The 56,537-nt window shown below is 65.4% G+C and carries 54 protein-coding genes (1 of these 54 running past the window's edge); 27 read left to right on the top strand and 27 right to left on the bottom strand.

The features are described 5' to 3' along the window. Window positions 1-197 precede the first annotated feature (197 nt). From QRN34_RS17810 to QRN34_RS17820, 3 genes are all read right to left on the bottom strand, one after another. A complete protein-coding gene (locus QRN34_RS17810) occupies window positions 198-1,541 on the bottom strand; it encodes a DUF3578 domain-containing protein (RefSeq protein WP_285406582.1) in 1,344 nt (447 codons plus the stop codon). 905 nt (window positions 1,542-2,446) lie between these two features. Further along, window positions 2,447-4,228, bottom strand: a complete 1,782-nt coding sequence (locus tag QRN34_RS17815; RefSeq protein ID WP_285406584.1) for an XVIPCD domain-containing protein — start codon at window positions 4,226-4,228, stop codon at window positions 2,447-2,449. A gap of 17 nt (window positions 4,229-4,245) precedes the next feature. Next, window positions 4,246-4,908 carry a hypothetical protein gene (locus QRN34_RS17820; RefSeq protein ID WP_285406585.1) on the bottom strand — a complete coding sequence of 221 codons (663 nt, stop codon included), beginning with the start codon at window positions 4,906-4,908 and terminating at the stop codon, window positions 4,246-4,248. 182 nt (window positions 4,909-5,090) lie between these two features. On the opposite strand from QRN34_RS17820, the gene QRN34_RS17825 reads away from it, so the two are divergent. From QRN34_RS17825 to QRN34_RS17835, 3 genes are all read left to right on the top strand, one after another. Further along, complete coding sequence (locus QRN34_RS17825; protein WP_285406586.1) at window positions 5,091-5,837, top strand: hypothetical protein; 747 nt, start codon at window positions 5,091-5,093, stop codon at window positions 5,835-5,837. Between the two features lie 151 nt (window positions 5,838-5,988). After that, entirely contained in the window at window positions 5,989-6,369 is a 381-nt protein-coding gene (locus tag QRN34_RS17830) for a hypothetical protein (RefSeq protein WP_285406588.1), read from the top strand. After that, window positions 6,369-6,926 carry a hypothetical protein gene (locus QRN34_RS17835; RefSeq protein WP_285406590.1) on the top strand — a complete coding sequence of 186 codons (558 nt, stop codon included), beginning with the start codon at window positions 6,369-6,371 and terminating at the stop codon, window positions 6,924-6,926. The genes QRN34_RS17830 and QRN34_RS17835 overlap by 1 nt, the downstream gene beginning before the upstream one ends. A gap of 38 nt (window positions 6,927-6,964) precedes the next feature. On the opposite strand, the gene QRN34_RS17840 is transcribed toward QRN34_RS17835, so the two are convergent. After that, window positions 6,965-8,041 carry an FAD-dependent monooxygenase gene (locus QRN34_RS17840; RefSeq protein WP_285406591.1) on the bottom strand — a complete coding sequence of 359 codons (1,077 nt, stop codon included), beginning with the start codon at window positions 8,039-8,041 and terminating at the stop codon, window positions 6,965-6,967. Window positions 8,042-8,330: 289 nt separating this feature from the next. On the opposite strand from QRN34_RS17840, the gene QRN34_RS17845 reads away from it, so the two are divergent. From QRN34_RS17845 to QRN34_RS17855, 3 genes are all read left to right on the top strand, one after another. Then, the gene (locus tag QRN34_RS17845) at window positions 8,331-10,223 is read left to right on the top strand and encodes a glycoside hydrolase family 76 protein (protein WP_285406593.1); all 1,893 of its coding nucleotides are present in this window, start codon (window positions 8,331-8,333) and stop codon (window positions 10,221-10,223) included. Window positions 10,224-10,284: 61 nt separating this feature from the next. Then, window positions 10,285-10,998 (top strand): hypothetical protein, encoded by a 714-nt coding sequence (locus QRN34_RS17850; RefSeq protein WP_285406594.1) that lies wholly within the window; start codon window positions 10,285-10,287, stop codon window positions 10,996-10,998. A 542-nt stretch (window positions 10,999-11,540) separates the two neighbouring features. Further along, window positions 11,541-11,846: a hypothetical protein gene (locus tag QRN34_RS17855; RefSeq protein WP_285406596.1), complete on the top strand. Its 306-nt coding sequence runs from the start codon at window positions 11,541-11,543 to the stop codon at window positions 11,844-11,846. Between the two features lies 1 nt (window position 11,847). On the opposite strand, the gene QRN34_RS17860 is transcribed toward QRN34_RS17855, so the two are convergent. Beyond that, complete coding sequence (locus tag QRN34_RS17860) at window positions 11,848-12,744, bottom strand: restriction endonuclease (protein WP_285406602.1); 897 nt, start codon at window positions 12,742-12,744, stop codon at window positions 11,848-11,850. A 227-nt stretch (window positions 12,745-12,971) separates the two neighbouring features. Between QRN34_RS17860 and QRN34_RS17865 the strand changes: the two genes are divergently transcribed. Next, the gene (locus tag QRN34_RS17865) at window positions 12,972-14,174 is read left to right on the top strand and encodes a HipA domain-containing protein (RefSeq protein WP_285406603.1); all 1,203 of its coding nucleotides are present in this window, start codon (window positions 12,972-12,974) and stop codon (window positions 14,172-14,174) included. A 10-nt stretch (window positions 14,175-14,184) separates the two neighbouring features. On the opposite strand, the gene QRN34_RS17870 is transcribed toward QRN34_RS17865, so the two are convergent. Then, complete coding sequence (locus QRN34_RS17870; RefSeq protein ID WP_285406605.1) at window positions 14,185-14,670, bottom strand: VOC family protein; 486 nt, start codon at window positions 14,668-14,670, stop codon at window positions 14,185-14,187. A gap of 98 nt (window positions 14,671-14,768) precedes the next feature. Here QRN34_RS17870 and QRN34_RS17875 point away from each other — a divergent pair, with 98 nt between their 5' ends. Continuing rightward, the gene (locus QRN34_RS17875) at window positions 14,769-15,821 is read left to right on the top strand and encodes an autotransporter domain-containing protein (protein WP_285406607.1); all 1,053 of its coding nucleotides are present in this window, start codon (window positions 14,769-14,771) and stop codon (window positions 15,819-15,821) included. Between the two features lie 4 nt (window positions 15,822-15,825). Here QRN34_RS17875 and QRN34_RS17880 read toward each other — a convergent pair whose 3' ends face one another. Next, a complete protein-coding gene (locus QRN34_RS17880) occupies window positions 15,826-16,455 on the bottom strand; it encodes a restriction endonuclease (RefSeq protein WP_285406608.1) in 630 nt (209 codons plus the stop codon). 257 nt (window positions 16,456-16,712) lie between these two features. Here QRN34_RS17880 and QRN34_RS17885 point away from each other — a divergent pair, with 257 nt between their 5' ends. Beyond that, window positions 16,713-18,044: a lysozyme inhibitor LprI family protein gene (locus QRN34_RS17885; protein ID WP_285406610.1), complete on the top strand. Its 1,332-nt coding sequence runs from the start codon at window positions 16,713-16,715 to the stop codon at window positions 18,042-18,044. A 15-nt stretch (window positions 18,045-18,059) separates the two neighbouring features. On the opposite strand, the gene QRN34_RS17890 is transcribed toward QRN34_RS17885, so the two are convergent. From QRN34_RS17890 to QRN34_RS17900, 3 genes are all read right to left on the bottom strand, one after another. Continuing rightward, on the bottom strand, window positions 18,060-19,094 hold the full coding sequence (locus tag QRN34_RS17890; RefSeq protein ID WP_285406613.1) for an autotransporter outer membrane beta-barrel domain-containing protein: 1,035 nt from the start codon (window positions 19,092-19,094) through the stop codon (window positions 18,060-18,062). Window positions 19,095-19,215: 121 nt separating this feature from the next. Continuing rightward, entirely contained in the window at window positions 19,216-20,589 is a 1,374-nt protein-coding gene (gene cycA / locus QRN34_RS17895) for a D-serine/D-alanine/glycine transporter (RefSeq protein WP_285406614.1), read from the bottom strand. A 79-nt stretch (window positions 20,590-20,668) separates the two neighbouring features. Beyond that, entirely contained in the window at window positions 20,669-21,733 is a 1,065-nt protein-coding gene (locus QRN34_RS17900) for an aldo/keto reductase (protein WP_285406615.1), read from the bottom strand. Window positions 21,734-21,844: 111 nt separating this feature from the next. Here QRN34_RS17900 and QRN34_RS17905 point away from each other — a divergent pair, with 111 nt between their 5' ends. Further along, on the top strand, window positions 21,845-22,768 hold the full coding sequence (locus QRN34_RS17905) for a LysR family transcriptional regulator (RefSeq protein WP_285406617.1): 924 nt from the start codon (window positions 21,845-21,847) through the stop codon (window positions 22,766-22,768). Next, on the top strand, window positions 22,765-23,148 hold the full coding sequence (locus QRN34_RS17910; protein ID WP_036139697.1) for a nuclear transport factor 2 family protein: 384 nt from the start codon (window positions 22,765-22,767) through the stop codon (window positions 23,146-23,148). Before QRN34_RS17905 ends, QRN34_RS17910 begins: the two co-directional genes overlap by 4 nt. A gap of 4 nt (window positions 23,149-23,152) precedes the next feature. Here the strand turns inward: QRN34_RS17910 and QRN34_RS17915 are convergent, their stop codons facing one another. Further along, entirely contained in the window at window positions 23,153-23,503 is a 351-nt protein-coding gene (locus QRN34_RS17915) for a response regulator (protein WP_036139699.1), read from the bottom strand. Window positions 23,504-23,644: 141 nt separating this feature from the next. On the opposite strand from QRN34_RS17915, the gene QRN34_RS17920 reads away from it, so the two are divergent. The 8 genes from QRN34_RS17920 (at window position 23,645) to QRN34_RS17955 (ending at window position 33,165) form a co-directional block, all read left to right on the top strand. Continuing rightward, window positions 23,645-24,499, top strand: coding sequence for an STAS domain-containing protein (locus QRN34_RS17920; RefSeq protein WP_036139701.1), 855 nt, complete (start codon window positions 23,645-23,647; stop codon window positions 24,497-24,499). Window positions 24,500-24,503: 4 nt separating this feature from the next. After that, window positions 24,504-24,866 carry an STAS domain-containing protein gene (locus QRN34_RS17925; RefSeq protein WP_036139705.1) on the top strand — a complete coding sequence of 121 codons (363 nt, stop codon included), beginning with the start codon at window positions 24,504-24,506 and terminating at the stop codon, window positions 24,864-24,866. Continuing rightward, window positions 24,863-25,267 carry an anti-sigma regulatory factor gene (locus QRN34_RS17930; protein ID WP_285406620.1) on the top strand — a complete coding sequence of 135 codons (405 nt, stop codon included), beginning with the start codon at window positions 24,863-24,865 and terminating at the stop codon, window positions 25,265-25,267. Before QRN34_RS17925 ends, QRN34_RS17930 begins: the two co-directional genes overlap by 4 nt. Beyond that, a complete protein-coding gene (locus QRN34_RS17935; protein ID WP_285406621.1) occupies window positions 25,258-26,271 on the top strand; it encodes an ATP-binding protein in 1,014 nt (337 codons plus the stop codon). Before QRN34_RS17930 ends, QRN34_RS17935 begins: the two co-directional genes overlap by 10 nt. Further along, window positions 26,268-27,119, top strand: a complete 852-nt coding sequence (locus QRN34_RS17940; RefSeq protein WP_285406622.1) for an ATP-binding protein — start codon at window positions 26,268-26,270, stop codon at window positions 27,117-27,119. The genes QRN34_RS17935 and QRN34_RS17940 overlap by 4 nt, the downstream gene beginning before the upstream one ends. Then, the gene (locus QRN34_RS17945) at window positions 27,106-29,040 is read left to right on the top strand and encodes a response regulator (RefSeq protein ID WP_285406624.1); all 1,935 of its coding nucleotides are present in this window, start codon (window positions 27,106-27,108) and stop codon (window positions 29,038-29,040) included. Before QRN34_RS17940 ends, QRN34_RS17945 begins: the two co-directional genes overlap by 14 nt. 112 nt (window positions 29,041-29,152) lie before the next feature. After that, window positions 29,153-30,418, top strand: a complete 1,266-nt coding sequence (locus QRN34_RS17950; RefSeq protein ID WP_285406625.1) for an SEL1-like repeat protein — start codon at window positions 29,153-29,155, stop codon at window positions 30,416-30,418. Window positions 30,419-30,531: 113 nt separating this feature from the next. Beyond that, a complete protein-coding gene (locus QRN34_RS17955) occupies window positions 30,532-33,165 on the top strand; it encodes a M1 family metallopeptidase (RefSeq protein ID WP_285406626.1) in 2,634 nt (877 codons plus the stop codon). A gap of 213 nt (window positions 33,166-33,378) precedes the next feature. Here the strand turns inward: QRN34_RS17955 and QRN34_RS17960 are convergent, their stop codons facing one another. Together QRN34_RS17960 and QRN34_RS17965 are read right to left on the bottom strand one after the other, a co-directional pair. Then, on the bottom strand, window positions 33,379-34,227 hold the full coding sequence (locus tag QRN34_RS17960) for a PfkB family carbohydrate kinase (RefSeq protein WP_285406627.1): 849 nt from the start codon (window positions 34,225-34,227) through the stop codon (window positions 33,379-33,381). Window positions 34,228-34,230: 3 nt separating this feature from the next. Continuing rightward, complete coding sequence (locus tag QRN34_RS17965) at window positions 34,231-35,535, bottom strand: nucleoside transporter C-terminal domain-containing protein (protein WP_285406629.1); 1,305 nt, start codon at window positions 35,533-35,535, stop codon at window positions 34,231-34,233. Window positions 35,536-35,663: 128 nt separating this feature from the next. Here QRN34_RS17965 and QRN34_RS17970 point away from each other — a divergent pair, with 128 nt between their 5' ends. Beyond that, window positions 35,664-36,299: a LysE family transporter gene (locus QRN34_RS17970; RefSeq protein ID WP_285406631.1), complete on the top strand. Its 636-nt coding sequence runs from the start codon at window positions 35,664-35,666 to the stop codon at window positions 36,297-36,299. A gap of 7 nt (window positions 36,300-36,306) precedes the next feature. On the opposite strand, the gene QRN34_RS17975 is transcribed toward QRN34_RS17970, so the two are convergent. Further along, on the bottom strand, window positions 36,307-37,962 hold the full coding sequence (locus QRN34_RS17975; protein WP_036139734.1) for an alpha-amylase family protein: 1,656 nt from the start codon (window positions 37,960-37,962) through the stop codon (window positions 36,307-36,309). Window positions 37,963-38,053: 91 nt separating this feature from the next. Between QRN34_RS17975 and QRN34_RS17980 the strand changes: the two genes are divergently transcribed. Then, window positions 38,054-39,628 carry an alpha-amylase family glycosyl hydrolase gene (locus QRN34_RS17980; RefSeq protein ID WP_285406633.1) on the top strand — a complete coding sequence of 525 codons (1,575 nt, stop codon included), beginning with the start codon at window positions 38,054-38,056 and terminating at the stop codon, window positions 39,626-39,628. On the opposite strand, the gene QRN34_RS17985 is transcribed toward QRN34_RS17980, so the two are convergent. From QRN34_RS17985 to QRN34_RS17995, 3 genes are read right to left on the bottom strand one after another with little or no spacing between them, the layout of a single operon-like run. Then, on the bottom strand, window positions 39,616-40,176 hold the full coding sequence (locus QRN34_RS17985; protein ID WP_285406635.1) for a hypothetical protein: 561 nt from the start codon (window positions 40,174-40,176) through the stop codon (window positions 39,616-39,618). The genes QRN34_RS17980 and QRN34_RS17985 overlap by 13 nt on opposite strands. 26 nt (window positions 40,177-40,202) lie before the next feature. Next, the gene (locus QRN34_RS17990; protein WP_285406637.1) at window positions 40,203-40,379 is read right to left on the bottom strand and encodes a hypothetical protein; all 177 of its coding nucleotides are present in this window, start codon (window positions 40,377-40,379) and stop codon (window positions 40,203-40,205) included. Between the two features lie 58 nt (window positions 40,380-40,437). Further along, entirely contained in the window at window positions 40,438-41,406 is a 969-nt protein-coding gene (locus QRN34_RS17995) for a hypothetical protein (RefSeq protein ID WP_285406638.1), read from the bottom strand. A gap of 115 nt (window positions 41,407-41,521) precedes the next feature. On the opposite strand from QRN34_RS17995, the gene wrbA reads away from it, so the two are divergent. From wrbA to QRN34_RS18010, 3 genes are read left to right on the top strand one after another with little or no spacing between them, the layout of a single operon-like run. Further along, entirely contained in the window at window positions 41,522-42,121 is a 600-nt protein-coding gene (wrbA, locus tag QRN34_RS18000) for an NAD(P)H:quinone oxidoreductase (protein WP_285406639.1), read from the top strand. Window positions 42,122-42,161: 40 nt separating this feature from the next. Then, the gene (locus QRN34_RS18005; RefSeq protein WP_285406641.1) at window positions 42,162-42,935 is read left to right on the top strand and encodes a YdcF family protein; all 774 of its coding nucleotides are present in this window, start codon (window positions 42,162-42,164) and stop codon (window positions 42,933-42,935) included. A gap of 60 nt (window positions 42,936-42,995) precedes the next feature. Continuing rightward, on the top strand, window positions 42,996-43,520 hold the full coding sequence (locus QRN34_RS18010) for a hypothetical protein (protein ID WP_285406643.1): 525 nt from the start codon (window positions 42,996-42,998) through the stop codon (window positions 43,518-43,520). A gap of 206 nt (window positions 43,521-43,726) precedes the next feature. Here QRN34_RS18010 and QRN34_RS18015 read toward each other — a convergent pair whose 3' ends face one another. Continuing rightward, on the bottom strand, window positions 43,727-44,185 hold the full coding sequence (locus QRN34_RS18015; RefSeq protein ID WP_285406645.1) for a PA2169 family four-helix-bundle protein: 459 nt from the start codon (window positions 44,183-44,185) through the stop codon (window positions 43,727-43,729). Between the two features lie 170 nt (window positions 44,186-44,355). Between QRN34_RS18015 and QRN34_RS18020 the strand changes: the two genes are divergently transcribed. Together QRN34_RS18020 and QRN34_RS18025 are read left to right on the top strand one after the other, a co-directional pair. After that, window positions 44,356-45,171 carry an SDR family oxidoreductase gene (locus QRN34_RS18020; protein ID WP_285406647.1) on the top strand — a complete coding sequence of 272 codons (816 nt, stop codon included), beginning with the start codon at window positions 44,356-44,358 and terminating at the stop codon, window positions 45,169-45,171. An 88-nt stretch (window positions 45,172-45,259) separates the two neighbouring features. Beyond that, window positions 45,260-47,596, top strand: a complete 2,337-nt coding sequence (locus QRN34_RS18025; RefSeq protein ID WP_285406648.1) for a S9 family peptidase — start codon at window positions 45,260-45,262, stop codon at window positions 47,594-47,596. Between the two features lie 164 nt (window positions 47,597-47,760). On the opposite strand, the gene msrB is transcribed toward QRN34_RS18025, so the two are convergent. The 4 genes from msrB to QRN34_RS18045 all read right to left on the bottom strand — a co-directional run bounded on the left by msrB (window position 47,761) and on the right by QRN34_RS18045 (window position 50,504). Then, window positions 47,761-48,363, bottom strand: a complete 603-nt coding sequence (gene msrB / locus QRN34_RS18030) for a peptide-methionine (R)-S-oxide reductase MsrB (RefSeq protein ID WP_285406651.1) — start codon at window positions 48,361-48,363, stop codon at window positions 47,761-47,763. 78 nt (window positions 48,364-48,441) lie between these two features. Further along, complete coding sequence (locus tag QRN34_RS18035) at window positions 48,442-48,789, bottom strand: glycine zipper 2TM domain-containing protein (RefSeq protein WP_285406654.1); 348 nt, start codon at window positions 48,787-48,789, stop codon at window positions 48,442-48,444. Further along, the gene (locus tag QRN34_RS18040) at window positions 48,786-49,733 is read right to left on the bottom strand and encodes a YihY/virulence factor BrkB family protein (protein WP_285406656.1); all 948 of its coding nucleotides are present in this window, start codon (window positions 49,731-49,733) and stop codon (window positions 48,786-48,788) included. The genes QRN34_RS18035 and QRN34_RS18040 overlap by 4 nt, the downstream gene beginning before the upstream one ends. Before the next feature lie 66 nt (window positions 49,734-49,799). After that, window positions 49,800-50,504, bottom strand: a complete 705-nt coding sequence (locus tag QRN34_RS18045; protein WP_285406658.1) for an HAD family hydrolase — start codon at window positions 50,502-50,504, stop codon at window positions 49,800-49,802. 114 nt (window positions 50,505-50,618) lie between these two features. On the opposite strand from QRN34_RS18045, the gene QRN34_RS18050 reads away from it, so the two are divergent. Further along, window positions 50,619-50,810 (top strand): CPXCG motif-containing cysteine-rich protein, encoded by a 192-nt coding sequence (locus QRN34_RS18050; RefSeq protein WP_036139759.1) that lies wholly within the window; start codon window positions 50,619-50,621, stop codon window positions 50,808-50,810. Between the two features lie 295 nt (window positions 50,811-51,105). Here the strand turns inward: QRN34_RS18050 and QRN34_RS18055 are convergent, their stop codons facing one another. The 5 genes from QRN34_RS18055 to iolD form a co-directional block, all read right to left on the bottom strand. Beyond that, window positions 51,106-52,416, bottom strand: coding sequence for a carbohydrate porin (locus QRN34_RS18055; RefSeq protein ID WP_285406661.1), 1,311 nt, complete (start codon window positions 52,414-52,416; stop codon window positions 51,106-51,108). Window positions 52,417-52,532: 116 nt separating this feature from the next. Continuing rightward, on the bottom strand, window positions 52,533-54,056 hold the full coding sequence (locus QRN34_RS18060) for a CoA-acylating methylmalonate-semialdehyde dehydrogenase (protein ID WP_285406662.1): 1,524 nt from the start codon (window positions 54,054-54,056) through the stop codon (window positions 52,533-52,535). Window positions 54,057-54,081: 25 nt separating this feature from the next. Then, window positions 54,082-54,879, bottom strand: a complete 798-nt coding sequence (gene iolB / locus QRN34_RS18065; RefSeq protein WP_285406665.1) for a 5-deoxy-glucuronate isomerase — start codon at window positions 54,877-54,879, stop codon at window positions 54,082-54,084. Further along, window positions 54,876-55,784, bottom strand: coding sequence for a myo-inosose-2 dehydratase (gene iolE, locus QRN34_RS18070; RefSeq protein WP_285406668.1), 909 nt, complete (start codon window positions 55,782-55,784; stop codon window positions 54,876-54,878). The genes iolB and iolE overlap by 4 nt, the downstream gene beginning before the upstream one ends. Then, window positions 55,781-56,537: the end of a 3D-(3,5/4)-trihydroxycyclohexane-1,2-dione acylhydrolase (decyclizing) gene (gene iolD / locus QRN34_RS18075; protein WP_285406670.1), read on the bottom strand. The gene runs 1,145 nt beyond the window's last position; the window shows 757 of its 1,902 coding nt (coding positions 1,146-1,902); its start codon lies off the right edge, out of view — the gene reads right to left on this strand; the stop codon is at window positions 55,781-55,783. The genes iolE and iolD overlap by 4 nt, the downstream gene beginning before the upstream one ends.

Below are 56,537 nucleotides of genomic sequence, written 5' to 3' on the forward strand. Positions count from 1 at the left end.
AGTTACATTAACCCCGGACTCAAATCGGACCGCTACTGAAGGCGGGGGGACGTCGGGGGCAGGCTAATGCATTTGACGCATGATCTTTGAAGGGCTTATGTGAGCTGACCGCGTGTTCAAGGGAAAACGCGATTCGTATTTGACATGTTGAACTGCATGTCGCCACTCTGATGCGCGCTTGATTAGTGCGCGCCGCCCTAGCTTGAATCCCCTTCGCGATTGGGCTGATGCTCGAAATGTTCCGCTTTGAACGCATCGATGTCGCCGACGTGGCGAGATCGATGGATCATCCTGTGGCAATTTGAGCAGAGCACAGCAAAATCTTTCACAGGATCGAGTTCCGTCCGCATCTTCTCTAACGTCGATACCGGTCTTAGATGATGTGCTTCTATGTACCCGTCGCCAATTGACCCATATCTTTGCGTAAAGTTCATCCCGCATACCTCGCAACTTGGTCCTTTGGCCTTCTTCACCTGCTCAACTAATCTTTGATTGCGCTCTACTCGCTTATGTATCCGAAAGCGCGAAGGGTCCTCGTAAAGTGGTATTTTTCTTGCCTTCTCGTCGATTTCGTCATCTCGATCAAGGCTGGTTTCAGCGAAAATAAGCTTGTCGTAGATGCGTAATGCTTCGATTAGATCACTCACGATTTTCGAGTCATCAGGTATTTCGGCAGAGCGGTAGATCTTTGCGCAAATGATTCCCGCCTCGTAGAACGAACTGTCGTTCGCAGGGCTTGATGGAGCGAGATCGATGGAGTCGAGTGGTAGCGCTCCTCGAGTGTTTCCCAGCATCGCTCGGAAGTGCTCTGCGCGCGCTAGCAACGCGGTTTTTGCGTCGGACCTATAGCTTTCTCTTGCCTCCGTCATGGCTTGGCCGACGCAGACGTACACGCCTTCCATATCTTCACGGAAGAGGAGGCAAACGTAATAGCCTGACTGAGCTGAGCGCGTGACGATGGGATTGAACAGAGCGATCCATGGGCCGCGTGCCCAATTCCCCTGGCCAGCACTTCCTTTAACTAGAAGCCCGTTAGACCGTTCGCCAAGTTTTTTCATGATCAGTGCTGGAAGATCGCTGCGAATGTTGCTTGCCAGGGGGTGCCTAGCAAAATCTGATTTCGAAGCCTCGATGTATTCCGCCAATACCCGTGCTATCACTCGCGAAAGAGCGGTGCTGTCTCCGTTGTCAATCGCAATCTCGGATCCGTCATCAATATTCGAATGAGTCCACTCCGTCCAAGCGTAGCCGACATCTTTAAGGCGCTTTCGAGCGCGGCTTATTAGATCGGCGTCGAAATGCTGTAGCCACTCCGATTCGAGGACTAGAGCCTCAACGGTGAGATCCGGCCTGCCGCGTGTAAATAACTCGACGAAGCCCGTTGAAACCGATGCTCGGCCAAGAAGGCGCGATACTGCATCGTATCCGCCACTGCTGTTAAGCATTCGCACCATTTCTGTGGGCGAGTAGCCGATACGTTTTGACGTAGCGGCAGCTTCCAAGAGGAAGCGGGTAAAACGCTCATTCTCTGCTGGATTCATGCGCAGGCTCGCTTGCCGATTGTGAGCGTCTGCTCGAGGTACAGACGTGCGCAAGCTTTCTCGACAATGCGATGGGGAGAACGGCGCTTTCCTCGACCCGCCACTGTCACATCAATTAAAAGCATGGTTCGCCCCCTCCTGATAGTCCGTCCCGAGGCGACGCGAACTTGCGTGGTCGTCGGCCGATACGCGCGATCTTTCGCTGTTTCCCCGCCTGGGATGAGAAGTATCTCAACTATTCACGACTGTGCAACCTAGAAGTTAATAAACCGTCTGTGAATTTTAAATATCTATTAAAATCAGTCGCCTATTGCTTTTCTATCACTCGCTATTTCCCACGCAATGGGCGTCGGTGAGTGCAATAGAAGCCCGGCCGTGTGTCTGATTGACCCCATTGCGCGCCGTGGTTGTCGGCGCGTTGTACCTCTTAGGCATCCTCACCCTCATACTCACGCTTCTAGGCGTTGAAGGTTCCCCTTTCTGGCAACCCGCCTGAGACTACCGACGAGCTCCGGCGTTGCCGCATTCGCTCCACGCGTCTGGAATAGCCAAACTCGTCGCCGGCTCGCTGTCATAGCGCCCACGGCCGCATGGGTCGTAGCACTCCTCCCGCTCCTCCGATATCCCCCCTGATTCGAGCCAACAGCCTTGGTCGCGGTGCGGCCCTAATGCTTCCCTGACGGCTTTTCGTCGATGGATGATCCCGAGGAAGGATACGTCCAGTTTCTATGGTTGGTGCCGCTGCACACGGACGAGGCCACCCCGATTCATTCCCAAGGCTGGGCAGGGTTTAAGCGGTTCTTAGCTCACGAGAACATCTATTACACTGATTGCTGGCGGTCGGTTTAACGGCAATGCCAGGCCGCAAGCATGCTGGCGCTTGCGTTTTGATGCGGCCAGCACAACTACTTTCCAAGACCGCCGTGGCTCATCACCGGGCCTTGCGCCTGCGCTTGGGTCTGACTGACCTGCTGGCTCTGAGTTTGTTGCTGTTGCGCTTGCTCAAACTGCTTCATGGCTTGCGGCCACTGGGCACCGCTCTGCTCCATCGGTGTCATCGCCTCGGCCGTAGGCACACTGGTCCGCAAGTCGAACAGATGGTCCGTTCGCCCCGGTGGGGTTTGCACCGACCACAGCCGCTGGCCGTCAGTGGAGAGTGCGACTTGGTCAATGCGATGAAGCCCATCGGCGCGCGCTTGCACCGCCGCGGCTGAAGCCAACTGGTCGGTGTGCACATCGGGGGTGCGACCGAGGCTTTTATCCAGCGCCACCACATGGCCGCGGGCTTGTTGGTAGAACGCGTGGTCAGGATGGCTGGGGTTGTCCAGTCGGTTGGGCGCCACCGGCACATGCTGGAATTGATTCGGGCCGTCCGCGGTGTGGTCGAAGCGATGGGGTACGGCCGGCTGCGTGCTGCTGTCGAGGTACGGGACCGATTGTTTGGAGGGCGCCAAGTTGAGGCCCGCCTTCTCCATCATGTCTTCGTAAAGTCCCGCGTGCGCCATGTTGATTTGCACCTGGGGAGTGACGCCATGAGGGTGGACGGCGGCGCGCTCTTCCGCGCCGATGACGGCTACGGCCCAACCGGCGTAGTAGTTAGGATAATCCTCGGCACGACCGTGGCCTAAGCCCATGGGATTGCGCGTGTCTCCGGGCTGCAAGTGCGCCGCCGTGGGCCGGTCAAAATAGTTATGCCCCATCCCGGTCACATTCACCGGCGTGTGCGGCATGCTCAAATCGGGATTGAGCTGCACATTGGCATGCGGGATAAATCCGGCTCCGTGCGGCTCTATGAAATCAGCTGTCCGCGCAGGTAAGGCGTTGTAGAGGTCAGTGAGTCTGACGCTGCCTTGGTCGTGTTGCACGCGACTACGCAGCGCGTTCCAACCGGCAATTTGCGCGCCGGCTTCGTCGTCACGCCCGCTCTGAATGTGCTGCTCGACCAACGCGGTGTAATCGTGCACCGGGCCGGGCGTAGCCGCTTTTGCGTGCACCTCGGCCACAAAGGCTCTTCGCGCGTGTTCCGCTGCTTCTGCGTTGAACCCATGCTGGACTTCGTGCCCGATGACAAAGGTCAAATCGTGGGGGTTGTAACTGCCGACGCTGTGAGCGCCGCGGGTGATGAGCGATTCGCTGACCAAATTCATGGCGTGATTGGGCGCGTTGAAGCTACCACCCACCCCATCACCCGGTTTGGTGAAGGCGAACGATTCGAGAATGCGGTGGGACGGTTGGAGCGGGTCGGTGGTCGTGGCAGCGCGCTTGATTTCTTCCGCCAAGGCTGGCGACTTGTTGAGCGTGGCCTGTAAGTTATTGAGCATGTCCGGGGTGACCGGATGGCTCGCACCTGCGTTGTCGGCATAGGTCTTGCCGCCAAACTCCGCGACCATCGCTTGCACGCGGAGCACGGCGCCTACGTCAGGGTGCGGGCCAGAGAACGCGGAGCTGGGCAAGGTCATCGTGCCGGCCGTGCGGTCGTAGTTGCCCACGGGGCGATCGGGTGCGTCGGCCGCCGCGAGTGCAAAGCCGTGCAGCGCCCCGCTCGCCGCTTGCGTATCCAGGCGCTGGCTCACATTGGGGTCGGCGGACAAGGCAGCGCGAAGGGCCGACACGTCTGCCGGGCTGACGCCGGGCTGTTGGGCAAATTGCTGGACGGCCGCATCGAGGGCAGGGTGGGGCGTTGCCATGGGCAATCCTTAGTCGGTCAGTGGCCGTCGGTGGTCTGAATGGCGAGCACGCAGGCGGTGCCATTAATGTCCGTGCCGTCCCGCGGAGTCAGGGTCAACACCACATCGCCCTTGCTGAACTCCACCGCCAGGATGCTGCCGATTTCCGAGGGCACCGGTCGCTCGACCCAGCCGTGCGCGGTCAGTGTGCTGCGCAGCCGGTCCAGAGGTAATGCGCACACCGGAGTGGCATCTGCCTTCCGGTCAGGATGGTCGAACCAGAAGCGGAAACCGTTTTTCATAGAGGGCCGGGCATCGGACTGTTGCACCCAATACGTCCATCCCTGGCCCAGGTCCGGACTGTGATAGACCGTCCAGCCCGCGCCATTTTCGGAGTCGGGGCCGAGCGTCACGCCGAAGGCCTGGCCCAACGGTGCTGGCTTGAGCCTGTCGGTGCTGTCCAGGGTCGTCAGGAAGGCCAGCAGGTGGTCGGCGGCCGCACGCGCCCCGGGCAGTGCGTGGACTTCTAGGGAAGACGGCATGGAATGATCCTGGGCGGTGGAAGGGGGCGCGGCATTGGTCTGCACCGCAGGGCGGGCAGGCGTGGCGCAGGCGACCACTAGGGCGGCGCAAAGGCTGGCCATCGCAGCGGCAGGGCGCATCATCGGGTCGGCATCCGTGACTCCTTGGGATTTGGCCATACCATTTCGGTGGCAGGGCTTATCTTAGCGAAGCAGGAGCGGTCCCGCGCGGGGACTAATGCACGGTTTCGGTGTATGAGTAGCTGCCTTCGGCGGGTCGCTGCCGAGTCACGGAGAAAGCCCCGTGACCCGCCCACGGTCTGCATGGGAACATTCAAGCCGCCGGAGATATCGAGGCTCATATGGATCAGAAAAGTGAATACACGCTATCGCTTCGAATTGAAGGTGAATCGATTGATTTCGGAGAGATAGACGAAGCGTTGGGTATAGTGGGCTCTCGGATACTCGTCGATAGGCCGTCAACGCGTTTCCGGGCTAGGCAGAACTACCGGCGATGGGAGGCAGAGGCTTCCCGCTTGGGTGTCAGGTTTTTCGACAACATCAATGACGCCTTCTCCGCACTGGATTGCGCCCGCCTCGCTTCGGGGGTCGCGGATTTGGCTCTGTATGAGGGCGGTAAGGTTTACTGGTGGTGCGGATGCTTTCATGGCGTCACGCCAGCACATACATTGATGCCAAGAGAACTGTTGGGAATTCTCGGAAGAGCCAGGGCTCCAGTTATTCTGGACACCTATTTTTCCCCGGAATCTACCTGCGTCGCCGCGGTATCAGACGTCGAAGACATCGGCGAGCAATTGATCGATGACTTTGGGCACCGATACCGGTTCACACTGACAGATAGTGAACTACCGCCGCCCATTGGTAGTTGGGGAAGCTATTTCGACGATTTTACTGAAGGACTTGAGTCGGTGCTCGGTGGTCTTGCTGACGTGGAGTGCGACGAGGCGCTTCTGCGCGGCGCGGTCAGGCGAATCGTGTGCGAGCATACGCAACATGCGTTTGATGGCGGACCGCAGCTAAGTGCGGAGCAGTCGCTCGCAATTGCTTCGCGGGGCCTGGATCTTGAGATCGTATGGATAAATGACTGAGATGAACGCCATGGCTTGCCCGGCTCATCCAGGGCAGACGTATTGTTTGGCCGGGAGTAGCAGTCAATCGCAGTATTGATCGCACGGCTTGTGTAGGAGAGCGGCGGTTCAGTAGCCGGCTTGTGCGGCTGATTACGCGGAGGATTGATTAATGCAAAGACGTCTCATGTTCGTGACCAAGGTCTGCTCCGTTCTCGCGGTGGCATGCTTGGTCGCCTGGATATCTTATTGGGCCGGCTTCGCTCAGGCCTTGCAGATAGGCCAGTACAACAATCAAATTCACGACGATGCACAGGCGAACGAATACGACTATCTCGCGAAGAAACTCGCTGCTGGAAAGCTCGACGACGTCGCATCTCACCTGAAAACGGTAAGTGGCATTCTCAAGCAGCAGGTCTCTGTAGAGGGGAGCGAGCGTCTTTCGCTTATGGATCTCCTCGTTCCTGGGTCTGGCATGTCCTTAGTGCGTGATTACAATGAACGTCGGGCCGGTGACGCCTTAGATGCCCAGCGGCATAAGATCGTTCGGTAATGGAGTTTTTCGGAAGCACGCCGCCAAGCAGCATCTCTGAGACAGCAACCTTCAGATACGGAAAACTCTTGTGGCTGGCCTCTGTGCTTTCGGTGGCTCTACTCGCCATGGCTGCCTATGCTTTCTTCAAGGCCGCCATGGTATTCACTTCCGGCGATCTGATCTATTTCTTGGTGGGTATTCCTTTTGTCATTGCATCTGTGACGTTTCCGATGTTTGCTTACCAAGATGTCGTGGTTTCTTCTGAAGGTATTGGTAGGTCGTTCTTCGGCGTCCCAAACGGATTCGTCTCATGGGACCAGATCACAAGCGTGCGCTGCGGGGTCCTCTCCGCAGGTGATCGGTCCGTCAGTAGCTACCATCTCCGTGTGGGTACTCGTGCCCTATTCGGAGGGGTGCGAGTCATGACGATGATCGACGACGTCGATACGTTGGTTGCGAGAATCGGCAGGGAGGTCTTAAAGCGTACGATTCCTGTCACTGCCTGGGACGTTAATACGGTGGTTGTATTGGATCGACTGCCTCCCCCGACGAAGGGAAGGGCAGCCTGGTACTGAGTGGAAGGCGATAGGTTGTCCTTTTTACCGAGTTGCCTTCATCTGGCCGCCCCAAGCACCTGCCGACAGAAACCCACAGCCCCAGCCTGCACGTCCTCAAGATACGGCCGAAACCCCTCGTCGTATGCAGCGAACGCCGCCGCATACTCGCCACCATACTGCTCAAAAGCATCAGCCAAAGCCGCCGCACCGTCCAACGCCAGCGAGCCCCCTTTCCCTGCCGCCGGCGAAGCGCAATACCCCGCATCCCCAACAAGCGCCACCCGTCCTTTCGTCCACGCGGGCATCAAGATCTGCGTAATAGGCCCGAAGTAAAAATTCTCCGCCCGCTCCACTTCCGCGAGCAGCGCAGTGATAGGCCCCTCCATCGTTGCGAATCGATCAAGTACGATGCGCCGCTGCCTATCCTTGTCGCGCCAGTCCACATCCAGCTCGTCTTTCGACGCGAACAGCTGAATGATGTCGGTCTTCCCGTTGTACGTATTCACGGAGACGAACCGACCATCCTCCCCATGCATATTCGATGTGCCTTCCGGCAGCAAAAGTCTGTCGACGATCGTTACCGCCCCATACGCCCCGAGGAAGTGCGCATAGTCTTTCTCCGGTCCGAACCAAAGACTACGCACGTTGGAATGGATGCCATCACATCCAAACACCAGATCGAACCGACGGTCGGACCCCTTCTCGAACGACACCGACATACCCGCGTCGTCCTCCCGCATCGACCGAATACCATCGTTGAACACAAACTCGACGTGACCCTCGACCGTGTCGTACATCAGCCGAAGCAACACATCCCGCTCGATCTCGTAATCGACATCACCCGGCATACCTTCGCCGTCCTTCTCGTCCCGAAACCTCGCTTCGACATGCTCCGGCCCGGAAAACTCCGTCAGCGTCTTAATGATGCGATGCGACTCGATCTGCTCGAATAGCCCCATTCGACGCACGACGTCGACGGTAGCGTCCTTTATATTGACGGGCGTCCCCCCACGCTTGAGAGCCGGTGCCGCCTCTACCACCGTGACCTTATAGCCAAGGCGCCGCATCCAGTAGGCCGTCGCCAACCCAGCGAAGCTCGCCCCCGAGATCAAAACGCTTTTACCCTGTGCCATGTCATCACTCGTGGTCGGCTAGTAGCTGGTATGTGATCCCCTTAGGCAGCCCGGCGCAAGCCCCAGGCGTTATCGCCCCGCTTGACCCAGTTCTCACTCCCCACCACCCCAACCCTGCAACACTCCCCAGACTCGCAACCGCCGTCCACGCGCATCACGCTCCAGACCGAACGGCCCCTTGCGTGCACGTGTCCCGCCGGATCACCGCCCACGGTCCGGCGTTGAGCGGGGTGTGGGGGAGGGGAGCCTCCATGGCCCTTCGTGGGTATCCAGAGGAGCGTTTCCCATCATGCGAGTGCATACCCTGCTGGCAGCCGCCAGCCTGACGGCCTTTGCCGTCGTTTCCCCCGCCTCGGCCACCGATCGTCACCACCTGGCGGGTCCCCAATCGGATGGCCCCACCGCCGTCGCCCGTGCCCGCGTCGCGGCGGACGTACTGATGGCCTCGTACGATCCCGACAAGGCCTGGTTCCCCGCCAGCTGGTGGAACTCCGCCGTCGCCCTGCAGACCATCGGCGACTACATGCAACGCACCGGCGATCGCCGTTACCTCGGCCAGCTGGACAACACCTTCGAGAAGGACAAGGGTGCTTTCCCTGCCGGCGTGCTCTCGGGCGATCCGCTGCTTGGCAACTTCACCAGCCGCGCCATCGATGACTCGGAGTGGTGGGGCCTCACCTGGTTGCAGGCCTACGACCTGACCCGAGATCCCAAATACCTGGACATGGCGGTCACCATTGCCGACTACGTCAACGGCTACTGGGATACGTCCACCTGCGGCGGTGGCGTTTGGTGGGATGGCGAGCGCACTTATAAGAACGCGGTGACCAACGGCCTGTGGATCCGCCTCACCGCCGAGCTGCACAACCGCCTCCCCGGCGACACGCTATGGCTGGGACGCTCGCGCGCCGCGTGGTCATGGTTCCAGAGCAGCGGCATGGTCAACGCCGAAGGTCTGGTCAACGATGGCCTCACCAACGCCTGCACCAACAACGGCCAGACTGTGTGGAGCTACAACCAGGGCATGCTGATCGGTGGCGGCCTGGAACTGTGGCGCGCTACCGGCGATCCCGCCATCCTTGCCAGCGTACGCCGTCTCGCGGACGCCGCCATTGGCCCGAACGCGCTGGTCACCGATGGCATCCTGTCCGAGCGCTGCGACGCGTCCGACCAGACATGCGACGACAACGGCAAGCAGTTCAAGGGCATCTTCACCCGCTATTGGACGGACCTGGTCGACACCACCCACGACCGCCGCTACGCGACCTTTCTCGATCGACAGGCCAACAGCGTCTGGGACAACGATCGCGACGCCGCCGGCCGGCTAGGCACCCGCTGGTCCGGTGCCACCAGCGACAGCCATCCCAACGTGTTCGACTGGCGTACGCAGGCCAGCGCCCTCAGTGCCCTGATCGGCGATATCTCCGCCACGCCCCCGCACGAATCGCTGGCGGCCACGCTGTCGCCGGCCCAGCCGGTCATCATGCCCTCGGCATCGGGCGTCACCTCGGTGGCGCTCGACCTCGGCATCTCCGCCACCGGCGTGCTGCCTGTGCAGGCCTTGACCGTAATCGACACCCCCGCAGGATGGCGCACCACGCCACGCGCCGCCCGTCTCCTCCTGCAACCCCGCGGCAACGCAACACCCGTGTACGGCAACGTTCCCTTGCAGCTCACGGTGCCGGCCATGGCGACCGACGGACACCATGCCGTCACCGCCAACGTCGTGGCCGCCGGCCTGGGCTTCAGCACGCAGGCCGACGTGCTGGTGGCGCACGCGATCGACTTCGACACGGGGACGGTGGACGAGAATCCGTGGCTGGTCGATGCCGGCGGCTCGCAGAGCAACGGCGTGCAGAACCGCTTCGCCGACGGCAATGCGCACTTCACCTATCGGTTCCCGCTTCCGGCCGATACCACGTCCGCCCACGTCACCCTGACCATCGACGCCGAGTACCTGGTGCAGGTCAGCCTCGACAACGCGCACTGGACCACCGTGTTGCAGGAAGAGCGCCCGATCACCGACGGCTCCAACAAGGCCGACCGTAGCATCGACCTGACGCCGTACCTAGGCCAGGCCAGCAACGGCTCGCGGCCGATCTATCTCAAGGTGTCGGATTCCTTCCCCCATGACGGCTGGGGCGGACGCGTGTACCACGTGGCGGCCACGATCGTGCAGTAGCGTTGCGGGCACCTCCGCCCCTGCGTGAGCCGCGGCGGAGGTGCCTTCTTAGGTTGCGGCCATGGGGCAGGGCGCCGGGCAGATAAAGCCGGAGGGATCGGATATCGTTCGCGCTATCACCCCGATCGAGGCCAGGACGATGCGCTTCCCCATTCCGCTCGCGATGCTTGTCGCCTGCCTCATTGCACAGGCCGCCACGGCCAGGGATCTCGGCGTAACACCCCTCACGGGCGAGCAGCGCGACGACATCGCCAGCTACTACGACAACAGCAGCCAGATGCTCAAGGCACTGGCGTACCCCGACGCATACAACAACCTGCGCATGCTGGCTTTCGGCGGCAACCGCAACGGTCCGACGATCGACGGCAAAAGCTACGTCTCGCTGCACGCCTACGGCTTCATCGAAGACCACGGCGGCTATCTCGCCAAGTGGGAAATCAAGGACACCAACGGCAGCCCGCTCTGCGGCATCCAGCCACTGACGTCACTGGTCGATGTGATCGATGCGGGTGACGGCAATGCCTTGGTGATGGTGCCGTACTGGATCGATTGCGACGGCCTCGATCCGGCCACGGTGAAACTGATCACCGTTTACAAGGACACTAAGTACGCGATCCGCGGCAGCCTTCCACGGCAACCGGGTGACGAGATCACGCGCGTGCCGGGCGACAACTTCAAGGCATTGCCGGAGGTAGTGCAGAAAACGGCGATGGCGTATTACGACAAGGTCGAGGCGGCGGTGAAGAAGGCCTCGGGTTGGACGTCTCCGAACTAGAACGGAACGGCATCTCGGTTGAAATGGCCCGCTTTCTCATCCCCGCGACTACAGACAACCGCAAGTTGATTTGTTACGTTCATCACGTCGCCTGCGCCGGGTTTCACACGCACCGCAGGCGACCACCGCATCAAGCGGTGAAGCGCGGCCCAAGGGTGCTACCAACACCCCTGGACCGCTGACCACAACCAACTCTCCAGGAGTCGATCAGTGGCTACCCACGATCATACGGTACTCGCTCGCCCGCCGAATCCCCCCGGCGACACACCCACCGGTTACCGGGCGGTCTGCGTCCCTCGCAGATACGGTTGAAGAACCGCGGCGCCTGCCGTTGGAGTTGAGATTTTTCCCTGCCGAATCACGCGGCGCGCTGTCGCGTGAGCGGCAGAAAGGCGAGCGCCGCTACACACGTCGTCAATCACACCGTCCGGCGCCCGGCCACGGGCAGCCGTGAACCCGCGAATCCGCATGATCCGCGGCACACCGCGTTCCCACGGTGTGCCGCACCTGGAATCGCGAATGACGGTCGAAAGGAGAATGCGATGACTACTTCGAACGAGCATCCGACATCGGACCGGATGTGCTACCACGCCGACCCGGAAGCGACCGCCCATGCGTTGTTGAACCAGGCTACCGAATGGCTGCAATTTGCGCGCGGGCTGACCGGACTACTGGCCGACCTGATCCACGAGGCCGATACCGTGGATTGCAAGCGCATGGCCTTGGGTCTGGAAGCCATTGGCGCACTGACGAACATGGGCGTGCAGTGCGCGGCACAGGCGCATGTGCGGATGTGTTGGGAGCAGGCCCAGAGAGGATGCGAGCTGGGTGACGGAACGGGACGCTAGCTTAGTTCGACCCCAGCTCCGGCGTCGTCTTCTCAAGGATCTTCATCGACTTCGCGTTCTCCGCCTGCCAGGCGGAGATCTCGGCTTTCGTGGTCGGCGTCGATCCTGTAGCCCGTGGTTTGCCGTCGGCCGTGGTGATCGGTGCCTGCGCGTTGGCGGCGTTGCTAGTATCCCGTGTTCCATAAGAAACCGGCGCCACGGCGTGCGACGCGTAGTAATCGGGGTAGGGCGCTGCGGGGCGTGCCTGAACGTCGCGCGCATTCGCCCGGGCGTTAGCCACATTCTGCGAGGTCGATCGGATGATGCCAGCGGACATGTTGCTGAAGACGTGCGGGATATAAAAGCAGACGAACAGCACCATCGCGGCGAAAGCCACGAGCCTGACGGCGATGGACCTCGCCGAGGCCGGATGACTCCTTCGCCTGTGGCGCCTTTCCACCACCCAACTGGGCATCTCGTCCCGCGCCGAGGAAGAGGGCATATCCATCTCCGGGATCGGACCCAGCATGGCGCGGATCTCGGCGCCCCCGATCAGCTGGATCGGCATGTACTTCTCCGCCGAGCGCATCGCATGATTGGTGAACTCGCCGGACGATATGAGGACGGCGCGCTGTGCGCCCTGGGTGTGCATGACGCCGATCAGTTCGTGCACGGCGTTATGCGGCACCTGACCGGTGTTCCAGTGCTTGCACTGCACCACGGTGTACTCGCCGCCGCGGAACAGCTTGAGGTCGATGCCGCCGTCGCTCATCCCGAGTGTGGCCCCGGTACCCGTGTGCTCCACGCGATAGCCCTGTCCGCGGTAGTACTCCGCGACACGGCGCTCGAAGTCGTCCCAGCCCACCCGGGTAAGCGAGTCGTCCCACCGTGAGCGCACGGGCTTCCAGCGGTTACCCATGACTGATCTCCCGGTATGCCGCACAGGCCGGGCGCAACCGCGCCGATACGATCGAAGCCATGTTTTCCCCTTGATGCGCGGTGTGCGGGTCCCGCAGGGATGAGCCGAGCGGTGAAGGAAATGGTACTTACGAAACGTCGCCTTGGGCAATCAGCCTGTAAGCGTTTCCGGCCCGCTCTATTCACCCAGGAAACCCGGATACGTTTAACGGACTAAGGAGCATGGCTTTGGGCCAGAATATCTATTCACAAACCTATTCAGAATCCCGCGGCTTGCCTCTTTCCCGCGTCGATGGGACGGGAAGAGGCCAGCCCTTCGGCCGTCTCGTGCCACAGATGAGTGCCGACATGCTCCTGGTGGGTAAATCCCCGCCATGGCTTTGCGGCGAGTTCGCCGAAGGCCGGTTTCCCGGCATTCCCTGGTTCCTCGATGACCAGCGACCCCAGGGGTTTCTTGGTCGCGGCCTTGCCCAGCACTGGGCGCGAAGGCTGCAAGCACCTCCCGATGTCATGCTGTGGAGCGACACGGTCGTACTCGCTGCCCTGTTGCTGCGCGGGGAGGACATGCCGGGCAACTTCGTCGTTGGCGTCGACGCGCTCGACCGTGCCCTGAAGTCAGGATTCGACACCATCGACGAGCGCTCCCGCGGTTTACGTTACGGTGCCTTTGCCGAGGCCGCACTGTCACCGGTTAGCCCCGGTGCCCTGGTGGCTGGAGAGCAGCCAAAATTCACCGCGTCCGTCATCGACGCCGCAGGGCATATCCGCCACGTCATCGTGAAGTTCAGCGAGCCTGTCGACAGTGGCCCCATGGCGCGTCGCTGGGCGGATCTCCTGATCTGCGAACACCTGGCAGGCAACGTGCTGTCCGAACACGGCCATGCAAGCGCGTCAAGCGAGCTGGTCGAGTCGCAGGGCAGGGTATGCCTTGAGGTCACCCGCTTCGATCGCGTGGGCGCGTACGGACGTCGCGGCTGCGTAAGCCTGGCGGCATGGAGTGATGCGCATGACGGCATCCGTGACGATTGGGCTGCCGCGGCCACGCGTATGCATGGTGGTAACTGGATCGACGAGTTTGCGTTGGACCAGGCGCGGCAGCGATGGTGGTTCGGGCGCATGATCGGTAACACCGATATGCACTTCGGTAACCTGTCGTTCTTCCTCGATGACAGTCTTCCGCTCACGTTGACGCCCAGTTACGACATGCTGCCGATGCTCTACCGGCCTGCTGCAAATGGGGCCATTCCCGTGCGCGACTACACAGCTGCCACGCCATCCCCGCGTGATATGGCCTATTGGCATCGTGCCGCGATGTGGGCCGAGCTGTACTGGGCACGGGTGGCCCAGCATGCGGGCGTGAGTGACGCCTTCCGGCGCATCGCCGATGCAAACGGTGCCGCGGTGCGTGCAGCCATCGAGCGGTTCGCCTGACGCGGTACCGTCAACCGCCAGGCAACTGCATCAACTCCAACGTGATGTTGTCCGGCCCCGACACATACACCACCAGCGTCCCTTGCCTTGGCCCACCGGGAATCGCCTGAGGACTCCCTTTCACCATCCACCCCGCCGCCTCGATGCGCGCGATCGCCGCATGTATGTCACGCACCGCCAGCGCCAGGTGCACAGCACCGATGGCTCCCGCGCTTTCCGGTGCCAAACCATGGCGAGCACCCTGCGAGTACGCCAGCAGCTCGACCATGTAACCACCCGGTGCCCTGACGATAGCCGTGCGCACGAGAGGATCATCGACGCCTGTGACCTGATGCAGGAACGTGCCGCCCATCTCTGACTGCCGCTCGAGCGTGAAGCCGAGGGCCTCCGTCCAGAAGCGTATGGCGTCGTCCAGCGATGACACGACGAAGCCCGTATGGTCGACGGCGATAACGCCTGCGTTGGTGTCCACGGTCTGGTTTTTTCCGGCTGTCATGACGAAGATCGTAGCAGTACTCGTTTCCCGCCCGTCACTTCGTCGATAATCGCCGCCTGCATCGGCGCTACTGCCCAGGCATCCAGTGGAAAAATCGAATGAACCGTACTCACCGTCCCGCAGGGACCGGCTCCCCGCGGCTTTGCCAGGCGCTGCTGGCCGCCGGCCTTTGTGTCTCTCTGTCCCCCGCGTTCGCGCAGGATGCCTCGGGGGCGCCGCTCTCCGGCGATATCCACGCCAACCTGCCCGGCGCACTGGCCGATGACGGCCGCTTCCAGCGCGACGCGATCAACCAGCACCTGATCACGCAGTACGCCGACCAGACCGAAGACGCCGTGGCCACGTGGGCATCGGCGTGGGGCCATCGCGGCCACCACGACGAGGACGGCAGCGCGGCCAGGCTGGACACCAAGGGCAGCGGCGTGATGGTGGGTGCCGACATGGGCGTGGGGGCGCAGTCGCGTCTCGGTGTTGCGCTGGGCGGCGGTCGTGTCTCCGCGGATGCGCGTGACGAGTCGGCCAGTGGCCGCTCGCTGACCGCCGCGATCTACGGCGGCGGCCAGTACGGCAACGTGCTGATCCAGGCGGGCGGGCTCTACACGCGCTACGACGTCGATACGCATCGCACGGTGGTGGACCTGGGTACGCTGGCCGCCCGGCTGGCAGGCAGCATGAAGGGCCAGGCGTTGCAGGGTTTCGTCGAGGCGGCCTACGAGTTCCGCTGGGATACCGGCGGGCTGGCACCGTTCCTCAGCCTGGCGCAGCAGCAGTTGCGCACGGGGTCGGTGAACGAGCGCGGCGGCGTGGCGGCGTTGCATGTGATGAGTGACAAGAGCGACGTCACCTACGGCACGCTGGGCCTGCGCGGCCGCAAGGACTTCGGCGAGGATGGTCGCTTCGGGATATTCGGCAGCGTGGGTTGGCAGCATGCGGCGGGCGATACGCAGCCCGCCAGTCGCCAGCGCTTCATCGCGGGCGGTGCCACCGTCGAGTCGCTGGGTACACCCATTGCGAAGAATGCCGGCGTCGGTGTGGCGGGCATCCGCTTCCTGGCCACGCCCACGGTGACCGTGGATGCGTCGTGGAACGGTCAGTTCGCCAGTGCAGCGAAAGACCAGTCGGCGCGGCTTGCGCTCAACTGGGTGTTCTGACCGCTCAGGGCATCGCCACCGTCGCCGCATGCGCGGCGGTGGCCTGCATCGACTGCATCTGCGCGCGCTGGATCTCGTGGATGTACACGCCGTACATCACGCACAGCATCAGGCCCATGACGATCACCGCGCCTACGGCGGCGACCATGGGCGCACGGCTGCGCAGGTGATCCTCGTCCTCGGCCCAGGGCGGCACGCCACCGGGTAGCAGCACGGGCAGCGGCGGTTCGGGCACCTTGCCCAGGATGGCGCGGATGCGCATGCCGTCGATCAGCGTGACGTGGGGCAGGCGCTCGGCGAATTCCACGGCCGAGCGGCTGAACTCGCCCGAGGTAATGGCGATGACCTGGCTGGCGCCGGCGGCCGGCATGGCGTTCACCAGCTGGCGAACGTCCTGGTGCGGTACCTGCTGGGCCACCCAGTGACGGCACTGGACGATGATGGAGGTGGCGCCGCGAGTGAGGGTCAGGTCCATGGCGTCTTCCGCGCGGTGGCGGCCGGCGCGACCGCCGATGTGCTCCACCACGTAGCCCTGCTCACGGTAATGCGTGGCCACCAGGCGACCGAACTCGTCCCACGGGATGCGTGTCAGGGCGTCGTCGTGCCGAAAACGAACAGGCTTGGTGAACCTCATCGCCGGTCTCCCGGGAGGTCACGCAGCAAGGAAGGGCGCACGCGGGCGCTGTACGGGACTGGCATGGCGGTTGCCCTCGTCCGAGCGTTGCGCACCCCCTTGGCACGTCGCTGGACGGGGTGGAATATAGCGGGTTGTTGCCGGAATTCCTGTAGGCGAAACCCTACATTTGGGGACGCAGTTGTGAACCTGTCTTCACGCGGTGCCGGTAGATTTGGACGTCTTGCCATCCACTCCCTCTTGAGGACATGCCTCCCGTGCCGACCCCGACCCGATCGATCGCCCTTGCCGTGCTCTTGTGCTCCCCGGTGCTGACACACGCCGCCGGCTTCGACTGCGCCAAGGCCGGCACCCCGGTCGAGAAAGCGATCTGCGCCTCGCCGAAGGTGTCCGCGCTGGATGGCGAACTGGGCCAGGCGTTCCGTGCGGCCCTCGCCGCGCATCCCGGCATGGCCGACGCCCTGAAACTGGACCAGCGCCACTGGCTGGCCGAGCGCGATGCCGCCGTGTGGTCGCAGCTGCGCATGGCGCCGGGCAAGCCGCTGCCGGCGACGGTAGCAAGCTACCGTGCACGGATCGACGTGCTCAAGGGCCTGGACACGCCGGCACCGGCGCCGCTGGATCGCATCCGCACGGTGTTGGACAAGGTATCGGACGGATCGCGCGACGTGCTCGACCAGCTCGGCGAGCACGGTGTGCCCATCACGCGATCGACAGACGGCGACGTGGAAAAACCGGGCGATTTTCCGTTCCAGCCGGACAAGACCGTCGCGGCCGCCCTGGCCTCTGCGAACACCACCTACTGGCGCAAGCTGCCCGGCTCGCCGGTGAGTTCGCTGTACGCCATGGAAGGCACGATGCATTGCTGGGACGAGACGCCGTTCCGCATCGACGGGAAAAAGGCGATCGCCGTGCCGACGCCGGTGTCCTGGAGCGGCGACTGCATGTCGCAGCACGACCTGGCGAAGATTGGTGACGACTACGTCGCCCTGTGGCTGGCCTATCCGACCCCGGACGAAATGATCCTGCAGACGGCGCGCTGGGAGGGCAAGGCGTTTGGCAAGGACGCGCGGCTGGTCGCGCGTTTCGATTACACCCTGTCGGTCAAGGGCAGTGCGTGCGCACCGAAGCAGTCGCCGTGCGACGACTTCGCCACGACGGCCATGGCGGCGGTCGCCCGTTACGATCGCAGTCCGATGGCGGCGACACTCGCACGTAACCTCGCTGGCAAGGACAAGGCGACCTACGATGCGCTGGTGGCCGCGGCGAAAGGCGGCAAGGGCCTGGCAACGTCGAACGGCGGCGTGGCTCCCGATCTTCCCGATTTCGGCAGCGGTTACGCCGATGGCGTGATGGCCGGCTACAGCGAGGATGCCGACGTTTTCCCGCTCACCTTCCGCGGCGAGACCCTGCTGGGCTACATCGACCACGGCCATGTCGGCTGGCGCGTCAACAACGACTGGATCGTCTCGGCCTGGCGCCTGAAAGGCGACGCGCTGGAGCCGGTGGCCTCGGTGTATGTCGAGGTGAAGCGGGGCGCCTTCCTGCTGTCGTCGATGGTGCCGGTGCCGCCGCCGGAGGAACACTGAGGCTGACATGCGGCGCTACCAGCGCACGGTGACGCTGATCCGTACGCCCTGGTCCTTCGCGCCGCCGCCGAACATGCCGCGGTAGCTCGCATCCACCGAGGTGCCCTTGCTGGTGGCGAAGGCGATGCCGACATCGGCCACCACCGCGTGGCGCGGTGTCGGCACGCCGATGGCGCGGAACGGATCGCCACCGCTGGCATAACGCTGCGTGTCCACGGGGCGCACGTCGTCGCCCCAGGCCTGCTGCACGCCGACGCCGGCGTGCCCCACCACGCCATCGGCGAACTGCATGGCGCCGCGCACGCCGATCGTGCCGATGTCGACATGGCCGCGGTTGGCATCGACGCGCAGCGCGGCGATGTCGTTGGTCTCGTGGATGGGATCCTGATGCAGCTGGGCCCGCGCGAGGTTGACGAAGGGGGTGATCGAGCCGCGGTCGAAACCGATGCGGTAGCCGCCGTCCAGCCACGCCTGCGCGATACCGCTGTCGTAGCGCGCGGACGCGGTGTTGCCGATGCCCAGGCCGGCCACGCTGGCGCGGCGGTGGCTCTGCAACTGGCTCCATGAATAGCTGACGCCGCCCTGCCAGTGCCACGCACCGTGCGCGCCCGCGGCATACACGCCGACGATGGAGGTCTTGGACTGCACGTCCGCGCCCGGCGTGCGTGCGGTGAGGGTGCCGGCGCCGGCGATCAGGCCGACATGGGCGTCGCCCAGGTCCCGGTCGACGCCACCCAGCACGCCGCCGCCATTGCTGCGCAGGCGTGCGGCCTCGTCGTTACGGTCGTGGTCGCCCCAGTGGCCCCAGGTGGACGTCCACAGGCCGTCGTCCCGCGTGCCGCCTTCTTCCTGCACCAGCGAGTGGCGCAATACGGTCGCGCGGATCTGCCGGGCGTCGTCCAGCATGGCGGTGCGCGTGGAGGTGAGCATGCTGCCGTCGATGACGGCCGCCGCGGAGGACGACGAGAATACGAGCAACCCCGTGCCGGCCCCGAGGGCGGCAAGGATGGGCAGTTTCTGACGTGACGCGCAATGACGGTACGGCGGCATGGGTGCTGGATTTCCCCGGTGAGGCGACGGGGAACCGACGCACGTCGGCCCCCGGGGTTATCGCAGCAATGCCTGTGCCAGCGCGTGTGAAGGCCTTCACATACGTGAGGCGCCGACGGGTTTACGCCTTGCGACGGCGCAGCGCATAGCCGATCGCCAGCAGCGCGAACCAGGCCGGGCTGGCGATCAGCGCCTGGCGGGTGTCGCTTTCCAGGGCCAGCAAGCCCAGCACGAAGGCGAAGAAGGCCAGGCACACCCAGCACATCACCACGCCACCGGGCATCTTGTACGACGACACGGCGTGCAGCTCCGGACGCTGGCGCCGGTAGGCGATGTACGCCGCCAGGATCAGCGACCACACGAACATGAAGAGGATGGCGGCCAGTGTCGTGACCAGCGTGAACGCGGTGACGAGGTTGGGTACCACGGCGATCAGCATGGCGCCGCCGAGCAGGCAGATGCACGAGAACAGCAGCCCGCGCGAGGGCACCGCGGCGCGGGACAGCCGGCGGAATGCGGACGGCGCGTGGCCTTCCTCGGCCAGGCCGAACAGCATGCGGCTGGTGGAGAAGATGCCGCTGTTGGCCGACGAGGTGGCCGAGGTGAGCACCACGAAGTTGATCAGGCTGGCCGCGGCGGGGATGCCGGCCAGCAGGAACAGCTCGACGAAGGGGCTCTTGCCCGGCACCACCTGGCGCCACGGCGTCACCGACATGATCACCACCAGCGACAGCACGTAGAACAGGATGATGCGCACGGGAATCGAGTTGATCGCCTTGGGCAGGTTGCGCTCCGGGTCGGCCGTCTCGGCGGCCGTGGTGCCCACCAGCTCGATGCCGACGAAGGCGAACACGGCGATCTGGAAGCCGGCGAAGAACCCACCGATGCCCATGGGGAAGAAGCCCCCGTCCGCCCACAGGTTGGACAGCGAGGCCACGTGCCCGTCGGGCGAGGTGAAGGCCCAGGCCATCATGCCGAAGCCGGTGACGATCAACGCGCAGATGGCCACGATCTTGATCAGCGCGAACCAGAATTCCAGCTCGCCGAACAGCTTCACCGTGGTGAGGTTGAGCACCAGCAGCAGTAGTACGCACAGCACCGCCGGCACCCACGGCGCCAGCCCGGGAAACCAGAACTGCGCGTACGAGGAGATGGCGATCACGTCCGCGATGGCGGTGATGATCCAGCAGAACCAGTAGGTCCACCCGCAATAGAAACCGGCCCAGGGCCCCAGCAGGTCGGTGCAGAAGTCGATGAACGACTTGTACTCGAGGTTGGACAGCAGCAGCTCGCCCATCGCCCGCATGACGAAGAACAGCATCACGCCGATGATCAGGTAAACGAACAGGATGGACGGCCCAGCCAGGCTGATCGTCTTGCCCGAGCCCATGAACAGCCCGGTGCCGATGGCCCCGCCGATGGCAATCAGCTGCAGGTGGCGGTTGGACAGGCTGCGCCTGAGGTGCTCGGGTGACGGCTCCTGCGGAAGGGACATCGGGGTGCTCGGGTCGGGACGAAGCGACGAACATACGGGGAACCGCCCGGGCCCGCAAACGCTTCCGTCCCGATGTCGGTCAGCGCGGCCGGGTGATGCTTTGCCCGCCGAACACCTGCGGCAGCACCTTCGGCAGGAAGCTGTGCGGGAAGACGGGAGCGATGGCGCTCGCTTCGTCCAGGCGTTGGACGTGCGCCTCGGAGAGGGTGACCTCCAGCGCCGCCAGGTTCTCCTCGAACTGGTCGGCCGTGCGCGCGCCGATGATCGGGATGACCGTGGGCATCTGCCGGGCCAGCAGCCATGCGATGGCCGTCTGCGCCACGGTGTGGCCCACATCCTCCGCAACCTCGCGCAGCACATCGACGATGTCGAGGTTGTGCTCGCTGAGCGCGCCCATGCCGGCGGCCACCGCCGCACGCGTCCCGTTCCACGGGTCGGCATCCTTGTGCCGGGCGATGTCCTCGCGGGTGTACTTGCCACTGAGTACGCCGCTGCCCAGCGGCGACCAGGCCAGCACGCCCAGGCCCAGTTCGTGTGCCATGGGCAGCAGGTCGTGCTCCACGGTCCGCTCGATCAGGCTGTGCTCGATCTGCAGGGCGACCAGCGGTGCCCAGCCGCGCAGGTCGGCCAGCGTCTGCATGCGTGCCACCTGCCAGGCGGGCGTATCGGAGATGCCGGCGTAGACGATCTTGCCCGCGCTGACCAGGTCGTCGAAGCCGCGCATCACCTCCTCGACCGGCGCCAGGCCATCCCACACATGCAGGTAGTAGAGATCGATGTAGTCGGTGCCCAGACGGCGCAGGCTGGCTTCCACGGCGCGCACCATGTTGCGCCGGTGGTTGCCGCCGGCATTGGGGTTGCCCGGTTCCGTCGCCAGCGAATACTTGGTGGCGACCACTGCGTTGTCGCGGCGCCCGGAGAGGAATTTACCCAGAAGGGTCTCCGACGTGCCGCCGGTATAGAAGTTGGCGGTGTCGATGAAGTTGCCGCCGCGCTCCATGTAGAGATCCAGCATGCGGCGGGATTCCGCTTCGGCGGCACCCCAGCCCCAGTCGTCGCCGAAGGTCATCGTGCCCAGCGACACCGGGCTGACGCGCAGGCCGGAGCGGCCGAGGGTGAGGTAGTCGTTCAGTCGCGTGCTCATCGTGCCGTCCTGTGGAGAGGAAACAGACCCGGACGATAGGCGTGTGGCTGGCGTGGATAAATCGGCCGGCGCGGCATAGGCTATGAAGCCCGGCTTCATAATGGCTGCGCGATGTCTTCCGAACTGCTGCCCGCCATCGCCGCCTTCGCGCGCGTCGCGCACCATGCCAGCTTCACCCGCGCGGCCGCCGAGCTGGGTGTGTCGCCCTCGGCCCTGTCGCAGACGGTGCGGGCCCTGGAAGGTCGCCTGGGCGTGCGCCTGCTCGACCGCACCACGCGGCGGGTCGGCATCACCGAGATCGGCCGGCGTTTCCTCGACGATGCGCAACCCGCGCTGGCGGCGCTGGCCCAGGCGGTCGAGTCGGTGAACGAATCGCGCGCATCGGCGGCCGGCCTGCTGCGGATCAACCTGCCGCGGGTGATCGCGGAAGTGATCGTGCTGCCGCACCTGGCGGACTTCGTCGTGGCCTATCCGGACGTGGTGGTGGACCTGCATTGCGACAACACTTTCGTCGACCTGGTGGACGGCGGCTTCGACGCCGGTTTCCGCATCGGCGAGAGCCTGGCGCAGGGCGTCGTGGCCGTGCCGGTGGGCGGACCCCAGCGCCTGGCCACCTTCGCCTCGCCCGGCTACGTGGCGCGGCACGGCACGCCGGTGGACCTGGCCGATTTTTCGGGGCATCGCTGCACCAGCATCCGCCTGGCCAACGACCGCAGCCTGATGCCGTGGGAGTTCCTGGACGATGGCCGCATCGTGGAGCGGGATACCCGCCCGGCCATGGTCAGCAACGACGGCGAGGTGCTGTTGAAGGCGGCGCTGGCCGGCGTGGGCATCGGATGCCACTTCGAGGCGCTCGTGCGCGACGACCTGGCCGCGGGTCGTCTGGTCCCGGTGCTGGAGGCGTTCTGGCCCACCTACGCGCCGTTCCATGTGTACTATCCCAGCCGCGTGCACATGCCTCGCAAGCTGCGCGTCTTCATCGACTTCTTTCGCGAGCGCCACGCGCCCGACGCCACCCGAGGATCCACCGTATGACCGCCGACTACCACCAGGCCCTGATCGGGGCGTACATCGACGCCTATAACCGTTTCGACGTCGAGGGCATGCTGGTGACGCTCACCGACGACGTGCGCTTCGAGCACCATGTGGCCGACCAGCTGGCGGTGGCCACGGACGGCAAGGCGGATTTCGAGAAACTGGCGCGGGTGGGGGCGGCGCTGTTCGCCTCGCGCAAGCAGACCCTGGTGGACCTGCGCGACGACGGCGATACGGTGGTCGCCACCATCGATTTCCACGGCGAGATCGCCGAGGACATCCCGGACGGTCCCGGCGCGGGCACCATCATCGAGATGCAGGGTACGTCGGAGTTCGTCTTCCGTGACAACCGGATCGCCCGGGTGATCGATCGCGGGTGATCGATCAGGCGGCCAGACGCTCGATGGCGGCCAGCAGGGATTTGCGGTCGTACGGCTTGGCCAGGTAGCCCATCGGCTCCTGCACCCAGGCGTGCTGTTCCTTCGCCTCGCCGGAGGTGACCAGAATCGGCATGTCGCTATGCCGGCGGGCCAGCTCCTGTCCCGTGACCGTGCCCGGCATGCGCACGTCGGTGAACAGAAGGTCGGCCTTGCGGGTTTCCAGCCAAGCCTCGGCTTCGTCGCCATTGCGCGCCGTGTGCACCTCGTAATCCCCCTCGAGGATCATCGCGGTCAGTTCGCGGATGGCGTCATCGTCCTCGACGAGCAGAACGACACGCTTGGGCTGTGATGTCATGGGGCAGGCACTTTTGAAGGAAGGAACGGCGAGGCAGATACCGGTTCTGGCGTGAATGCCTTGTCAACGTCAGGGGGTGCCCGGGTGCTATTCCATTGCGCCTTGTGCCCACGCATCATATAGCTTTACAGGGGGATCACCATGACCGCACTCAGCCAGCAGACCGTCGAAGCCATTCGTTCCAACGAGGTGAATATCCTCGCCAGCTGGAAGGTCAACCTGGACGCTAGTGGCGTGTCGCGCGATTCCCGCCTCAACCATCTCGAGTTCGACGCCCAGACGCGTGACTTCCTGCGCCTGCTGGTCAGCGGCGCCTATGTGGGCGACGCCACGCTGGCCAACCAGGAATGGTCGGAAACCCGGGTGTTCCTCGAGAAACTCTCGCGCAGCCGCGCCATGCAGGGTTTCGACTCGCAGAGCACGGCCAGCTTCATCTTCTCGCTCAAGCGTCCGCTGTTCGATCTGCTGCAGCGCGAGTACGCCACCGACCCGGCCGAGCTGGGCAACCAGCTTTGGGCTATTTCGGAGCTGATCGACGCGCTGGGCATGCACACCATCCGCGCCTTCCAGAAGTCGCGCGAGGACGTCATCGCCCGCCAACAGGAAGAACTGCTGGAGCTGTCCACTCCGGTGGTGAAGCTGTGGGACGGCGTGTTGGCGCTGCCCATGATCGGCACGCTGGATTCGCAGCGCACCCAGGTGGTCATGGAGTCGCTGCTGCAGCGCATCGTGGAAACCGGCTCGGAAATCGCCATCATCGACATCACCGGCGTGCCCACCGTGGATACGCTGGTGGCCCAGCACCTGCTCAAGACGGTCACCGCGATCCGCCTCATGGGTGCCGACGCCATCATCAGCGGCGTGCGCCCGCAGATCGCGCAGACCATCGTGCACCTGGGCCTGGACCTGCAGGGCATCGTGACCAAGGCCAACCTCGCCGACGCCCTTGCGCTCGCGTTGAAGCGCCAGGGCGTCACCGTCTCCAAGGCCGCCTGACGCCATGGACCGCATCCCTATCCTGCGCATGGGCGAGTTCCTCCTGGTCACCATCCAGGTGGACATGCACGACCAGTTGGCCCTCACGCTGCAGGACGATCTGGCCGAGCGCATCAGCGCCACGTCCGCCCGCGGCGTGCTGATCGACATCTCCGCGCTGGACATCGTGGATTCCTTCATCGGCCGCATGATCGGCACCATCTCCGGCCTGTCCAAGATCATGGACGCGGAAACCGTGCTGGTCGGCATGCAGCCGGCCGTCGCCATCACCCTCGTGGAACTGGGCCTCACGCTGCCCGGCGTGATCACCGCGCTGGACGTGGAGCGGGGCATGAAGCTGCTGCGCGAACGCGTGCAACGGCAATGACCATCCTCAAAAGCGGCTCCCAGGCGGTCGGCGTCGAGCAGGACGTGGTGCTCGCGCGCCAGACCACGCGCAAGCTGGCGGTGGAGTGCGGATTGCGCCTGGTCGACCAGACCAAGCTGATCACCGCGGCCAGCGAACTGGCGCGTAACACCGTCATCTATGGCGGGGGCGGCGACATGGACTGGGAAATCCTGCAGGAAGAAGGACGCAAGGGCCTGCGCCTGCTGTTCCGCGACGAGGGTCCCGGCATCCCCGACATGAAGCTGGCCATGACCGACGGCTGGACCTCCGGCGGTGGCCTAGGCCTGGGCCTCACCGGCGCCAAGCGCCTGGTCGACGAATTTTCCGTGGACAGCGCGCCGGGTGCCGGCACGCGCGTCATGATCTGCAAATGGACGTAACCCTCAGCGGCAGCCTGACGCGCGTCGTGCCCATCGAGGAAACCAGCCAGATCGGACATGCGCGGCGCGTGGCGCAGCAGGTGGCGGCCGAGGCCGGCTTCGATGCCACCGATGCGGGTCGCGTCGCCCTGGTCGCGACCGAACTGGCCACCAACGTGCTCAAGCATGCAAAGGGCGGCGAACTGCACATCGCCGCGCTGGACGGCATGGGCGCGCGCGGGGTGGAAGTGATCGCGGTGGATCGCGGCCCGGGTTTCAACCTGGTGGACTGCCTGCCCGACGGCTTCTCCACGGGCGGCACACGGGGCGAAGGCCTGGGCGCGGTCAAGCGCCAGTCCGATGTCATGGACATGTATGCCGACCCGCGCGGCGCGATCGTGCTCGCCCGCCTCTATCCCAAGGGCTTCGGCAAGGCGGATATCCGCTTCGGCGCCAGTCACCATGCCTTGCATAGCGAGGAGGTGTCCGGCGACGGCTGGGCGCTGGCGCTGGACGACCAGCGTATCGCCGCCATCGTGGTCGATGGCCTGGGCCATGGTGAGGCGGCACACGAGGCGGCACGGGTTGCCGTCGGGACATGGCTGGCCGAACCGATGGAGGACCCCGTCACCCTGATGGGCGCGCTGGCGCAGGCCATGCAGGGCGGACGCGGCGGCGCCGTGGCGCTGGCGCGTTTCGATGCGCGCACTGCCGGCCTGCGCTATGCCGGCATCGGCAACATCGCCGGCAGCGTGCACCTGCCCGAGGGTTCACGCGGGCTGGCCTCGCATCCGGGCATTGTCGGCGTGCAGACCCGCCGCGCGCAGGCGTTCGATTTTCCGCAGGTGGCCGGCCGGCTGCTGGTGATGCACAGCGACGGGCTGCAATCGCGCTGGTCGCTGAAGGATTATCCCGGGCTGGTGTCGCGCCATCCCGCGCTGGTGACGGCGCTGCTGCATCGTGACTTCTGCCGCGGGCGCGACGATGCCACGGTTTTTGCGATCCGACTGGAGGCCACGGCATGACCGATGCCGACGAGATCCAGCGCCTGCGTGCCGAGAACGAGGCCATGCGCACCGAGCTGGAAGAAACCAACCAGGGTGTGCTGGCGCTGTATGCGGAACTGGACAACCAGGCCGAGCAGTTGCGCGAGGCGTCCGAACTGAAGAGCCGGTTCCTGTCGTACATGAGCCACGAGTTCCGCACGCCGCTTGGCTCCATCCTCAGCATGACCCGCTTGCTGGACGACGAGCTGGACGGCCCGCTGACCGTGGAGCAGCACAAGCAACTGGCCTTCGTCAGCGGCGCCGCGCGCGAGCTGAGCGACATGGTGGACGACCTGCTGGACCTGGCCAAGATCGAGGCCGGCCGGATCAGCATCTCGGCGGGATGGTTCGAGCTGATGGACCTGTTCTCCGCGCTGCGCGGCATGTTCCGTCCCATCGTCGACAACACCGACGCGGACCTGATCTTCGAAGCCCCGCAGGGCATGCCCAAGCTGTACACCGACGACAAGAAGCTGGCGCAGATCCTGCGCAACTTCATCTCCAACGCGTTGAAGTTCACGCCGCGGGGCGAGGTGCGCGTGACCGCGCAGCTGGAGGGCGACGGCCTCGTGCGCTTCGCCGTGAGCGACACCGGCATCGGCATCCCGGCCGACCTGCAGCACATCCTGTTCGAGGACTTCACCCAGATCGATTCGCCGCTGCAGAAGCGCGTGCGCGGCAGTGGCCTGGGGCTGTCGTTGTGCCGCCAGTTCGCCCACCTGCTGGGCGGTGAAGTGGGCCTGGAAAGCACGCCGGGGGTAGGTTCCGTGTTCCATGTCACCTTGCCGCGCACGTTACCCGCGGAGGCTGTCGATGCCGCGGAATAACCGCATCCTGATCGTCGACGACAACGCCGCCACGCGCTACGCGATGCGGCGCACGATCGAGCGGCACGGCTACACGGTGATCGAGGCGGGCACCGGCACCGAAGGCCTGCAGATGATCGCGGCCAACGACATCGCCTGCCTGGTGCTGGACGTGAACCTGCCGGACATGAGCGGGTTCGATATCGTGCGCCAGCTGCGCGACGCACCGGAGACGCTGCTGCTGCCGGTGGTGCACGTCTCGGCGGCGTCGATCGAAACCGGCGACATGATCACCGGCCTGGAAAACGGCGCGGACGCCTACCTCGTGCACCCGGTGGATCCGGACGTGCTGGTGGCGACCATCCGCACGCTGGTGCGCGTGCGCGACACCGAGCTGGCGCTGCGCGAATCGGAAGCACGCTTCCGCGAGATATTCACCAGCATCGCGGCGCCCATTGCCGTCGTCGATGCGGGCCTTAACGTGGTGGAGGCCAACGAGGCCTTCCGCCGTCTGGTCCAGCCGGTCGGTGGCACGGAGCGGCTGGACGGCTGTTTCGAAGAGGGCCAGGACGAGCTGCTGGCGCAGATGCGCGTGCACGTGGCGGAGCGGCATCGCTGGCGCGGCGTGCTGTGCATGGCCTCGCGCACGGGCACCCGCGAGACCGAGTGGCGGCTGACGCCCCATCGCGACGGCACCGGCCTGGTTTTCGTCGACGACGTGACCGAGCAGCGCCGCCGCGAACGCGCGCAGCTGGAACAGATCGACACCGCCACCACGCAGCTGGCGCTGGAGATCGCGGAGCGCGAGCGCACGGAGTCACAGTTGCTGCAGGCGCAGAAGATGGACGCGCTGGGCAAGCTCACCGGCGGCATCGCGCACGACTTCAACAACCTGCTCACCAGCATCATCACCGGCATCGACCTGATCAACCGCCAGGTGGAAGCGGGCAAGCCGGAAAGCGTGCAGCGCTTTGCCGATGCGGCCCTGGGTTCCGCACGCCGTGCCGCCGCGCTCACCCATCGCCTGCTGGCCTTCGCCCGCCAGCAGCCGCTGAACACGCGCGCCACCGACGTCAACGAGCGCGTGCGTTCGCTGGAAGACATGCTGCGCCGGACCATCGGCGAGCACATCAGCCTCGACCTGTTCCTGTCCACCTCGCCCGTGATCGCCAGCGTGGATGCGAACCAGCTCGAGAACGCGGTGATCAACCTGGTCATCAATGCGCGCGATGCGATGCCGGGTGGCGGCGCCATCCGCGTGTCCACACGCCTGGCCCGCGTCGACGGGGACCCGCAGCTGGCCAGCGGCGAGTACGTGATGCTGACCGTATCCGACAACGGCTCGGGCATCGACCCGGCGATCCTGGATAAGGTGTTCGAGCCTTTCTTCACCACCAAGCCGGTGGGCCAGGGCACGGGGCTGGGCCTGTCGATGATCTACGGTTTCGCGCGCCAGTCCGGCGGCCATGCGCGCATCGCCAGCGTGGTGGGCGAGGGCACCGACGTGTCGCTGCTGCTGCCCGTGGGCGAGGGCGAGGCCATCGCGCCGGCACCGCGGCGCGGACCCATCGCCGGCGGCAACGGCGAGCATGTGCTGATCGTCGAGGACACCGAGACGTTGCGCATGATGACCGCGGAAGTGCTCACCGAGGCGGGTTACCACTGCATCGTGACCGAAGACACCGACGAGGCGTTGCGCACGCTGCGTGGCGACGACGACATCGACCTGCTGCTGACCGATATCGGCATGCCGGGCATGGACGGCCGTGAGCTGGCCGACGTGGCCCGCGCCTGGCGGCCCACGCTGCCAGTGCTGTTCATGACCGGCTACGCGGAAAGCGCCGTGCAGCGCACGGGTTTCCTCGGCCCGGGCATGGACATGATCACCAAGCCGTTCGAGATCGACGGGCTGCTGGAACGGGTTCGGCAGATGCTGGACTGAGCCCCCGACGGGGCCGGCTATCCGTGCGTTTCCTGCCATAAACCGGTGTCGGCGGGCGGCGGCATCGCCTATGATGCGCCCACGATCGACAGGCGTTTTTCAGGGGAACGGAATGTCGGAAGCACGAGGGGGATCGCTGCTGGGCGACCGTCGCTACGCGGCCGAGATGGATGCTTTGCAGCGGTTCGGCCGGATGGAGAAGGAGGCGCAGCTGGGCGACCCGGCGGCCCAGTTCCGTGTCGCGCAGGCGTACGTGGACGGCACGGCGCATGTCACGCCTGACGCACGCCGTGCCGCACAGTGGTTTCGCCGCGCGGCCGACCAGGGCCACCTGGACGCGCAGTGTCGCCTGGCCGCGCATTACGCCGACGGCCTGGGTGTGCCGCACGATCCGGCCGAAGCCGCAGGCTGGTACCGGCGCGCCGCGGAAGCCGGCTCGGCCGAAGCGCAGTGCGCCATGGGCTCGCTGCATGCGCGCGGGCAGGGCGTTGCCACCGATCGCGGGGAATCGCTGCGCTGGTGGGGGCTGGCCGCCGACCAGGGCCACGTGCAGGCCTGCGTGAACCTTGGCGTGTCGCACTATTTCGGTCGCGGCGTGCCCAGGGATGCGGAGCTGGCCTTCGCCTATTACAGCAAGGCGATCGACCGCGGCCAGAGTGACGCGCGCGGTTACGCGGACGCCCTATGCAGCGTGGCCCACATGCTTTGCGACGGCATCGGCGTGGCCTGCGATCCCGTCATGGGCGCACGCCATTACCGGCGCGCGGCGGAACTGGGCAACGCCAGCGCGCAGTTCGCGCTGGGCCGGATCTACCTGGAAACCAGCCACCTGGACACCGACCGCGACCAGGCGCGGCACTGGCTGGGCCGCGCCGCGGACCAGGGCGACAGCGAGGCACGGCGCCTGCTCGACGAGATGGACGCGGCCGAGCGGCAACGCGCCGCCGCGGCGGACGCCGGTGCGCCCCGGCCGGCCGTGGCGGGCGCGGCGCAGGATGCCGCCGCGCAGTTCGCGCTCGGCCAGCGACTGGCCGCCGGCGACGGCGTGGGGCGCAACGAGCCGGAGGCGGTGCGCTGGCTGGGGCTGGCCGCCGAGCGCGGCCACACGGGCGCGCAATACGCGCTGGCGCGGATGATCGACGGCGGCCGCGGCGTGCCGCGCGATGTGGACGCGATGCTGCGCTGGTATCGCCTGGCGGCGGGCGCCGGGCATGCCGACGCCCAGTTCGAACTGGGCTTGCTCCATGAGAACGGCGACGGCGTGCCGCCCAGCCTGGCCATTGCGCGGGCGTGGTACCGCAAGGCCGCTGCCCGCGGTCACCTGAAGGCCCTGCGCCGCCTGGAACGACGCGCGTGGTGGCGCTTCTGGTCGCCGTAAATTCCTGCGTGCATGACTTCCGGCGCTTCTCACCGCCCGCGCCGGGGGCCACCATCGGCGGATCGACCCGCCGGACGTTCCCGGCGGCGCGACGAACCAAGGGCCCTCCAGCAATGCGTACTCCTCTCGTCAGCGCGATCGCGTTCGCGCTCGCCGGTCTTTCCGCCGTGGCCGTGGCCGCCCCGGTCACCGAGGCCAGCCAGCTCGCCACCACCCAGTTGCCGCGCAGCGTGCGTCCGACGCACTACGACGTCGCGGTAGTGCCGCATGCCGATAAGCTGACCTTCGACGGCAAGGTGGCGATCGCCATCGACGTGCTGGAGCCCACCGCGTCCATCACGCTCAATGCCGTGGACATGACGTTCGCCCACGTGACGCTGCGGCCCGCGAAGGGCAAGGCAAGCTTCGCCGCGCCGAAGGTCGCCGTGGATGCGGGCACGCAGACCGCCACCTTCACCTTCGACCATGCCGTACCGGCCGGCAGCTACACGCTGTCGATGGATTACACCGGCAAGATCGGCACGCAGGCCAACGGCCTGTTCGCGATCGACTACGACACCAAGGCCGACGGCAAGAAGCGCGCGCTGTACACGCAGTTCGAGAATTCCGACGCCCGTCGCTTCATCCCCTCGTGGGACGAGCCGGCGTACAAGGCCACCTTCACGCTGTCCGCCACCGTGCCCTCGGCCGACATGGCCGTGAACAACATGCCCGCGGCGAGCAGCAAGGACCTGGGCAACGGCACCAAGACGGTGACCTTCGCGCAGACGCCGAAGATGTCCACCTACCTGCTGTTCTTCGGCCTGGGCGAATTCGATCGCGCCACCACGCAGAGCGACGGCGTGGAAATCGGCGTCATCACGCAGAAGGGCCTGACCTCGCAGGCGCAGTTCACCCTGGAGTCCGGCAAGGCCGTGCTGCAGGAATACAACGCGTACTTCGGCGTGCCGTACCCGCTGCCCAAGCTGGACAACATCGCCTCGCCGGGCCAGAGCCAGTTCTTCTCGGCGATGGAAAACTGGGGTGCGATCTACACCTTCGAATACGCGCTGCTGCTCGATCCGTCCATCTCCACGCAGTCGGACAAGCAGGAAGTGTTCAACACCGCCGCGCACGAGATGGCGCACCAGTGGTTCGGCGACCTGGTGACCATGCGCTGGTGGGACGACCTCTGGCTCAACGAAGGCTTCGCCTCGTGGCTGGCCTCGCGCACCACCGAGCGTCTGCACCCGGAATGGCACACCAACCTGGAGGCCGTGAGCATCCGCGAGGGCGCGATGGGTCGTGATGCCGTGGCCACCACGCACCCGGTGGTGCAGCACGTGGCCACGGTGGAGCAGGCCAGCCAGGCGTTCGATGCCATTACGTATGCCAAGGGTGAGTCGGTCATCCGCATGCTCGAGGCCTATGTCGGTCCGGATGCCTGGCAGAAGGGCGTGCAGGCGTATATCAAGGCGCACGCGTACGGCAACACCGTATCCGACGACCTGTGGAAGGAGATCGACGCCGCCGCCGGCAAGCCGGTCAGCACCATCGCCCACGACTTCACGTTGCAGCCGGGTATCCCGCTGGTGCGCGTAGAGTCCGCGTCGTGCGCTGGCGGCTCGACCACGCTGAAGCTCTCGCAGGGCGAGTTCACCCGTGATCGCCCGGACAAGAAGGCCCTGGCCTGGCACGTGCCGGTGATCGCGAAGACGGTCGGTGGCGCCAGCGCCACTGCGCTGATCGAGAACGGCTCGGCCACGATGACCGTGCCCGGCTGCGCCCCCGTGCTGCTCAACGCCGGCCAGACCGGTTACTTCCGCACGCTGTACCAGCCGGCGCAGATCAAGGCGCTGACCGGTGCCTACGCGAAGCTCGACCCGATCGACCAGCTCGGTGTTGCCGCCGACGTCTGGGCGCTGGGCATGGGTGGCCTGGAACCGGCGTCCGATGTGCTGGACTTCATCAAGGTCACGCCGCTGGATGCGTCGCCGGCCCTGTGGGACCAGATCAGCGGCGATTTCTACTCGCTGGATAGCTACTACGACGGCGACGCGAAGCGCCAGGCCGTACTGCGCAAGTACGCGCTGTCACGCCTGTCGCCGAAGTTCGCCCAGATCGGCTGGGATGCGAAGCCGGGCGAGGAAGCGCCGGTGGCGATCCTGCGTTCCTCGCTGATCGGCACGCTGGGTCACCTGGGCGACGCGAAGGTCATCGCCGAGGCGCGCCGTCGTTACGAGAGCAACCAGATGTCGCCGGAGCTGCGCACGGTGATCCTGGGCGTGGTGGCCGAGCACGCGGACAGCGCGACATGGGACAAGATGCATGCGGCGGCCAAGGCGGAGAAGACCCCGCTGGTGAAGGATCGCCTGTACGGCATGCTGGCCGCCAGCGAGGACAAGGCCCTGGCCCAGCGTGCGCTGGATCTGGCGCTCACCGGTGAGGCCGGTGCGACCAACAGCGCGCAGCTGATCTCCACGGTGGCCCGTCACCACCCGGAGCTGGCGTTCGACTTTGCGGTGGCCCACAAGGACCAGGTGGACAAGCTGGTCGATTCCACCTCGGCCTCGCGCTACTACCCGATGCTGGCCGGCCGTTCGAGCGAGGTGGCCACGATCGACAAGGTCAACGCCTTCGCCGAGAAGTACATCGCCGCCACGTCGCGTCGCGATGCGGAAACCGCCATCGCCGGCATCCGCTACCGCGCGATGGTGCGCGAGCAGCGCCTGCCGGCCGTGGATGCGTGGCTCAAGAAGAACGGCTGATCTTTGCCGTGAATTGAAAACCCGCTGGCCTTGCGGCCGGCGGGTTTTTTTTTGGCGTGCGTCGAGGCTCGCAAATGTAATGTAGGAGCGCACGCACGTGCGCGACATGTGTTGAAGCCGACCGTCCGATGTCACGCGCCAGCCCGATGGGTTTGGCGAAAACATGTCGCGCACATGCGTGCGCTCCTACACACCTGGCGCGAGGTTGGTGGGCTAAGCCGAACACGCCGCCATCAGCGCATCACGGAAACACGGCGCATCGACAAGCCGTGCGGCCAGCGTGCCCTTGAACGCATCGCCGGTGCCGCAGGTGGGCACGCGGTAGAGGTCGGCCTGGTCGCCGTAGCGGTCGCTGCCGTGGGAGACCAGGCAGCTCTTGTCCAGTGACACCACCACCGTGCCGGCGCACAGGCGGCGGGCGAGGGCGTTGATCGTGGTGTCGTCCATGCCGGTGACGGCGCTGGCGGTGATGTCGATGTTGAGGAAGCGGCCGCAGCAACGGGCGAACTCGTGCAGGCTGAGCAGCAGGACATCGGTGCTGGCGAACTCGCGTACGGACAGGCCGGGCGGCAGCGGGCCGGGATCGAGGATGCGGATGAGGCGGTGGGTGCCGGCCAGGTCGAGCGTGGCGGCGATGGTGTCGATGTTGGCTTCCGTCGAGGCCAGCAGGATCTTCGCGCTGGCGAACAGGTCGGCCTGGGCGGAGACGAAGGCGATCGACAGCTGGTCGTTGGCGCCCGAGGACAATGCCGAGAGCGTCTGGCCCTTGGCGTCGACGATGAGCGCGGTGCGGCCGGTGCGCACGCCGGTGGTGGATTGCCAGCGGGCATCGACCAAGGGCGGGACGCCCGAGGGATCGATCACGTCGTCGCCGATGGCGGCGATCAGGCCGGTGGCGACACCCGCCTGCGCGGCGGCGACGGCCTGGTGGAACGCCTTGCCGCCGGGGCGGCGTTCGAAGCGGTCGGCGTAGGCCGGTTCGCCATTACGGGGAAGGGCCGGCGTCTGCCAGCGTTCTTCCTCGCTATAGCCACCGACGACGAGCAGGCGTACGCCGGACACGCCTCAGAATCGCTCGAGCACGCCGGCGATGGTCGCCGTCATGAACGTGGCGATGGAGCCACCCAGCACCGCGCGCATGCCGAGGCGGGCGAGATCGCCGCGACGGTTGGGCGCTAGGCCGCCGATGCCGCCGATCTGGATGGCGATGGACGAGAAGTTGGCGAAACCGCACAGCGCATACGTGGCGATCAGGCGGCTTTCCGGCAGCAGCTCGGGCAGGTGCTTGGCCAGCGAGGCGTAGGCCACGAATTCGTTGATGACTACCTTCTGGCCGATGAAGCTGCCGACCAGGGTGGCATCCTGCCAGGGCACGCCGATCAGCCAGGCGATGGGCGAGAGCACCCAGCCGAAGATGGTCTCCAGGCTGAGCTTGACCTCGTGGCCGGTGGTGACCAGCAGCCAGGCGTTGATGCTGTGGTCGCCGCCGACGGTGCCCAGCCACTGCACGGGGCCGTTGACCAGGGCGATCAGCGCGATGAAGGCCAGCAGCATGGAGCCGACATTCATGGCCAGCTTCAGGCCGTCGCCGGCACCGGTGGCCGCCGCGTCGATGACGTTCGCGGTGGTCCGCTCCACGTCGATCTTGACGGTGCCGCGGGTAAGCGGCTCCTGCGTCTCGGGCACCAGGATCTTGGCCAGCACCATGGTGGCGGGCGCGGCCATGACGCTGGCGGTGAGCAGGTGCTTCGCATAGAACATGCGCTGCGCCGGGTCGTCACCGCCGAGCATGGCGACATAGGCGGCCATGACCGAGCCGGCGATATGCGCCATGCCGCCGATCATCACGGTCATCAGCTCGGCCTGGGTCATCCGCTCGATATACGGCTTGATGGTCAGCGGCGCTTCGGTCTGGCCGATGAACACGCTGGCGCACACGCTGGTGGTCTCCGCGCCGGACACGCGCATCACCTTGGTGATCACCCAGGCCATGGCCTTGACGATCTGCTGCATGACGCCGAGGTGGTACAGCACGCCGGTGAGGGCGGCGAAGAAGACGATGGTGGGCAGCACCTTGACCGCGAAGATCACGCCGAACTTGGAGCTGTCCAGCAGGCTGCCGAAGATGAAGCGCGAGCCGACGTCCACATAGTCCAGCAGGCGGACGAAGCCGGTGGCGATGGCGTCGAACACGTCGCGGCCCAGCGGCACCTTGAGCACGATGGCTGCGAAGGCGATCTGCAGGGCGACACCCGTGGCGACCAGTTTCCAGTCGACCACGCGCTTGTTGTTGGAGAAGCAGAACGCGATGCCGACCAGCACCGCCAACCCGAACAGGCCAAACAAAACGTGGCCAAGCAGACCCAGCATTGCGACTTACCCCTATGAAGGCCGGGGGTAGCCCCGTGACCGCTTTTAAAAACGCGAGGTTACGGGAGGTGGTCTCGTGGGGCAAGGCGCACTGCGAAATTCGGGTGAAGACGGGTAATCTTGGCCCCATGAACCTGTTCCTGACCCTCGCCCTCGTTCAGATCGTCGCGCTCGTCACGCCGGGCCCCGACTTCTTCTTCGTCTCCCAGCTGGCCGCCAGCCGCTCGCGCCGCGAGGCCCTGGCCGGTGTGGTCGGCATCGCCCTCGGCGTAGCGGTATGGGCCGCGCTGGCCTTGCTGGGCCTGCAGCTGCTGCTGCATCGCCTGGCCTGGCTGGAGCGGGGCATCGCCATCCTCGGCGGCGCCTACCTCTGCTGGATGGGCCTTCGCATGCTGCGCGCCGCGTGGCAAGCCCCGCCGAAGGCCGAAGCCGAGGCGGCGGCACCCGTGGTGGACGTGCGCGGTTCCAGCCCGGGTCGCGCCCTGGCACGGGGCCTGGCGACCAATCTCGCCAACCCCAAGGCCGCGGTGTATTTCGCCTCGATCTTCTCGGCCTTCGTGGGCGAGGGCACCGATGGCGCCACGCGCTGGGGGCTATGGGCCATGGTCACGGCGGAAACCGTGCTGTGGTTCGGGCTGGTCGCAGGTATCTTCGCCCTGCCGGCGATGCGCCGGGCCTACGTGCGCGCCGGCCGCTGGATCGACGGCGGCGCCGGGGCGGTGTTTACGTTGTTCGGGTTGCACCTGGTGTTTGCGCGGCGGTAGCTGCGTCTTACACCCCATCCACTTCCTTCCGCTTGAGGATGTAGCCAAGGCCGCCCTCGCGGAACCAGCGGTAGCCGTAGGGTTCCAGCAGGATGCGATGCATGCCGCGCGCATCGGGTTCGCTGTGGTCGTCGGAGAGTACGTTGGTCAGTTGCCCGTCCCGGGAGAACACGGCCTCGCAGGGTGCGTCGGACAGGTTGTGCAGGAACACGACGGCGTTGCCGCGCCAGGTGTAGCGGATCATCAGGATCGCATCGTCGTCCAGCGGTATAGCCTCGAAATCGCCCCAGGACACCTCCAGGATTTCCTTGCGCATGCGGATGACCCGCTCCATCCAGTTCAGCAGCGAATCCGGGTCCCGCCGCTGTTCGGCCACGTTGACATGGGGGTAGCCAAACGGGCCTTCCGCGATCACCTTGCCGACGGAGCGCTTCGCGTCGGTAAAGCCGCCCAGCCGTTCGGTCGACCACTGCATGGGCGTGCGCGCGCATTCGCGCTCGGGTAGCGACAGGTCGTCGCCCATGCCGATCTCGTCGCCGTAGCGGATCACCGGCGTGCCGGGCAGGGTGAGCATCAGCGAATAGGCCAACTCCAGGCGGCGGCGGTCGTTACGCAGCATCGGCGCCAGGCGCCGGCGGATGCCGCGGTCGTACAGCTGCATGTCCTTGTCCGGTCCGAACTCGGCAAACACCTTCGCCTGCTGCGCCTTGGTCAGGCGGCCCAGGTCGAGCTCGTCGTGGTTGCGCAGGAACAGTGCCCACTGCCCGGTGGCCGGACGCGGCTTGGTCTTCTCCAGCGCCTTGACCAGCGGGCGCACGTCCGCGGCGGCCAGCGCATAGAACAGGTTCTGGTTGACCTGGAAATTGAACATCATCTGCAGGCGATCGCCATCGTCGCCGAAGTACTGCATATCGTCCTTGGGCAGGATGTTGGCTTCCCCCAGGATGATCGCGTCACCCTTGCGCCACTGCAGCAGTTCGCGGAAGGAGCGCAGCATGTCGAACTGCTCCTTCGGCTTCTTCACGTCCGCGCCCTTGGTCGCGATGACGAAGGGCACGGCGTCCATGCGGAAACCGGACACGCCTAGCTGCGTCCAGAAGCCCATGATCTTCAGGATCTCGGCCTGCACGTAGGGGTTGGCGGTGTCCAGGTCGGGCTGGAAGTCGTAGAAGCGGTGGAAATACCACGCCTTGGCCTGCGCGTTGTGCGTCCACGTGCTCTTCTGCACGCCGGGGAACACCATGCCTTCATCGGCATTGGCCGGGCGCGTCTTCGACCACACGTACCAGTCGCGATACTTCGAGGAGGGGTCGCGGCAGGCCTCGCGGAACCAGGGGTGCTTGTCGGAGGTGTGGTTCACCACGAGGTCGATCAGCACGCGCATGCCGCGCTGGTGGGCGGCGTGGGTGAACTCGACGAAGTCGCCCAGCGTGCCGTAGCGCGGGTCCACGTTGTAGTAGTCGGCGATGTCGTAGCCGCCGTCGCGCAGGGGCGAGGTCTGGAAGGGCATCAGCCAGACAGCGGTGACGCCCAGGCCCTGCAGGTAATCCAGCCGCCGCGACAGGCCCTGGAAATCGCCGATGCCGTCGCCGTTGGAGTCCTGGAAACTGCCCACGGACAGGCAGTAGATCACGGCGTTCTTGTACCAGAGGTCGTTGATCATGACGGCGCTCGCGGCAGGCGGGGGTGGCGGGAGCGTAAGGGGCCGGGCGTGAAGGCATTACCTACACATCGGCCCCGGCACGCTTTGCCGCATGACGATGACAGCACGTAGCTGGTGGCGCGAGGGCGTCATCTACCAGGTCTACCCCCGCTCCTTCGCCGACGCGAACGGCGACGGTATCGGCGATCTCGAAGGGCTGCGCGGCAAGCTGCCCTACCTGGCCGACCTCGGCGTGGACGCGATCTGGATCTCGCCGACCTATCCCTCGCCGATGGCCGACTTTGGCTACGACGTCAGCGACTACCGCGGCGTCGATCCCCTGTTCGGTGACATCGCGCGGATGGATGCCGTGATCGCCGATGCGCATGCGTTGGGGCTGAAGATCATCCTGGATTTCGTGCCCAACCACAGCTCCGACGAGCACCCGTGGTTCCGTGAGAGCCGCCGTTCGCGCGACAGCGTGTTCCGCGACTGGTACATCTGGCGCGATCCTGCCCCCGGCGGCGGGCCGCCCAATAACTGGCTGTCCAACTTCGGCGGCAGTGCCTGGACGCTGGACGCGACCACCGGCCAGTATTACCTGCACCTGTTCCTGGACAAGCAACCCGACCTCAACTGGCGTCACCCCGCGCTGCGCGAGGCCATGTTCGAGTCGATGCGTTTCTGGCTGCGCCGGGGCGTGGACGGCTTCCGCGTGGACGTGCTGTACCACGTGATGAAGGACGCGCAGTTCCGCGACAACCCGCTCAATCCGGATTACCGCGAGGGCATCGATTCGGAGGCCAACCGTTTCCTGCCGACCCACATCGCCGACCTGCCGGAAACCATAGAGGTGGTAGCCGCGATGCGCGCGGTGGTCGACGAGTTTCCCGATCGCGTGTTGATCGGTGAGCTTTACCTGCCACTGGAGCGCATCGTCGCCTATTACGGCGACCGCCTGCAGGGCGCCAATCTGCCGTTCAACTTCCTGCTGATCGGCGCCCCCTGGAACGCGCGTGACATCGCCTCGCTGGTCGAGCGGTACGAGGCGGCACTGCCGCCGGGCGGCTGGCCCAACTGGGTGCTGGGCAACCACGATAAGCCTCGCATTGCCTCGCGCGTGGGCGACGCGCAGGCCCGCATTGCGGCGATGCTGCTGCTGACCCTGCGGGGTACGCCGACGCTGTATTACGGCGACGAGATCGGCATGCGCGACGTGGCCATCCCGCGTGCGGAAGTGCGCGATCCGTTCGAACTCAACGAGCCGGACAAGGGCCTGGGCCGTGACCCGCAGCGCACACCGATGCGCTGGACTGGTGCACCGGGCGCCGGCTTCACCGATGGTGTGCCGTGGCTGCGCCTGGGCGACGACGTGGCGGCCCGTAACGTGGCGACGGAGTCCGCCGATCCTGCGTCGATCTGGTCGTTGTATCGCTCGTTGCTGTGGATGCGCCGGGCGTCGCGGGCGCTGAGCGCAGGCAACGTGCGTATCCTCGGCGCCAGTGATGCGGTACTGGCGTATGAGCGCGTCGAGGGTGATGAACGTCTCGTGGTCGTACTCAATTTCACCGATGCACCGGCGGAATTGCCGATCGACGAGCCGGTCGGACCGTGCGTGCTTTCCACGCGGGGGGATATCCGGCGCGGTGCGCTGCAGGCATCCGAGGGGCGGATCTACCTGGGGTGAGCGAACTCGCCGTTGCAGTTTGTGTTGTAGACCACTTGAGGTTGCCAGTCGGCGTGGTCTTTGGCGGGCCGCAGCAACGACCTATTGATCCATAGGTGTAGGGTATTGCTGGGCTCCGTCCATTTCAATGCGGCCTCAGATTCTGAATCCGGCATATCGTAGACAGTCTGGCGAGTGTAAGTCACGTCTACGGCCCCATCGGGTAGGTCGTACACTCGATCCAGATCGACGCGATAGGTTTGGGTCGAATGCGGGGCAAGCGTTTGGAAAGATGCCGCATCTGCGACGGGTTTGCCCATATTGATTCGGTGCTCGGAAACCTTGCCCTGGGCGTCACGAATGCAGAAGACGTTGAAAAAATAACTATGTCGGAGAGTGGACCAAGGCGCGAGGTAAAGCGGCTTGGCGCCATCGTTGCGCATGGTTACTTCAATCACGCCGCGTTCCGCATCAATGGGATTCGCCGGTTTCGCGAGAGTCACAACGAGACCGTCATCGGCGCGCACGGTCAGGGGCATCAGCAACGCGAACATCATCAGATACTTCATGGGGTCCATCCCTCTCGTGCCATGGCTTAGGTCGACCAGCGAAGGATACCTGCGATGACGACCAGCAGCACGGCTACCATGACGATGTGGCGCAAGTAAGCCCCGCCGGACACGCCGCCATCGTAATTGGCATCGTCAAAATCACCCTTGGCGTCACGGGGGCGACGCACGAAGGGGAGGCGTAAGCGGCGTTTGCGGACCATGACCTCATATTAGCGTTCGAGGGTAAAGCTGGCGTCAGGATGCGGACCATGACCTCGCTCAGGGCCCGGCCTTGATCCGCGACGTACTCGCGAGCTCTTGAAGGATCTCTGGTCCGCGCACGTCGATGTGGTCCAGGTTGTTGGCATAGAAACGAACGAACGGTTTCTCGGCGTCCTTGGGCATCCACGGTTTCGCCCACACGAACACCACGCAGTAGCCGCCGGATTCGGCGATCAGCTTGTCCAGCCGGGCGCGCAGCAGCTTGCGCACGGGGTAAGCGTCGATATCTTTCGCGGTGAGGGTGATGGTCGGGCGCAGTTCGTCATCGCCGTGGCGGAACGGGCGCGAGAACTTCAGGTAATACCCGCCCTCCTTCGTGGCGCGCAGGGAGGCCGCACCCCACCATACCGCCCGGGTGCCGGTCAGGTCGGCCACTTTCTGCCGGAAGACGTTGCGGAATAGGGCTTCGTAGGTGGTGGTCTCACCACCGATCTCCACCTGGGCCTCGGCGAGGTCGTGGTCACGGCGGTGTTCGAGGAATTTCTGCACCAGTGACGAGAGGCGGTAGTAGTGGCTGGGCCGTCGAATGGCTCCGGCGGCCGTGACGCGGCGGGGGCGGGTGGCGGCGGGATTGCCGGGCGTCGGCGGGCTTTGGTCGGGTGGTGTGCCCGGACCCGGCGGGATGGCCGCCGAGTTGCTCACGGCCGGCAACGCGCGGAAATGATCGGCGGGGCGCTCGGCCTCGAACACGTCGGGTTGCTTGTCCTTCCTGGCCTCGCCGGTGGCGTGCACCACCTCGCAGGTGTCGGCGTGGTCGTCGATCCGGCGGGAGCGGAAATACGGGCGGATACGCAGGTTCTGCTCGGGTTTCTCCAGGCAGGCGCAGATCAGCTGGGCGGTGCACCCCTGGCCGATGCAGTAGAAGACGGGTGCCTCGCCCAGCACGTCGGCCCAGTACAACTCGTACGCGCGCTCCGCGGTCAGCGGCTCGCTTCGGGTGGGCGTGATCGCTTCTTCGATCGACACGAGGGAAAGGCGTCCGATATGCCAGGTGGCCCACTTTACCGTCCCGCCACCACGTGGTGTAAACACCGGCGGCCCTACGGTGGCCACTCCCCCTTTTCGATACAGGAGATTCGCCGTGGCGAAGGTGCTCGTTCTTTATTACTCGGCCTATGGCCATATCGAAACCATGGCGCAGGCCGTGGCGGAAGGCGCCCGCGAGGCGGGTGCCCAGGTCGACATCAAGCGCGTGCCGGAGACGGTGCCGGACGACGTGGCGCGCAGTTCGCATTTCAAGCTGGACCAGGCGGCGCCGATCGCCCGGGTGGACGAGCTGGAGTCCTACGACGCGATCATCCTGGGCACGGGCACCCGCTACGGCCGGCTAAGCGCCCAGATGGCCACCTTCCTCGACCAGACCGGCTCGCTGTGGTCGCGCGGTGCCCTCAACGGCAAGGTGGGCGGCGCGTTCGTCTCGACGGCCTCGCAGCACGGTGGGCAGGAGACCACCCTGTTCTCCCTGATCACCAACCTGCTACACCTCGGCCTGATCCCGGTCGGCCTGCCGTACAGCTTCCAGGGCCAGTTGAAGCTGGACGAGGTGACCGGCGGCAGCCCGTACGGCGCTACCACGATCGCGGCCAGCGACGGGTCGCGTCAGCCCAGCGAGAACGAACTGGCCGGTGCCCGTTTCCAGGGCAAGCATATTGCCGAGATCGCGACGAAACTGTTCGGCTGACGCGCAACAAATGCCATGGGGCTTTGCTACGCTCGGCCCCATGACACTCATCCTTTTCCTGATCCTCCTGGCCATCGCCTTGCTGTCGATGCGCCTGCGCCGCCGTCTCGCCGGCCGCGTGCTGATGGTGCTGGCCGTCGGCTGGCTGTTCTTCGCCGGCTGCGGCCCGCTGACCGGCCTTCTGCTGTCCAACCTGCAGGCGGGCTATGCGCCTGACGTGGCCCAGTGGGGGCAGCGCAACGCCATCGTCCTGCTCGGTGCCGGTACGGTGCGTAGCGGGGCGGGATCCATCGAACCCAGTCTCTACGCCAACGGCCGCATCCTTCGTGCCGCCGAGCTTTATCGTGCGTGCAAGGCCACCGGTGCCGACTGCAAGGTGGAGGTGAGTGGGGGAGATGCAGCGCGCCTGAAGCAGGCCGAGGCCGATGTGTATGCGATCAGCCTCGATCGGCTGGGTGTGCCGCGCGTGGACCTGTTGCTGGAATCGCGCAGCATGAACACCTTCGAGAACGCGCAGTTCAGCAAGCCGCTGCTGATGTCCTACGGTGCGGACAAGGTGGTGCTGGTGTCCTCGGCGGTGCACCTGCGCCGGGCGATGATCTACTTCGACCACTTCGGCATACACGGCGAGCCGGTGCGCGGCGATTACGTCACGGCCCGCTACGACTGGCTGCCCACCTCGGAAAACCTCTCGTTTGCCGATTTCGCCATCCATGAATACGTGGGTGTGTGGCGCTACGATTTCTACAACCTGATGGGCTGGAACGGCCCGAAGCTTCCTGAAGGAAGCGCAACGCCGCCCACGAACACATAACATCCGGCCACTTAAGCTATCGCCACGTCCACCACGGACCTATCCCTGAAGGAGTTGCCCGTGAAGTCTCGTTATATCCTTGCCGCGCTGCTGGCTACCGCTACCCTCGCGCCGGTGGCATCGTTTGCCCAGCAGGCCGCCCCGGCCCCGGCCGCCGCCAATCCGGCATCGCAGATTCCCGCGTCCGACAAGCAGGCCATCCAGAACTTCAACCTCACCGACGACGTGTTCAACCGCATCGTCAAGGTGTCGCAGGAAGCCAAGGCGCAGGGCATCAAGCCCAAGGACGCCAAGACCGATTTCTCGAAGATCCACTCGCTGGACGACCTGGCCAAGCAGGTCACGGATTCCGATCCGCGCATCGCGCCGCTGATCAAGAAGTACGGCTTCACGCCGCGCGAGTTCCTGCTCGCCAACCTCGCCGTCACCAATGCGGCCATCGCCTCGGAAGCGAAGGGCAACCCGCAGATGGCCGCTTACGTCGACCAGTCCAAGGTCAACCAGAAGAACGTGGCCTTCTACGAAGCGCACAAGGGCCAGATCAACGCGCTGATGAACGAAGAGCCCGATCCGGCCGCCAAGTAAAGCAAAAAGGCCGTGTAGGAGCCCACGATGTGGGCGATGCTCGTCCCCCCGCGTCGACGATGATGAAAGCCATCACCGACGCGGGAATGGCTACCGGGATCGCCTACACCGCAATCGCCCACATCGTGGGCTCCTACGACGGCAGGTTGCGGCGACAAAAAAAAACGGGCCCAGTGGGCCCGTTTTTTTTACCGATCAATGGACGATCAGTTCGTGCCGTGCAGGGCGTGCTTGAGGTCGCGCATCTGGTCGTGGCCGGTCTTGACCGACACATAGGCCTGCTCGATCACGGCGCGGCTGGAGGCCGAGACTTCGGTGTCCTTCAGCGCGTCTTCGTACTTGTGCTTGATGTGGTCTTCGCCACGCTCGACTTCGTCGACGATCGCGGTGTCGTCCTTCGAGCTCATCTTCGCGCGTAGCTCGACGAACATGCGGTGCGCCTTGGCAAGGATGGTGCCGTCGTCTTCCGGGTTGCCACCCAGTGCACGGACCTGTGCCTGCAGGGCCTGCGCGGCCTGGCGACGCTCGCCGGCGCGCTGCTGGAAGGTCGAGGCGTAACGGGTGTTCTCGGCATCCTTCGCGGCTTCGCCGTAGCCCTCGGCGCTGTCGATGGTGGTCTCGATGAGGCTGTTGAGAACCTTGATATCGTGGTCGTTGCTGGTCATGGTCGGGCTCCAGGGATGACTCGGATCGAGTCGTTTAAAGGAGCCCAAGCATCGCGGTCACGGGGTGCATGAATCCGTGAAAGCCGCGTCTCATCCATGAACACACCGGGGCCCCGTTCATGTAACGCGGGTGCATACTTCGCATCGCGAACATGTATCGAGGAACGTCCATGGCATCGAATCGTCGCGCGCTGGTCACCGGCGCATCCGCCGGCATCGGCGAGGCGTTCGCCCGCGAACTGGCCCGTCGCGGCCACGACCTGGTGCTCACCGCACGCCGGGCCGACCGCCTGGAAAAGCTCGCTGCCGAATTGCGCCACCGGCACGGCATCGAAGCGATCGTGGCCCCGCTGGACCTGGCCCGTCCCGACGGTCCGGAGGCACTCGTCGCGGCCCTGGAGGCCCAAGGCCTGGCGATCGACGTACTGGTCAACAACGCCGGCTACGGCGTCAGCGGGTATTTCCACGAGCAGCCCTGGTCCGCGCATGCCGACTTCATCCAGGTGCTGATGACCGCCCCGACGGAACTGGCCTGGCGCCTGTTGCCGTCCATGCAGGCGCGTGGCTATGGCCGGATCGTCAACATCGCCTCGCTGGCGGGCCACCTGCCCGGCTCGGCGGGGCACACGCTGTATGCGGCGTCCAAGGCCTATCTGATCAAGCTGTCGCAGTCGCTGGCGCTCGAGGGCAAGGGCACCGGTGTCCATACCACGGCGGTGTGCCCGGGCTTTACCTATTCGGAGTTCCACGACGTGACCGGATCGCGCGAGCTGGTCTCGAAGATGCCGCGTTGGTTGTGGATGGACGCCGCCACGGTGGCGCGACAGGGCCTGGACGCGGCCGACGCCGGCAAGGCCGTCTACGTCAACGGCCGGGTCAACACGGCGATCAAGTCCCTGTTCAAGCTGCTGCCCGATGCGCTGGCGCTGGCCATGATCGAACGGCAGGGTCGGCGCTTCCGGGTGGGGCGTCGTCCGCACCCGTGACCAATGGCATACGCCGCGGGCGCGCGTGGGGGATAGCCTCGTCCGGTTCGCGGCGCGCCCTGCGCCGTTGCTGTGATGGGGAACCCCTATGTCGACCAAACGCACCGCGGCGCTTTCCGGCGCCGTCCTCCTCGGACTGATCGGGGCCGCCGCGGCGTCCGCGCAGGCCGTCACCCTCGACGACTACAAGCGTGCCGATTCCTTCCTGGGCCACGCTTCCACGCTGGTGGACCACTCCGTCCAGCGGGTCACCTGGGTCGACGACGGCCATTTCTGGTACCGCGACCACGACAAGGACGGCGACCAGTTCCTTACCGTCGATGCCGCCACGGGCCAGGCCTCGCGCGCGTTCGACCGCGACAAGCTGGCCGCCGCGCTGTCGAAGGCGTCGGGCACGAAGGTGGAGCCCGGCAAGCTGCCGGTGAGCACGTTCGTCGTCCGCCCGGACGACGGCCTGGACGTGACCTCGCGCGGCAAGCACTACGTCTGCGACAAGGCGATCGGCAAGTGCGAGATCGCCGCGGTGAAGAAGGACGCGGCCGGCAAGCCCTACGGCGATGAGCCGGGCCTGAAGTCGCCGGACGGCAAGTCGGAGGCCTTCATCCGCGACTGGAACCTGTGGGTGCGCGACCTGGCCACGGGTGCCGAAACGCGCCTGACCACCGATGGCATCAAGGATTTCGGTTACGCCACGGACAACGCCGGCTGGCAGCACACCGACGAGGCGATCCTCGTGTGGTCGCCGGATTCGAAGAAGATCGCCACGTTCCAGCAGGACCAGCGCAAGACCGGCGAGATGACCCTGGTCACCACCAACGTCGGCCATCCCAAGGTGGACACCTGGAAATACCCGCTGCCCGGCGACAAGGACGTGACCATGATCGAGCGCGTCGTGATCGACGTGCCGACGAAAACCGTGGTGCGCTTCAAGATGCCCGCCGACCAGCATCGCTCTTCGCTTTGCGACGACGTGTCGTGCAGCCCCGGCATGTGGGACGACGTGCGCTGGGCGGGCGACGGCAAGAGCATTGCCTTCGTGTCCACTTCGCGCGATCACACGCACGAATGGTTCCGCGTCGCCAACCCGGAAACCGGCGACGTGCGCACGGTGTTCGAGGAAAAGGCCAAGACCTATTTCGAGAGCGGCAACGGCACGGTCAACTGGCAATACGTGCCCGAGACCGACCAGGTGATCTGGTTCTCCGAGCGGAGCAACTGGGGCCACCTGTACATGTACAGCCTGAAGACCGGCAAGCTGGAGCAGGCGATCACCCAGGGCGACTGGAACGTCACCGAGGTGCTGCGCATCGACCCGAAGACGAAGACGATCTGGTTCCGTGGCGTGGGTCGCGAGAAGGGCGTCGATCCGTACTACCAGCAGTTCTACAAGGTGGGTTTCGACGGCAAGGGCCTGACCCTGCTGACGCCTGAGAACGCCGACCATACGGTCAGCCTCTCCAAGGACGGCACCTACTTCTTCGATTCGTATTCCACGATCGACACGCCGCCGGTGGCGCTGGTGCGCCGTTCGGATACCGGTGCGACGGTCAAGGACATCGCCCATGCCGATATCTCGCGCCTGAAGGCCACCGGCTGGGTGCCGCCCACCGCGTTCACCGTGAAGGCGCGTGACGGCAAGACCGACCTCTACGGCCAGATGTTCAAGCCGTCGAAGTTCGATCCGTCGAAGAAATACCCGCTGATCGTCTACATCTACCCGGGCCCGCAGGTGGGCTCGATCCGCACGCGCAGCTTCCTCCCCGCCCATGGCGACAACCAGGCGCTGGCCGAGCTGGGCTTCGTGGTCGTGGCAGTGGACGGCATGGGCACGCCGTGGCGCTCCAAGGCGTTCCACGATGCGTATTTCCAGAACATCGGCGACAACACGCTGCCCGACCAGGTGCTGGCGGTGAAGCAGCTGGTGCAGAAGTACAGCTGGCTGGACGGCGATCGCGTGGGTATCTGGGGCCACTCCGGCGGCGGCAACGCCACGGCCACGGCCATGTTCCGCTACCCGGACGTGTTCAAGGTGGGCATCTCGGAGTCGGGCAACCACGACAACCGTAACTACGAGGACGACTGGGCCGAGAAGTGGCAGGGCCTGCTGGTCAAGGACAAGGACGGCAAGAGCAACTACGACGACCAAGCCAACCAGAAGTGGGTCAGCGGCCTGAAGGGTCACCTGATGATCGCGCACGGCACGATGGACGATAACGTCCCGCCGTACGAGTCGCTGCTGGTGGTCGATGCGCTGATCAAGGCGAACAAGGATTTCGACCTGGTCATGATCCCCAACGCGCACCACGGCTACGGTGATGCCACGCCGTACATGACGCGTCGGCGCTGGGACTACTTCGTGCGCTACCTCAAGGGGGAAACACCGCCCAAGGAATTCCAGCTCACCCCCATGCCGCCCCGCAATTAACCCATGTAGGAGCGCACGATGTGCGCGAAATGTGTTCGCCGAATCTGACGGGCTAGCGCGTAACCCCGGACGTTCGGCCTCAAAACATGTCGCGCACGTGCGTGCGCTCCTACACTCGGGTTTGTCGGGTTGCGCGAAAAGCTGCGACCTAGAGGCATGCGCTCCTACCCGGCGGTTGTCGGTACCGGGGCGAAGTGCATGGCGCCGGCGTTCATGCAGTAGCGCAGGCCGGTGGGATCGGGGCCATCGTCGAACACGTGGCCGAGGTGGGCGTCGCAGCGGGCACACTTCACTTCCGTGCGCTCTTCGAGCAGGCTGCGGTCGATCTTCTCCACCACGTTCCGTTTCGAGATCGGCTTCCAGAAGCTGGGCCACCCCGTGCCGGACTCGAACTTGGTGGCCGAGTCGTACAGCGCCGTGTCGCAGCCGATGCAGCGGTAGATACCGTTGTCATGCCGGTCCCAGTTCTCGCCCGTATAGGCCGGCTCGGTGCCTTCCTGGCGGGTGATGTAATACGACTTCGTGCCCAGCTTCGCCTTCCACTGGTCGTCGGTCAGCACCACGCGGGCCTCGGGATGGGGCCCCAGCGGTTTCTTGTCGGGCGCGAAGGCGTCGAGGGTCACCGTGCCGCCCTGCGGCGCGGGCGGGGCCTCGGCGGCCATGGCGGGCCTAATGGCGCGCAGGACGAAGGGCAGCGAGGCGGAGGCCGCGACCGTGGCGGCAAACACGCCCAGGAAACGGCGGCGATCGGGATCGGCGTGGCGCATGGAACCTCCGGAAAGCAGGAAGGGTGCCCGGTGGCACCCTTCCGATAAGACCGGACCGTGGGGGTCTGGCTTACACGATCAGTCGTTCACCCAATGGCACTCACGGTGGGTCTCGTAGGTCGCGTGCTTGTTCTGATTGTTCTTCTGGATCTGGTTGCCGGCGTAACCGCCGCCGACCGCACCGGCCACCGTGGCCAGGGTCTTGCCCTTGCCGCCGCCCACCTGGTTGCCCAGCAGGCCACCGGCCACGGCGCCCACGCCGGTGCCGATCAGGCGGTTATTGTCCTTGGACTGGATCTGTTTGGTCTGGACGTCGCGGCAGACCTGGTGCTGGCTGCGCCGGCTCTGGGCATCGGCCGGGGGAGCGGTCACGGCCGCACCGGTGGCGACGACGAACAGGGTGGCGGCGAGCAGATGGGTCTTCATGGGGCATCCTCCTTATAGGGCTGCGACAGGGATACCCCCGGCCTCGTGACGGAGGGGTCAAATACTTGCGCCGGCTCGGGCTTGATCGACATGGCGTATGGCCGCGGTTTAATCGGGGTGCCCCGCGCCTCGGCCACGGCCTCGGTCAGTTCGGCGCCCAGCAGCAGGATCAGGGCCGAGTAGTACACCCAGACCAGCAGTACCACCACGCTGCCCGCCGGACCGTAAGGGCCGCCGACGTTGCTGCGCTCCAGGTAGAAACCGATGGCGAACTTGCCCACCACGAAGAGCAGGGCGGTCAGGCTGGCGCCGATCACGGCATCGCGCCACTCGATGATGGCATCCGGCAGCACCTTGTAGATGGCGCCGAAGATGACGACGAACACGGCCAGGGAAATCAGTGTCTCCAGCACGTGCCAGCCGGTGGTGCCGCCGCGGACGAACACCGCGATCATGGCGCTGGCGGAGAACGAGATCACCAGCAGGAAGGCCAGCGAGAGCAGCAGGCCCAGGGCGTGCAGGCGCGCGCGTAGCCACGTCAGGATCGCATGGGTGGCCTTGCCGGGCTTCGGCTGCAGCCCCCAGACCCGGTTCAGGGCGCCTTGCAGCTGGGCGAACACGGCGGAGGCGCCGACCAGGGTGACGCCGAGGCCGATGATCCCGGCCACGCTGCCCACGCTGGGCTTCTGCTTGGCGTTTTCGATCACCAGCCGCACGGCTTCGGCGGCGCGCGAGCCGACCAGGCCGTTCAGGCTGTCGATCAGCTGGGCCTGCCACTCGGGACGGAGCGAGGCCACCACCCACAGCAGCAACACCAGCAATGGCGCGAACGACAGCGCCGAGTAGAAGGCGAGCGCGGCGGCGCGCGTCATCAGCTCATCGTCGCTGAATCCCTTTACCGTGGTGCTGACGACCCGCCAGCCCATCTTCAACCTCGCATGCACGTGTTCGCCTCCCGAATCGACCGAGCCAGCTTCGCGGCTGGGGCGCGAAGATGGCGTGGACTGGGCTCAGGCGGCGTGCAGTGACGCGATGGCGCCGGGGATGGCCTCGGCGCCGGCCACCTCGGCCACGCGCTCGCCCATGGCGAAGCCGGTCAGGCGCTCGTGCTCCCAGGTGCTGTGGTAGGGCATGTACACCCCGCAGCCGCCCAGGGCGACTACCGGGGCGATATCCGACTTCAGCGAGTTGCCGACCATGGCGAAGCGCTCCGGCGGGAGCCCGAACTCCCGTAGCAGGCGGGTGTACGTGGCGGTATCTTTCTCCGAGACGATCTCAATTCGGTGGAAGATGCCGGCCAGCCCACAGTGGGCCACCTTGGCTTCCTGGTGGAAGAGGTCGCCCTTGGTGATCAGCACCACGCGGTGGGTCGCCGCCACGGCCTCCACCGCCTCGCGGATGCCGGGCAGCAACTCGACCGGGTGGCCGAGCACGTCCTTGGCCAGGCGTACGATGCGATGGATGTCGCGGGCCTCGATGCGCCCGTCGGTCAGTTCGATCGCCGATTCAATCATGGACAGGGCCATGCCCTTGGCGCCGTAGCCGAACAGCGCGATGTTGCCGCGCTCCGTGGCCAGCAGGGCCGTGCGCAGGCCCTCCGCGGCCAGATCGACATACCGGCCCAGGATGGCCTCGAAGGCCGCCTGGGCGTCGTCGTAGTATTCCTGGCTACGCCACAGCGTGTCGTCGCCGTCGAAGCCGACCATCTCGATCATGAAGGCAAGGTTCCTGCGCGCACGGTTGCGTGCGACATCGTTAAAGCGGAACCTCGCAGGTTGCCGTCAATCGATGCCGCGCGCAACCGCGCGCCTGTCCTGGGACTATTCCATATGTATGAGTTTACCGACGTCGCCTGCCCCTACTGCGGCGAGACCATCGAGGTGGCCGTCGATACGTCGGGCGGCAGCCAGATGTACATCGAGGATTGCCAGGTCTGCTGCCGGCCGATCGTGATGCGCCTGACGGTGGACGAGGGCGACGATTCGTTCGCGCTGGATGCGTCGGCGGAGAATGAGGGCTAACTGTAGGAGCCCACGATGTGGGCGATCCGTCACCCTGCCCACATCGAATGAAGCCATGCCATCCATCCATGCGGGCGGTTCCGAACGCAAACGTAGATGGCGGTGGATCGCGGACATCGTCCGCTCCTACAACGGCAACGCGACGCCGCGCTGTAGGAGCCACGATGTGGGCGATCCGGCCCTCCACGCCACCGCAGCCGTGTAGGAGCCCACGATGTGGGCGACCCAGCCCCCCACACAAAGAAAAGGCCCGGGTCTCCCCAGGCCTTCTCGATGACACCGATGACGGAGCGGCTTAGAACGCCACCGACATCTTCAGGCCGAGCACCAGCGCGTCGTCGTTCTGCTTGCTGCCGCCCGGATCCTTGATGTACTGCAGGTTGGGACGCAGTGCGATCGAGGGGATCGGCGAGTAGCTGTAGAACACTTCGGCGACCTTCTCGTAGCCGTCGTTGACGATGCCGTCCGTGCCGGTGATGGCATTGACCAGGCGCTGGTTCTTCGCGGCGTAACCGCTGGCGTGCGAGCCACCGATGGCGGCGCCGATGAAGTCGTTCGGGCGATCGAAGATGCCCTTGTACTCCATGCCCAGCGAGATCTGGTTGTTGGTTGCGGACGTCTCGTGGTCGGCCGACGCGATGTTCAGGAACACCGTGGTGCCGTTGCCGCCGGCTTCGCCGGACACCTGCTGCTGGAAGGTGATCCATGCGCCCTTGCGGGAATCGTGCTGCAGCGGCTCGTTGCCGGTCAGTGCGATGGGCTGGCGGTTCACGTCGAGGTACAGGTCGTTACCCTTGGACGTGTTGTACCAGACGCCGGCGCGGTACGAACCGGGCAGGCCGTTGACCATCGGCTTCCAGCCGAACTCCAGCGGGATCAGCGCACCGGTGGTGCCGCCGGGGAAGTTCGGCTTGAGGCCGTTGTGACGCGCGTAGGAGTCGTCGACGTACTTCGGGTTGACCTGGTAGGCGGCGATCTGGACGAAGGTTTCCTTCGAGGTATCCAGCTTCAGCACCGTGGCCCACTGGCTGGTCGGCCAGTTGACCCAGTAGTCGCCCACGATGTTACCCGGCTGCGCGCCGCAGAAGGTCAGGTTCTGGAAGTCGCACGAGAACTGGTTGATGTCCTCGCCGACCGGCAGGCGGCCGATCTTCCATGTCAGGCGATCGTCGAAGAACTTCTGCACCAGGGAGAAGACCGTCAGGTGCCAGGTCTGGCCGCGACCGTAGACTTCCTGGATCAGCTGGTTGTTGCCGATGTTGGCGTCGGCGCCGATGTTGCGGCCGTTACGATCGGTAACCACGATGTTGAACGTCGCGCCGTTCCAGCCCCACAGCTTCTGCAGGTCGAACGCGGCGCCCAGCTTCCACTGGTCGGTGTAACGGGTGATGTTCTTGGTGCCGCCCGAGTAGTTGTGGGCCGCTTCACCGCCGTAACCGAGGTCGAACTTCACGCCGGCGTCTTCGAGCCGCGTGCGTTCACCGTTCCAGTCACCGAACAGGTATTTGCTGGTTGCGAGGTCGTCGGCGTGCGCCGCGGTGGCAGCCAGGCCGAGGCATGCGAGCAGCACGCCGGCGATGGGACGCTTAGCGAGTACGTTGAGCATGTGTCCTTCTCCCTGAAAATTTATGCTTTTGCGTTTATGGCTTTTGATTATCTAAGTTGCAACGCACAATAGCTCCCCGCGCGTCCAACCCGCCGCATCATAATGTTTTTGTCAGACTAATGTGTGGGCATCGCGAATTCTGCCCCCGCACTTTCGTCGTGGTTCAGCCAACGCTGTGTGACAGCTTTCTGTCTTGTGTAGAAGCGCACAGATTCCGGGCCGTGGGCGTGGTGGTCTCCCATCAGGCTCTTCTTCCAGCCGCCGAAGCTGTGGAAGGCCATCGGCACGGGAATGGGGATGTTGATGCCGATCATGCCCACCTGAACGCGGTGGGCGAATTCGCGGGCCACCTGGCCGTCGCGGGTGAAGATAGCCGTGCCGTTGCCGAATTCATGCTCGTCCACCAGCTTCAGGGCACTAGCGAAATCCGGCACGCGAACGACGCAGAGCACGGGTCCGAAGATTTCTTCCTTGTAGATGCGCATGGCGGGGGTGACGCGGTCGAACAGCGTGCCGCCCACGAAGAAGCCCTGTTCGCAACCGGCGACCTGATAGCCGCGGCCGTCCACGACCAGCTCGGCACCGGCCGCTTCGCCGTCGTCGATGTAGTGGGTGATACGGTCGCGATGCACGCCGGTGACCACCGGGCCCATCTCGATCGTCTCGTCCAGGCCATGACCTATGCGCAGCGCCTTCACCCGCGGCGCGAGCTTCGCCACCAGCGCATCGGCGGTGGCCTCGCCCACGGCAACGGCCACGGAAATCGCCATGCAGCGCTCACCGGCGGCGCCGTAACCCGCGCCCATCAGTGCGTCCGCCGTCTTGTCGAGGTCGGCGTCGGGCATGACGATCATGTGGTTCTTCGCGCCGCCCAGTGCCTGTACGCGTTTGCCCCTGGCGGAACCCTGCGCATAGATGTATTCGGCAATCGGCGTGGAACCGACGAAGCTCACCGCACGCACCAGCGGATGTTCCAGCAGGGCATCCACCGCGGTCTTGTCGCCGTGCACCACGTTGAACACGCCGTCGGGAAGGCCGGCTTCCTGCAACAGCCGGGCCAGCTCCACCGCCAGCGACGGATCGCGTTCGGACGGCTTCAACACGAAGGTGTTGCCGCAGGCCAGCGCCATGGGGAACATCCACATCGGCACCATGGCGGGGAAGTTGAACGGGGTGATGCCGGCGCACACGCCCAGCGCCTGGCGCATCGTCCAGGCATCGATACCGTTGGCGATCTGTTCGGTGTACTCACCCTTGAGCAGTTCCGGGATGCCGCACGCGTATTCGACCACTTCCAGCCCGCGGATCACTTCGCCTTTCGCGTCGGAAAGCACCTTGCCGTGTTCGGCCACGATGATGCGCGCGAGGCGGTCCAGGTCGCGCTCGATCAGGTTCTTGAAGCGGAACATCACACGCGCACGCTTGAGCGGCGGCGTGTCGGACCATGCCGGGAACGCGGCATGCGCCGCGCGCACGGCGGCATCGACATCGGCGACCGACGCGAGGTCCACCTCGGCCGCGGGCACGCCGCGCGCCGGGTCGTAGACCGGTGCCGTGCCGGAGGGCGAGCCGGCATAGGGCTTGCCGTCGATGAAATGGCCGATACGGGGAAGGGAGGAGGCGGAAGGCTGGGCGGACATGTTCGGTTACTCCGATGCGGCGCGGTCAGCGCGCGATCATCCATTCGTGGGCGGGATCGTTACGGAAGTGCCAGGCGCGGCTCGGGCCGGCCATGACATTGAGGTAGTAGCCGCGGTAGCCGTGCGGCATCACCACCGGGTGGTAGCCGCGCGGCACCATCACCACGTCGTGGTTGCCGACGGCCATCGACTCGTCGATGTCGCGCTCGTCGGTGTAGACACGCTGGAAGGCAAAACCCTGCGGCGGATCGACGCGATGGTAGTAGGTCTCTTCCAGCACGCTCTCTTCCGGCAGGGCGTCGGTGTCGTGCTTGTGCGGTGGGTAGCTGGACGAATGCCCTGCCGGGGTCAGCACCTCGACCACCAGCAGCGACTCCGCGTCCTCCGTTTCCGGCAGGATGTCGCACACGTAGCGCGTGTTGGCGCCGGTGCCGCGCGTGGAACGCTTCATCGTCGCCGGGTCGATCAGACGCGCGGGAAACTTGCCGGTGGCCGGCGCGGACGCCAGCGCCAGTTCGGCATCGGTATGCGCGGTCACCGTGTACACGGATGAGGGCGGCGCATAGACCGCGTGCGGCGCGCGGTCCTCGAACACGCTGGCGCGTCCGTCGAGATCCTTCCACGAGTGGCCCGCCACCGCGATGTCCACGCGGCCCACGAGCACCACCAGGCAACCCTCGCGACCGTCCGGCAGCGCGATCTCCAGCGTCGATCCCGCCGCGATGCGGCGTGCTTCGAAGCCTACGTGTTTCCAGTGGGCGGTTTCCGGGGTGACCTTGACGATGGCCTCGCCGGTGGGCATCGCCTTGACCAGCAGGCTCATGCGGCCTCCCCGACCGTCGCGCGGTCCAGCAGGTGACGCAGCGTGTCGTAGCCTTTCTTGGCGAAGGCATAGCTGGGTGCCACGGACGGATCCTGCTCGGCCTCGACCACCAGCCAGCCGGTGTACCCGTGGGTTTTCAGGCGATCGATGATCGCGGCGAAATCGATCACGCCATCGCCCGGCACAGTGAAGGCGCCATTGAGCACGGATTCGAGGAAGGTCCAGTGGCGGTTGCGTGCCAGGCGCACCACGCCGGGACGCACGTCCTTGCAGTGCACGTGACAGATGCGGCCGATGTGGCGGTCCAGCACGGCCAGGGGGTCGCCGCCGCCGAAGTACGTGTGGCCGCTGTCGAACAACAGGCCCACTTCGTCGCCGGTGTGGGCCATCAGCTGGTCTACATCCTCGGGCGATTCCACATAGGCGCCCATGTGATGGTGGTAGGCCAGCCGCACGCCGTGCGACAGCGTGAACTTCGCGAACGCGGTGAGGTTGTCGCCGTAGCGTTTCCAGTCGTCGGCCGTGCGGAAACGCGGGCGCTTGTACAGCGGCACCGGCTCGCCCTGGATGGCGTGGGCCACCTCGCCGTAGACCATGACCTTGCAGCCGTTCTCGGCCAGCAGACGGAGGTGCTTTTCCACGGCCACGGTTTCGTCCTGCGCGGACCGCTCGGCCACGCGCCCCGAATACCAGCCGGACACCACGTCCAGGCCGTAGCCGGCCATCAGGTCGCGCAGCGCGGCCGGCTCCTTGGGAAACTTGTTGCCCAGTTCGAAGCCCTCGTAGCCGATGGCCTTGCCTTCGGTGAGTGCGGTGGACAACGGGATCTCGCCGCCGAGCGAAGGCAGGTCGTCGTTGCTCCAGGAGATGGGGTTGATACCGATGCGGATGGGATCGTTTTTCATGCGGGCGTGTTCCTGGTCTTGCGGGCCACGATGGCGGTGTCGTAGCCGGCGCGGGCGTCGCGCACGGCGTCGCGCGACGATACTTCGGGGATCGCCACCTCCCACCAGGCGCCGCCTTCGTCCGTGGTGCGCGTGTGGTCGGTATCGATGCTGATGAGGTAGGTGCGGTCGGCGGCGCGCGCGCGTTCCATCGCGGCCTCCAGGCCGGCGATGTCGGCGACGTGCTCGGCGATCGCGCCCATGGCGCGGGCATGCGCGGCGAAATCGATGGTGGGTGCGCCGTGCCGGCCCTGCACGCAATCGTCGAACATGTTGTTGAACGCAGCGCTGCCGGTGGACTGTTGCAGCCGGTTGATGCAGCCGTAACCCCGGTTGTCCAGCACCACGACGATGAGCTTGGCGTCGAGCATCACCGAGGTGGCGATCTCGGAATTCATCATGAGGTAGCTGCCGTCGCCGACCATGACCACCACCTCGCGGTCGGGCAGGGCCATCTTCACGCCCAGCCCGCCGGCGATCTCATATCCCATGCACGAGTAGCCGTATTCCATGTGGTAACCGCCGGGTGTTTCGGTTCGCCACAGCTTTTCCAGTTCCGCCGGCAGCGTGCCCGCGGCGCAGACGACCACGTCGTCTTGCGTGGAGCGTGACGACGAGCGTTGCACGGCACCGATCACTTCGCCGTCGTAGGGCAGGCGGCCTGCCGGCGGCTGGCGGGCATCCGTGGTGCGCGCCACGATGTCCAGCCATGCC

It is taken from the genome of Luteibacter sp. ME-Dv--P-043b, from assembly GCF_030209605.1.
Classification (GTDB): Bacteria; Pseudomonadota; Gammaproteobacteria; order Xanthomonadales; family Rhodanobacteraceae; genus Luteibacter.

Coding starts and splice junctions, on each gene's coding strand:
- QRN34_RS17810 (WP_285406582.1), bottom strand. CDS start 1,541: ATGAATCCAGCAGAGAATGAGCGTTTTACCCGCTTCCTCTTGGAAGCT.
- QRN34_RS17815 (WP_285406584.1), bottom strand. CDS start 4,228: ATGGCAACGCCCCACCCTGCCCTCGATGCGGCCGTCCAGCAATTTGCC.
- QRN34_RS17820 (WP_285406585.1), bottom strand. CDS start 4,908: ATGGCCAAATCCCAAGGAGTCACGGATGCCGACCCGATGATGCGCCCT.
- QRN34_RS17825 (WP_285406586.1), top strand. CDS start 5,091: ATGGATCAGAAAAGTGAATACACGCTATCGCTTCGAATTGAAGGTGAA.
- QRN34_RS17830 (WP_285406588.1), top strand. CDS start 5,989: ATGCAAAGACGTCTCATGTTCGTGACCAAGGTCTGCTCCGTTCTCGCG.
- QRN34_RS17835 (WP_285406590.1), top strand. CDS start 6,369: ATGGAGTTTTTCGGAAGCACGCCGCCAAGCAGCATCTCTGAGACAGCA.
- QRN34_RS17840 (WP_285406591.1), bottom strand. CDS start 8,041: ATGGCACAGGGTAAAAGCGTTTTGATCTCGGGGGCGAGCTTCGCTGGG.
- QRN34_RS17845 (WP_285406593.1), top strand. CDS start 8,331: ATGCGAGTGCATACCCTGCTGGCAGCCGCCAGCCTGACGGCCTTTGCC.
- QRN34_RS17850 (WP_285406594.1), top strand. CDS start 10,285: ATGGGGCAGGGCGCCGGGCAGATAAAGCCGGAGGGATCGGATATCGTT.
- QRN34_RS17855 (WP_285406596.1), top strand. CDS start 11,541: ATGACTACTTCGAACGAGCATCCGACATCGGACCGGATGTGCTACCAC.
- QRN34_RS17860 (WP_285406602.1), bottom strand. CDS start 12,744: ATGGGTAACCGCTGGAAGCCCGTGCGCTCACGGTGGGACGACTCGCTT.
- QRN34_RS17870 (WP_285406605.1), bottom strand. CDS start 14,670: ATGACAGCCGGAAAAAACCAGACCGTGGACACCAACGCAGGCGTTATC.
- QRN34_RS17875 (WP_285406607.1), top strand. CDS start 14,769: ATGAACCGTACTCACCGTCCCGCAGGGACCGGCTCCCCGCGGCTTTGC.
- QRN34_RS17880 (WP_285406608.1), bottom strand. CDS start 16,455: ATGAGGTTCACCAAGCCTGTTCGTTTTCGGCACGACGACGCCCTGACA.
- QRN34_RS17890 (WP_285406613.1), bottom strand. CDS start 19,094: ATGCCGCCGTACCGTCATTGCGCGTCACGTCAGAAACTGCCCATCCTT.
- cycA (WP_285406614.1), bottom strand. CDS start 20,589: ATGTCCCTTCCGCAGGAGCCGTCACCCGAGCACCTCAGGCGCAGCCTG.
- QRN34_RS17900 (WP_285406615.1), bottom strand. CDS start 21,733: ATGAGCACGCGACTGAACGACTACCTCACCCTCGGCCGCTCCGGCCTG.
- QRN34_RS17905 (WP_285406617.1), top strand. CDS start 21,845: ATGTCTTCCGAACTGCTGCCCGCCATCGCCGCCTTCGCGCGCGTCGCG.
- QRN34_RS17910 (WP_036139697.1), top strand. CDS start 22,765: ATGACCGCCGACTACCACCAGGCCCTGATCGGGGCGTACATCGACGCC.
- QRN34_RS17915 (WP_036139699.1), bottom strand. CDS start 23,503: ATGACATCACAGCCCAAGCGTGTCGTTCTGCTCGTCGAGGACGATGAC.
- QRN34_RS17920 (WP_036139701.1), top strand. CDS start 23,645: ATGACCGCACTCAGCCAGCAGACCGTCGAAGCCATTCGTTCCAACGAG.
- QRN34_RS17925 (WP_036139705.1), top strand. CDS start 24,504: ATGGACCGCATCCCTATCCTGCGCATGGGCGAGTTCCTCCTGGTCACC.
- QRN34_RS17930 (WP_285406620.1), top strand. CDS start 24,863: ATGACCATCCTCAAAAGCGGCTCCCAGGCGGTCGGCGTCGAGCAGGAC.
- QRN34_RS17935 (WP_285406621.1), top strand. CDS start 25,258: ATGGACGTAACCCTCAGCGGCAGCCTGACGCGCGTCGTGCCCATCGAG.
- QRN34_RS17940 (WP_285406622.1), top strand. CDS start 26,268: ATGACCGATGCCGACGAGATCCAGCGCCTGCGTGCCGAGAACGAGGCC.
- QRN34_RS17945 (WP_285406624.1), top strand. CDS start 27,106: ATGCCGCGGAATAACCGCATCCTGATCGTCGACGACAACGCCGCCACG.
- QRN34_RS17950 (WP_285406625.1), top strand. CDS start 29,153: ATGTCGGAAGCACGAGGGGGATCGCTGCTGGGCGACCGTCGCTACGCG.
- QRN34_RS17955 (WP_285406626.1), top strand. CDS start 30,532: ATGCGTACTCCTCTCGTCAGCGCGATCGCGTTCGCGCTCGCCGGTCTT.
- QRN34_RS17965 (WP_285406629.1), bottom strand. CDS start 35,535: ATGCTGGGTCTGCTTGGCCACGTTTTGTTTGGCCTGTTCGGGTTGGCG.
- QRN34_RS17970 (WP_285406631.1), top strand. CDS start 35,664: ATGAACCTGTTCCTGACCCTCGCCCTCGTTCAGATCGTCGCGCTCGTC.
- QRN34_RS17975 (WP_036139734.1), bottom strand. CDS start 37,962: ATGATCAACGACCTCTGGTACAAGAACGCCGTGATCTACTGCCTGTCC.
- QRN34_RS17980 (WP_285406633.1), top strand. CDS start 38,054: ATGACGATGACAGCACGTAGCTGGTGGCGCGAGGGCGTCATCTACCAG.
- QRN34_RS17985 (WP_285406635.1), bottom strand. CDS start 40,176: ATGAAGTATCTGATGATGTTCGCGTTGCTGATGCCCCTGACCGTGCGC.
- QRN34_RS17990 (WP_285406637.1), bottom strand. CDS start 40,379: ATGGTCCGCAAACGCCGCTTACGCCTCCCCTTCGTGCGTCGCCCCCGT.
- QRN34_RS18005 (WP_285406641.1), top strand. CDS start 42,162: ATGACACTCATCCTTTTCCTGATCCTCCTGGCCATCGCCTTGCTGTCG.
- QRN34_RS18015 (WP_285406645.1), bottom strand. CDS start 44,185: ATGACCAGCAACGACCACGATATCAAGGTTCTCAACAGCCTCATCGAG.
- QRN34_RS18020 (WP_285406647.1), top strand. CDS start 44,356: ATGGCATCGAATCGTCGCGCGCTGGTCACCGGCGCATCCGCCGGCATC.
- QRN34_RS18025 (WP_285406648.1), top strand. CDS start 45,260: ATGTCGACCAAACGCACCGCGGCGCTTTCCGGCGCCGTCCTCCTCGGA.
- msrB (WP_285406651.1), bottom strand. CDS start 48,363: ATGCGCCACGCCGATCCCGATCGCCGCCGTTTCCTGGGCGTGTTTGCC.
- QRN34_RS18035 (WP_285406654.1), bottom strand. CDS start 48,789: ATGAAGACCCATCTGCTCGCCGCCACCCTGTTCGTCGTCGCCACCGGT.
- QRN34_RS18045 (WP_285406658.1), bottom strand. CDS start 50,504: ATGATCGAGATGGTCGGCTTCGACGGCGACGACACGCTGTGGCGTAGC.
- QRN34_RS18050 (WP_036139759.1), top strand. CDS start 50,619: ATGTATGAGTTTACCGACGTCGCCTGCCCCTACTGCGGCGAGACCATC.
- QRN34_RS18055 (WP_285406661.1), bottom strand. CDS start 52,416: ATGCTCAACGTACTCGCTAAGCGTCCCATCGCCGGCGTGCTGCTCGCA.
- QRN34_RS18060 (WP_285406662.1), bottom strand. CDS start 54,056: ATGTCCGCCCAGCCTTCCGCCTCCTCCCTTCCCCGTATCGGCCATTTC.
- iolB (WP_285406665.1), bottom strand. CDS start 54,879: ATGAGCCTGCTGGTCAAGGCGATGCCCACCGGCGAGGCCATCGTCAAG.
- iolE (WP_285406668.1), bottom strand. CDS start 55,784: ATGAAAAACGATCCCATCCGCATCGGTATCAACCCCATCTCCTGGAGC.